Annotated in this window: 47 protein-coding genes (1 of these 47 cut by a window edge); 29 read left to right on the plus strand and 18 right to left on the minus strand. The window is 44.6% G+C overall.

The window, feature by feature from the left end:
- Positions 1-612, minus strand: the 5' portion of a protein-coding gene (locus GTW09_RS01945; protein ID WP_163109578.1) for a spinster family MFS transporter. The gene continues 714 nt to the left of window position 1, outside the view; 612 of the gene's 1326 nt are visible here — the first part of the coding sequence; its start codon is at positions 610-612; its stop codon lies off the left edge, out of view.
- Positions 613-781: 169 nt separating this feature from the next.
- Between GTW09_RS01945 and GTW09_RS01950 the strand changes: the two genes are divergently transcribed.
- On the plus strand, positions 782-1597 hold the full coding sequence (locus GTW09_RS01950) for an acyl-CoA thioesterase (RefSeq protein ID WP_163109581.1): 816 nt from the start codon (positions 782-784) through the stop codon (positions 1595-1597).
- A 30-nt stretch (positions 1598-1627) separates the two neighbouring features.
- On the opposite strand, the gene GTW09_RS01955 is transcribed toward GTW09_RS01950, so the two are convergent.
- A complete protein-coding gene (locus tag GTW09_RS01955) occupies positions 1628-2473 on the minus strand; it encodes an HDOD domain-containing protein (protein WP_071979203.1) in 846 nt (281 codons plus the stop codon).
- 407 nt (positions 2474-2880) lie between these two features.
- Here GTW09_RS01955 and GTW09_RS01960 point away from each other — a divergent pair, with 407 nt between their 5' ends.
- Positions 2881-4227: a glycosyltransferase gene (locus tag GTW09_RS01960; RefSeq protein ID WP_163109584.1), complete on the plus strand. Its 1347-nt coding sequence runs from the start codon at positions 2881-2883 to the stop codon at positions 4225-4227.
- Between the two features lie 117 nt (positions 4228-4344).
- Here GTW09_RS01960 and GTW09_RS01965 read toward each other — a convergent pair whose 3' ends face one another.
- Positions 4345-4752 (minus strand): SufE family protein, encoded by a 408-nt coding sequence (locus GTW09_RS01965; protein WP_163109587.1) that lies wholly within the window; start codon positions 4750-4752, stop codon positions 4345-4347.
- Positions 4753-4806: 54 nt separating this feature from the next.
- Complete coding sequence (locus GTW09_RS01970; RefSeq protein WP_163109590.1) at positions 4807-5202, minus strand: DUF2750 domain-containing protein; 396 nt, start codon at positions 5200-5202, stop codon at positions 4807-4809.
- Positions 5203-5408: 206 nt separating this feature from the next.
- On the opposite strand from GTW09_RS01970, the gene GTW09_RS01975 reads away from it, so the two are divergent.
- From GTW09_RS01975 to GTW09_RS01995, 5 genes are all read left to right on the plus strand, one after another.
- Positions 5409-6065 (plus strand): biliverdin-producing heme oxygenase, encoded by a 657-nt coding sequence (locus GTW09_RS01975; RefSeq protein ID WP_163109593.1) that lies wholly within the window; start codon positions 5409-5411, stop codon positions 6063-6065.
- 194 nt (positions 6066-6259) lie between these two features.
- Positions 6260-7066 carry an exodeoxyribonuclease III gene (gene xthA, locus GTW09_RS01980; RefSeq protein WP_163109596.1) on the plus strand — a complete coding sequence of 269 codons (807 nt, stop codon included), beginning with the start codon at positions 6260-6262 and terminating at the stop codon, positions 7064-7066.
- Between the two features lie 59 nt (positions 7067-7125).
- Complete coding sequence (locus GTW09_RS01985) at positions 7126-7770, plus strand: energy-coupling factor ABC transporter permease (RefSeq protein WP_163109599.1); 645 nt, start codon at positions 7126-7128, stop codon at positions 7768-7770.
- 295 nt (positions 7771-8065) lie between these two features.
- Complete coding sequence (locus GTW09_RS01990) at positions 8066-9247, plus strand: FIST signal transduction protein (RefSeq protein ID WP_163109602.1); 1182 nt, start codon at positions 8066-8068, stop codon at positions 9245-9247.
- A gap of 9 nt (positions 9248-9256) precedes the next feature.
- Positions 9257-10684 (plus strand): ATP-binding protein, encoded by a 1428-nt coding sequence (locus GTW09_RS01995; RefSeq protein ID WP_163109605.1) that lies wholly within the window; start codon positions 9257-9259, stop codon positions 10682-10684.
- Between the two features lie 195 nt (positions 10685-10879).
- Here the strand turns inward: GTW09_RS01995 and GTW09_RS02000 are convergent, their stop codons facing one another.
- A complete protein-coding gene (locus tag GTW09_RS02000) occupies positions 10880-11443 on the minus strand; it encodes a phosphoribosyltransferase (protein ID WP_071979212.1) in 564 nt (187 codons plus the stop codon).
- Positions 11444-11532: 89 nt separating this feature from the next.
- Positions 11533-12978 carry an FtsX-like permease family protein gene (locus GTW09_RS02005; protein ID WP_163109608.1) on the minus strand — a complete coding sequence of 482 codons (1446 nt, stop codon included), beginning with the start codon at positions 12976-12978 and terminating at the stop codon, positions 11533-11535.
- A gap of 278 nt (positions 12979-13256) precedes the next feature.
- On the opposite strand from GTW09_RS02005, the gene GTW09_RS02010 reads away from it, so the two are divergent.
- The 6 genes from GTW09_RS02010 to GTW09_RS02035 all read left to right on the plus strand — a co-directional run bounded on the left by GTW09_RS02010 (position 13257) and on the right by GTW09_RS02035 (position 23022).
- Positions 13257-13856, plus strand: a complete 600-nt coding sequence (locus tag GTW09_RS02010) for a PilZ domain-containing protein (protein WP_163109611.1) — start codon at positions 13257-13259, stop codon at positions 13854-13856.
- A 70-nt stretch (positions 13857-13926) separates the two neighbouring features.
- Positions 13927-17430: a transcription-repair coupling factor gene (gene mfd / locus GTW09_RS02015; protein WP_163109614.1), complete on the plus strand. Its 3504-nt coding sequence runs from the start codon at positions 13927-13929 to the stop codon at positions 17428-17430.
- Position 17431: 1 nt separating this feature from the next.
- On the plus strand, positions 17432-19261 hold the full coding sequence (locus GTW09_RS02020; protein WP_163109617.1) for a CsiV family protein: 1830 nt from the start codon (positions 17432-17434) through the stop codon (positions 19259-19261).
- Between the two features lie 18 nt (positions 19262-19279).
- A complete protein-coding gene (locus GTW09_RS02025) occupies positions 19280-19795 on the plus strand; it encodes a cob(I)yrinic acid a,c-diamide adenosyltransferase (protein ID WP_163109620.1) in 516 nt (171 codons plus the stop codon).
- 111 nt (positions 19796-19906) lie between these two features.
- A complete protein-coding gene (locus GTW09_RS02030) occupies positions 19907-21841 on the plus strand; it encodes a TonB-dependent receptor domain-containing protein (protein ID WP_163109623.1) in 1935 nt (644 codons plus the stop codon).
- A gap of 23 nt (positions 21842-21864) precedes the next feature.
- On the plus strand, positions 21865-23022 hold the full coding sequence (locus GTW09_RS02035; protein WP_163109626.1) for an MBL fold metallo-hydrolase: 1158 nt from the start codon (positions 21865-21867) through the stop codon (positions 23020-23022).
- A 36-nt stretch (positions 23023-23058) separates the two neighbouring features.
- On the opposite strand, the gene nagZ is transcribed toward GTW09_RS02035, so the two are convergent.
- Complete coding sequence (nagZ, locus tag GTW09_RS02040) at positions 23059-24084, minus strand: beta-N-acetylhexosaminidase (RefSeq protein ID WP_163109956.1); 1026 nt, start codon at positions 24082-24084, stop codon at positions 23059-23061.
- Between the two features lie 152 nt (positions 24085-24236).
- On the opposite strand from nagZ, the gene GTW09_RS02045 reads away from it, so the two are divergent.
- Together GTW09_RS02045 and ybaK are read left to right on the plus strand one after the other, a co-directional pair.
- Positions 24237-26621, plus strand: a complete 2385-nt coding sequence (locus tag GTW09_RS02045; protein ID WP_163109629.1) for a penicillin acylase family protein — start codon at positions 24237-24239, stop codon at positions 26619-26621.
- Complete coding sequence (ybaK, locus tag GTW09_RS02050; RefSeq protein ID WP_163109632.1) at positions 26618-27085, plus strand: Cys-tRNA(Pro) deacylase; 468 nt, start codon at positions 26618-26620, stop codon at positions 27083-27085. The genes GTW09_RS02045 and ybaK overlap by 4 nt, the downstream gene beginning before the upstream one ends.
- A gap of 8 nt (positions 27086-27093) precedes the next feature.
- On the opposite strand, the gene GTW09_RS02055 is transcribed toward ybaK, so the two are convergent.
- The 8 genes from GTW09_RS02055 to thrS all read right to left on the minus strand — a co-directional run bounded on the left by GTW09_RS02055 (position 27094) and on the right by thrS (position 35026).
- Positions 27094-27654 (minus strand): hypothetical protein, encoded by a 561-nt coding sequence (locus GTW09_RS02055; RefSeq protein WP_163109635.1) that lies wholly within the window; start codon positions 27652-27654, stop codon positions 27094-27096.
- A gap of 112 nt (positions 27655-27766) precedes the next feature.
- Positions 27767-28066, minus strand: coding sequence for an integration host factor subunit alpha (gene ihfA / locus GTW09_RS02060; protein WP_100972344.1), 300 nt, complete (start codon positions 28064-28066; stop codon positions 27767-27769).
- Positions 28067-28069: 3 nt separating this feature from the next.
- Positions 28070-30457 carry a phenylalanine--tRNA ligase subunit beta gene (gene pheT, locus GTW09_RS02065; protein WP_163109638.1) on the minus strand — a complete coding sequence of 796 codons (2388 nt, stop codon included), beginning with the start codon at positions 30455-30457 and terminating at the stop codon, positions 28070-28072.
- A gap of 12 nt (positions 30458-30469) precedes the next feature.
- A complete protein-coding gene (gene pheS, locus GTW09_RS02070) occupies positions 30470-31450 on the minus strand; it encodes a phenylalanine--tRNA ligase subunit alpha (RefSeq protein ID WP_032095097.1) in 981 nt (326 codons plus the stop codon).
- A 316-nt stretch (positions 31451-31766) separates the two neighbouring features.
- Positions 31767-32123, minus strand: coding sequence for a 50S ribosomal protein L20 (rplT, locus tag GTW09_RS02075; protein WP_071979225.1), 357 nt, complete (start codon positions 32121-32123; stop codon positions 31767-31769).
- 17 nt (positions 32124-32140) lie between these two features.
- Positions 32141-32338 (minus strand): 50S ribosomal protein L35, encoded by a 198-nt coding sequence (rpmI, locus tag GTW09_RS02080; RefSeq protein WP_071979226.1) that lies wholly within the window; start codon positions 32336-32338, stop codon positions 32141-32143.
- Positions 32339-32455: 117 nt separating this feature from the next.
- Complete coding sequence (infC, locus tag GTW09_RS02085) at positions 32456-32995, minus strand: translation initiation factor IF-3 (protein WP_071979227.1); 540 nt, start codon at positions 32993-32995, stop codon at positions 32456-32458.
- 114 nt (positions 32996-33109) lie between these two features.
- The gene (gene thrS, locus GTW09_RS02090; protein WP_163109641.1) at positions 33110-35026 is read right to left on the minus strand and encodes a threonine--tRNA ligase; all 1917 of its coding nucleotides are present in this window, start codon (positions 35024-35026) and stop codon (positions 33110-33112) included.
- A gap of 676 nt (positions 35027-35702) precedes the next feature.
- On the opposite strand from thrS, the gene GTW09_RS02095 reads away from it, so the two are divergent.
- The 13 genes from GTW09_RS02095 to GTW09_RS02155 all read left to right on the plus strand — a co-directional run bounded on the left by GTW09_RS02095 (position 35703) and on the right by GTW09_RS02155 (position 52436).
- Positions 35703-36596 carry a fructosamine kinase family protein gene (locus GTW09_RS02095; RefSeq protein WP_071979229.1) on the plus strand — a complete coding sequence of 298 codons (894 nt, stop codon included), beginning with the start codon at positions 35703-35705 and terminating at the stop codon, positions 36594-36596.
- Between the two features lie 22 nt (positions 36597-36618).
- Positions 36619-37368, plus strand: a complete 750-nt coding sequence (locus tag GTW09_RS02100; RefSeq protein WP_163109644.1) for a pteridine reductase — start codon at positions 36619-36621, stop codon at positions 37366-37368.
- Between the two features lie 72 nt (positions 37369-37440).
- Positions 37441-38565, plus strand: coding sequence for a DUF3080 family protein (locus GTW09_RS02105; RefSeq protein WP_239059242.1), 1125 nt, complete (start codon positions 37441-37443; stop codon positions 38563-38565).
- 92 nt (positions 38566-38657) lie between these two features.
- Entirely contained in the window at positions 38658-39494 is an 837-nt protein-coding gene (locus tag GTW09_RS02110; RefSeq protein ID WP_239059243.1) for a MurR/RpiR family transcriptional regulator, read from the plus strand.
- 127 nt (positions 39495-39621) lie between these two features.
- Positions 39622-40845 carry an amidase gene (locus GTW09_RS02115; RefSeq protein WP_338024911.1) on the plus strand — a complete coding sequence of 408 codons (1224 nt, stop codon included), beginning with the start codon at positions 39622-39624 and terminating at the stop codon, positions 40843-40845.
- 102 nt (positions 40846-40947) lie between these two features.
- Positions 40948-42534, plus strand: a complete 1587-nt coding sequence (locus GTW09_RS02120) for a gamma-glutamyltransferase family protein (RefSeq protein ID WP_163109647.1) — start codon at positions 40948-40950, stop codon at positions 42532-42534.
- 31 nt (positions 42535-42565) lie between these two features.
- Entirely contained in the window at positions 42566-43384 is an 819-nt protein-coding gene (locus tag GTW09_RS02125; RefSeq protein ID WP_163109650.1) for a sulfite exporter TauE/SafE family protein, read from the plus strand.
- Between the two features lie 12 nt (positions 43385-43396).
- Positions 43397-44644, plus strand: coding sequence for a pyridoxal-phosphate-dependent aminotransferase family protein (locus GTW09_RS02130; protein ID WP_163109652.1), 1248 nt, complete (start codon positions 43397-43399; stop codon positions 44642-44644).
- Positions 44637-45872 carry an allantoate amidohydrolase gene (locus GTW09_RS02135; RefSeq protein WP_163109655.1) on the plus strand — a complete coding sequence of 412 codons (1236 nt, stop codon included), beginning with the start codon at positions 44637-44639 and terminating at the stop codon, positions 45870-45872. The genes GTW09_RS02130 and GTW09_RS02135 overlap by 8 nt, the downstream gene beginning before the upstream one ends.
- 111 nt (positions 45873-45983) lie before the next feature.
- Positions 45984-46349, plus strand: coding sequence for a cupin domain-containing protein (locus tag GTW09_RS02140; RefSeq protein WP_163109658.1), 366 nt, complete (start codon positions 45984-45986; stop codon positions 46347-46349).
- Positions 46350-46873: 524 nt separating this feature from the next.
- Positions 46874-48394: a uracil-xanthine permease family protein gene (locus GTW09_RS02145; RefSeq protein WP_163109662.1), complete on the plus strand. Its 1521-nt coding sequence runs from the start codon at positions 46874-46876 to the stop codon at positions 48392-48394.
- Between the two features lie 272 nt (positions 48395-48666).
- Positions 48667-51102 carry a TonB-dependent siderophore receptor gene (locus GTW09_RS02150; RefSeq protein WP_163109665.1) on the plus strand — a complete coding sequence of 812 codons (2436 nt, stop codon included), beginning with the start codon at positions 48667-48669 and terminating at the stop codon, positions 51100-51102.
- Positions 51103-51278: 176 nt separating this feature from the next.
- Positions 51279-52436, plus strand: coding sequence for a purine nucleoside permease (locus GTW09_RS02155; protein ID WP_239059244.1), 1158 nt, complete (start codon positions 51279-51281; stop codon positions 52434-52436).
- 24 nt (positions 52437-52460) lie between these two features.
- On the opposite strand, the gene GTW09_RS02160 is transcribed toward GTW09_RS02155, so the two are convergent.
- Both GTW09_RS02160 and GTW09_RS02165 read right to left on the minus strand, forming a co-directional pair.
- Positions 52461-54542 carry a response regulator gene (locus GTW09_RS02160; protein WP_163109671.1) on the minus strand — a complete coding sequence of 694 codons (2082 nt, stop codon included), beginning with the start codon at positions 54540-54542 and terminating at the stop codon, positions 52461-52463.
- A 266-nt stretch (positions 54543-54808) separates the two neighbouring features.
- Positions 54809-55738 (minus strand): GGDEF domain-containing response regulator, encoded by a 930-nt coding sequence (locus GTW09_RS02165; RefSeq protein ID WP_163109674.1) that lies wholly within the window; start codon positions 55736-55738, stop codon positions 54809-54811.
- 374 nt (positions 55739-56112) lie between these two features.
- Here GTW09_RS02165 and GTW09_RS02170 point away from each other — a divergent pair, with 374 nt between their 5' ends.
- Positions 56113-56478, plus strand: coding sequence for an Hpt domain-containing protein (locus tag GTW09_RS02170; RefSeq protein WP_163109677.1), 366 nt, complete (start codon positions 56113-56115; stop codon positions 56476-56478).
- A gap of 110 nt (positions 56479-56588) precedes the next feature.
- Here GTW09_RS02170 and GTW09_RS02175 read toward each other — a convergent pair whose 3' ends face one another.
- Positions 56589-57590 carry an adenosine deaminase gene (locus tag GTW09_RS02175; RefSeq protein WP_163109679.1) on the minus strand — a complete coding sequence of 334 codons (1002 nt, stop codon included), beginning with the start codon at positions 57588-57590 and terminating at the stop codon, positions 56589-56591.
- Between the last annotated feature and the right edge of the window lie 81 nt (positions 57591-57671).

Genomic DNA, 57671 nt, shown 5'->3' on the forward strand with positions numbered 1-57671 from the left:
GGGCTCCTTCACGGTAAATTTCAAAACAAGCGCAAGTAAAACTCCTGGAATACCCACGCTATACATAACCGTACGCCAATCTGCTGAACCGCCCTGTAAAAAGAACGCTGATGCAAAAAATGCGAGCATGATGCCAAATGGTATGCCCAAGGAGTAAATCGCCAACGCGCCGGCTCTTTTTTCTTTGGGAAACAAGTCTGAAATTATACTGTGTGATGGCGGGCTTCCGCCTGCCTCGCCAATACCCACGCCAATACGTGCCACTGCCAGCTGAAAATAGTTGCTTGCCAAACCGGATGCCGCCGTAAAGCCGCTCCAAAGCGTTAGTGAGATGGCGATTATATTTACCCTATTGTACCTATCGGCAAGCCATGCAATTGGGATCCCCATTACCGTATAGAGAAGCGCGAAATAAATGCCTTTCAGCCAACCTAACTGAGCATCGTCTAACCCCAAATCGGCTTTGATGAAAGGTGAAAGAATGCCTATGATCTGACGATCGATAAAATTAAATGCATAAACCAGTGTGAGAATAAACAGTACGTAGTTTCGATAACCTTTAGATGCACCCGCTTGGTCAGCTGGTATACCTTCAACGCTTGTGTGGGCCATAACAGTCCTTTTAAATGAAGATAGTGCAGTCTATGCATGAGGTAAATTATTTGGCAAGTAATTGTTACTTATTTGTAAACATAACGAAAATTTGTAAGTCAGGCTTTTTGTTCCCTATCGCTTGAGGTAGGATATTTAGACACATACTCATCAGACCAGACAGGCAGTTATGACAGTAGATGAACTGTTGAATATCGAACCACTTGAACAAACCTCCGACAACACGTGGAAAATTGACGGGCTTGTGATACCGAAAACCTGGGGGCAAGGCAGAACTGCCTTTGGCGGAATTTCTGCAGGTATGCTCTATACCGCGGTTAAACAACAAATTAACGATGAAAGAGTATTACGCTCTTTTACTACCAACTTTGTTGGCCCGCTCATGCTAGATACCCCTTTTTCTATTGAAGTCACGCTTTTGCGAGTGGGTAAAAATGTATCTCAATTCACCGCTCACGCTATTCAAGACGGTAAAAGCTGCGTTTTCTCTCAGGCGTGTTTCGGGATGGGCCGAAAGTCAGCTATTCGAGTTGAGAACAAAGACACCCACGATATGCCAGCGCCAAACAAAGCCAAGTTTATTCCGCAGATTCCAAAGATTACGCCCAAATTCTTGCGTTATTTCGACCTTGCTATTGAAGACGGCGGTATTCCATTTACGCGTAAGAAAACCAGTATTTACAACGGATTTATGAGGTTTAAGCAACCACCAGCGCAAATAACCGACGCACACATTATCACCATGATAGATGCTTGGCCGCCCACCTTACTTCAAATGATGAAGCTGCCTGCGCCTGCGAGCACAGTGAGCTGGAACTTAGAGTTTATTCATCCACATAAGCCAGTTTCGCCTGAAGATTGGTTCGCTTACAAAGCGCATACCAGACAGGCGGCTGATGGCTATGGCCATACCGAGGCAACAATTTGGGATAAAGACAACGAAGTTATCGCAATTAGCCGACAAACCGTGGCAGTTTTCGACTAATTGCGCGGTTTATTGCAACGCTTCGAAGCTTCAATAAAGCATGAAAGCGTTGGGATTAAATAGGGATATAACTGAAATACACTGCAGATTGGTTATATCCAATGCATCTTCCAAATCATCCTTGTTGAGAGATAGTTGCTCATGTAACTCTGGCTTCAAGTTATGGTAACTTGGGTATATTTCGGGGTTTACATTGTCTAGCGACAGAACGTAGGAAAGCTGCAGAATACGATCGTTGTCTGTCGATGTGTCATCTTGGATGTTATGAATATTCGCAATAGGGGTAGCAATTGTTTCTGGGATCCCCCACTTTTGGATGAGCCGCGCTGACACCTGACTGTAGGTGTAGCCTAATACACCAAACTGAAGTTCTGCAGGCGTAACTTGCTCACTAAAATTCAAGCACCGCTGTGCAGCTTCGGGCAACGTAGACACTACCACCAACTCGCCGATATTATGCAACAAGCCAGCGACAAAAAAGCGCTCCGGCTCTTTGGTGTTTCTCATATCTGCGAAATATTTAGCAAGAAGCCCGCAAGACACGCTATGCTCCCAAAATTTATCTAAATCAATAATTTGAGCATCAACTTTGCTAAATGCTTGGCTAACACCATACGCTAGCGCTAGATCGTAGGTTGAACGCGTACCAACAACTTGAATAGCCTTGGTAATGGTTTCTATTCTATTTGGGAAGCGATATAACGCAGAATTGGCAACGCGCAACAGTTGTGCCGCTAACGATGGGTCAAAAGCGATAATTTCGCCTATGTCTTCTATGCTTGACGATTCATCATCCATACAGCGCTTTAGCCGTAATACGGAATCTGGCAATACGAATAAGTCTTCGGCTTTCGAAACTAATTCATCTAAATTCATCTGTGCACTCACTCCAATGCAGCTATGTCGGTGTTGTTCGAGTCGTCCTTCTCTCATACTTCTAAAGGTATAGGCGCTTTTATCTCAATGGTCAACCAATGTCGTATAAGCAAAAAGTATAATTTTCACTACTTTCAAAAACTTAAAAATACCATACCAACTTAAATAAACGCGAAATGCAAAATATGTGGATACCTTTCACATACTTATCTGTTAACTAGTAACTAGGGCATAGCGTAGTATAACGTTGTCTTATTTGAATTGCTTTTACATCCGTGCAATTTATTCCTGTTTATTAATCAGAAATGTTAAAAAGTGTGAATAAATACAATTCGGCAGCAAAAATATATTCATCGAATGTAGTTTGATATTATCTCGGCCTTTAAATCGTTGGATAAAATCATTCTATGTTAAACGTCGTTATTATCGGCTATGTGTGGCCTGAGCCTAACTCGTCTGCCGCAGGTCAAAATATGCTTTCAATAATTAAGCAAAATCGACAAGCCGGTAATAAAGTAACGTTTCTTACTGCCGCCACAGACAGCGTGCAAAAAGCAGATTTAGCGGCACTTGGGGTTAACAGCGAAGCCATTGCACTAAACTGCAGCTCGTTTAACACCCGCATTAGTGAACTCAAACCAGACGTGGTTATATTCGACCGATACATGACAGAAGAGCAGTTCTCTTGGCGAGTAAAAGAGATGTGTCCTAATGCGCTTAGAATATTAAATACAGAAGACCTGCACAGTTTGCGACAAGCGCGACACGATGCTGTAAAAAGTACCGGCAATGCTGCTAACGCAAACCTAAACACAGAACTGGCACAGCGTGAAGTTGCGGCCATACTGCGTTCAGATCTTACGCTAATTATTTCTGATTTCGAAAAAAACTTACTGGAAAACCATTATCGTGTGCCCAGCAAGCAACTTCGGCTGCACCCTCTTATTGTTGAAAATTATGACGAACAACCCGCAGGCTTTGCTAGTCGTCAGCATTTTGTGCATATTGGCAATTTTCGCCATGCCCCCAATTGGGATGCAGTGCTGCAATTAAAGCAGCATATTTGGCCAGCCATTCGCAAAAAGCTTCCTCGCGCAGAGCTTCACATTTATGGCGCATATCTACCTAAGAAAGCATCTCAACTACACAACCCCAGCCAAGGTTTTTTAGTGAAAGGATGGGCTGAAAGCGCTGATGAAGTGATGTCTAGCGCTAAAATTTTATTAGCGCCCATTCGATTTGGAGCAGGCATTAAAGGAAAATTATTAGACGCCATGAAAGCAGGTACCCCAAGTATTACAACCTGGGTCGGTGCAGAGGGCATATTAGATACAGAGAGCACAATAGGTACAAAAAATCTAAAAGATAAAAATACACCAACATGGCCAGGTGCCCTGTGCTTGCCCATTGTCTCAGCCACAAGCACTCATGCTGACAAAGGCGAAACAATAAACGGGAAAATAAAAAGCAATGTGCAAATCACGATAGACGATATCGCCGACAAAGCTACCCTGCTCTATCAAGATGAAAAAGCGTGGCAAGTGGAAAGCCAAAAAGCACAAGCTTTACTCAAACACTATATTACAAAGACACCCACGATAACGTTACCAAGCCAGATAGCTTGCCTCTGTAAAGAATTAGAAAATCATCGCAAATCACTATTTTTGCAGGGGTTAATGTGGCATCAAAGTCTCAATGCGACAAAGTATATGTCTCAATGGATTGAAGAAAAAAATAAGCAAACAAATAAATAGCCCTAACCCATATTCGAAGTAAAACGACTGGTTTATCTAGGGCATCTGGAAAGATGCAATTTAAAACAAGCCTAGTGGAGTTAACAAAGTCAGAACGCTATTTCATACCGCTTCAGCCTAATAGGCTTTCAGCTTTTCGACAACGGCTTTTATTCCGTTTCCTCTAGATTCGCTCATATAGCGCTGAAGTTGGCATGCCTCTAGATAAGTATCGAAGTCAAAATCTCTACGCTGAGCTTGCTCCATACTATTTGCCTTTTCGAGCAACACCGCAAGCACACCACGAATCACTTTACTGGGAGAAAATGCAAAAAACCGAGCGCCGTTTTCACTTGTGGTTTCAACATAAGCTAGCCATACCGGGCTCTCGCACCCCTTTACCGATGTTGCATCCTGTTTTAACTGCGGCGGCATTGTTGGCAGCGCTTTGCCAGCAAGCATTAGGGTTCGAGTAAAGTCTTCCCAACTTTTCGCGCATGAAAGCGTAAGGGCGAGTGGAAGAAGCTCAGAGTGTGTTTTCGTCATTAACTCTCTCCAACATAAGCCATTTACTAACGTATCTTCTAAGATTAAACGCTATTAAAGTGCGTTTAACTCTTCAGCCAACTCAGGCGCTGTCATTACTAAATTCTCTACATCGCTTTGAGTGGGAAACATCACTAATTCCACACCATTTTTTTCTAAGCCAGGGAGCCAGGTCGAAATAAATTCATCGAGGGGTGTGCTAACGCTTGTACCATCTAAACCATTTGTTGTAACAAATGCTGTGGCAAGGTCTGCATGTGGAAAGATAGGTAGCCGAATGACACCATCATCTTCTAGCATTACAAAGCCCTCTGTACCTTGTACTAAACACACTTCTTTCGCTTTGGCTACATAGCTAATTACAAGCATTTGTCTTTCTTCTGCTGAAAGTTTCATTGCTTGCTCAATCACAGCGTCAGATAGTTTTTCACTTACGGTTTCTGGAAACACACTAATTCTCGTCTAAAAATTTCGGGGAAGTATACCTGCACCATTTAAGTGTGCAATGGCTATTCTCATTAACACCAAAGTGCAGCTTTGCTTTCCTCGTGATATCATGAATATAGATTTGATTTACGTGATTTTGAGCGCGTCGACCGCCAAAAAGTATACGAAAGCATCTCTTCACTACCATCAAAAGAACGAAGACGAGATATATGCAAAATTTGTTTTTGGCGCTTAAGCAAGACACCCACGATAAACACACTCAGTTAGAAAACACTCCTCCATTTTCACTTTTTCACAACTTGTCTGATTTCAACATCAATACCTACGCAAGTGTGCTCAGCGTAATGACCATTTTTCATCGCATTACGGCACAGCATGTTTCAGCCACCGTTAGCGAGACACCCACGCTAACGCCAGTTTTTGACATGTTAAATACCAAAAAGGTGGCCAACTCATTAAAGAGAGACACCCACGATATTAGTAAAGCAGCCAACTGCGATGGCAAAAACCCATTTGCAAATCAATCTGATACATCGCAGTACGCTTCTAAACTTACATTTATAAACACGAAGTCAGCCGCAATAGCTGCTTCCTACATTTGGCTTGGTTCTTCTATGGGCGCGAATATCATTCTCAGACGATTGGCGAAGCATGATGAAAATATTCCTACCTCATATTACGCCACTATGGCTGATTGCGCGAAAGCATGGGTGTCTTTCAAAAAAGAAGTTGAAGATAAGCTCCCGCAGCTTGGGCTCAACTCACAAGTAGGTATCGACACTATCGTTGATGATGCCAACGCATGGTTTTCATTATTGATTGAGCTGGGTCAAGCGAACTGCAGTCAAGAAGCAGAAGTTCAATAGCAAACGTATAAATTATCTTAATTATTCCACGTGTTTTTATAAGATATTATTCTCTCAACTAATGAATAAGCGCAGGAAAGAGATTTAGCGACAATCGTCTGGTTGCACAATTATGCGAAACAACTTCGTTTGTGAGTTATGGCAGCAGTTTCTGATATCATAGCGCTATTGTTAAATCTGAATAAAAACATTTTATGAAAGTAGTCTCGTTTAATATTAATGGTATCCGTGCCCGTCTTCATCAGCTTCAAGCCCTTATAGACACTCACCAGCCTGACGTCATTGGCCTGCAAGAAATCAAAGTACACAATGAACAGTTCCCGATTAAAGCGGTGGAAGAGATGGGTTATCACGTCTTTTTTCACGGTCAAAAAAGCCACTACGGCGTAGCATTTTTAGCTAAAAAAGCGCCAACCTCTGTTGAGATGGGTTTTCCTACCGACGACGAAGATGCACAGCGTCGAATGATCATACTTAAAACGACAAATGATAATGGTGAGCCCGTTACCATCCTGAATGGATATTTTCCACAAGGCGAAAATCAAAAGCACGAAACAAAATACCCTGCCAAGCGAAAGTTTTATCAAGACCTTATGTCTTATTTAAATCAAAGTCACACGCCAGATGAAAACGTGATTGTTATGGGTGATGTAAATATTTCCCACACCGATTTAGACATCGGCATAGGCGAAGAAAACAAAAAGCGCTGGTTACGCACCGGCAAATGTAGCTTCTTGCCTGAAGAAAGAGAGTGGCTAAACACGCTTTTAGATTGGGGATTTGAAGATAGCTATCGCTCTCTTAACCCAGAAAAAAGTGATGAATTTTCGTGGTTCGACTATCGCTCTAAAGGCTTCAACGACAACCGCGGTTTAAGGATTGACTTAATACTTGCCACGCCATCGCTACACAGTAAATTAAGCGATGCGGGCATTGATTACGAGTTAAGAGGCATAGAAAAGCCCTCTGACCATGCGCCTATTTGGGCAACCTATAAATAACATAGCAGTATCGACGTACAACGCGAGCGACGTGGTCGAGTGAAAACGTAGGAGAAACAGTGAGTACATTGCAAATCTTAGGTCTAGTGGTTTACGGACTGTTTGTTTTAGCATCGCTTAAAACAGTAGATCTTGGTCACTTTGCGAAAACCAAACATCAACAACATTTGGTGTTTGGCACTGCCGCGGCGCTTTTTGTACTTTGGCTGCTAAAAGCCGGTATATTCGAAGGATTAGACGTACACTTTCTGGGCCTCTCTGTACTCACACTGATGTTAGGCTTTCGCTACGCCGTTATTTCATCCTTTATCGCGCTTTTAGGGGCGCATTTTATTGGTTACGGCAGCTGGCAGAGCATTGGCATTAGCGGGCTACTTGGCAATGTGCTTCCTATCGCGGTAACGTATTTTTTCTTTATGCTCTCTTTCCATCGCATACCACGACAGCTTTTCGTTTATATTTTCGTGTGCGCATTTTTCCCTGCCGCAATTGGCATTGCGTTAAAAACATTCACATTAGGCGGGTATTACTTTATTGAAGGTGTGTATACATGGGATATTATTTTCTCCAATTACATCGTTCTTATTCCCCTTTTGGTGTTTCCAGAGGCTCTTTTAAACGGTATGGCCATAACACTGCTTGTGATTTACCAGCCAACTTGGGTCTACACGTTCCACGATAAGTTCTATCTCGACAACAAATGACCCCTGCAGCGCCTAATTTGATGTACCTGTATAAACGTAATTGCGCCGCTACGATTTCAAAACGACTGCTATTGCACTCTGACTTCTGCCTTCTGCCTTCGCTATTCAGCAAGCTTTGGCTTAACCTCAATATCAACCCTTTAGTCACTTACCCTGAGCCTTTCAGTACAAATCGATAGGCCAGAGTGCTAAAAACAAATTGATTTTTATAACTAATTGTTAATAAGTGTTTAACTTATTTTCTTCTACACTATAGCTATCAAAACTAGTTCTGGTTGTTATGTAGATATACACTATGCAAATACAAACCTATTCATCTGATCAAAGAGAGACCTCTTTAGCCGCTGACGAGGTCACTCGTTCAATCCGTGACGACGAAAATGCCTCGTTGCTGGTTGCCTATACGAATGCACATCACAATCCGGCAGTGATTGCCGCCTCTCTCGCCGAGACAAAAGTCCCGTTTTTAATCGCTTCGTCTTGTCTTGGTAGCTTAATATGTAATGACGTCCATGCCAAAGCCGATGCTGGGCTTTCTGTGTTATCCATCACTGATGAAGATGGCGCGTTTGGTGTTGGAAGCGCTGATTGCTCAGAAGTCAGTGCTTTTGACGCCGGCGCCAGTGCCCTTGAAAGTGCGCTTAAAAATGCAGGCAGGCCTTTTGAAAGTCCATCGCTTATATGGTGTGCGTTACCGCCTGGTGAAGAAGAGGATATCTTAAATGGCTTTACCAGCGTTGTTGGTGAGCAGGTGCCCATTTTTGGCGGGTCAGCGGCCGATAATACAGTAGAAGGCAATTGGTTTATTTGCACCCAACAGCACAGCGGTGCAAATTGCGTTGCAGTGGCTGTAATGTATCCTTCGTCACCGCTAGGACTAAGCTATAGCTCTGGATACAAGCCCACCAATACCGAGTTTATTGCCACAAAAGCGAATAACAGACACATATTAGAACTCAATGGAACTGCTGCGAGTGTAGCCTATAACGAGGCCACAAACGGGCTCATTAAAAACCAACTGTCTGGAGGTCAAATACTTGGACTTACCTCTACCGTACCATTAGGTCGGCCGGTTCAATTAGAGAATGGCGCATTGAATTACCTGCTGTGTCACCCAGACCAAGTGTGCGAAGACGGTGGCCTGAATGTATTTTCAAAGGTGACCGAAGGCGAAGAACTGGTTCTAATGGAAGGCAGCATTGCCAGTTTAACTGCCCGTGCTGAACGCGTGATCAACAATGCGATAATGCTTCTACCGGATGATAGAGAGCCGGCAGGTGTTCTGCTAATATATTGTGCAGGCTGTCGCCTAACTGTAGGTGACGAAATACACCCTATGCTCGAGTCACTACAGAAGACCTTTGGACATTTACCCATTTGCGGTACCTATACCTTTGGTGAGCAGGGACGATTTTTAGACGGTACAAACAGGCATGGAAACTTGATGATATCAGCAGTAGTTTTTTCTAAATGGTAGTTTTTCTTAATGAGTAAGGATTACGAAAACGTTCTCGAAGACTTAGCCCTTGTCTATCGACTAAAAGAGCAAGCAGAGGCACATAAAAAAGAAAGCGATGCCTTATTAGCAGGTACCCGAGCGCTTCTCACTGCAAGAAACGAGCAAGAGCTGTACACCAAAATGTTTGGTATTTTTCGCAATTTGTACAGCTACGACGTCTGCTTTGTTTTGGAAAACGATAGCAAAGGGAAAATGCGCTGTACAAACAGCACCCACCCGCAGCTTATAGACACCCTTTGGGACGTTGATGATACACTGTCTAGGGCAATTAAAAGTTCACCGGTTGCACTTTTCAACATTAAGCTTCAGCCTACATGGCAAGCGCACTTGCCCCTACTAGAAGCGCCAATCACATCTGCTTTGTACTGCCCTTTCAGAGTGCATCATCAACAGGCTGTGATGGTGTTTGGTCATCAAACGCTGGGGTTCTACACCCAAGAGTACGTTGACATGGCAAACCGCTACCGTACTTTTACGCAACAAATGTCGATGAGTGTTCAGGCCAAATTAATGGCTTTGGAAACAATTAAGCTAAAAGAAGAAAAAGCTCAGGTAGAGAAAAGCCTTATTTCTTCAGAGAAAATGGCCTCTCTCGGCCTTCTGGCAGCGGGCGTAGCACATGAAATTAATAATCCCATTGCGTTTGTTAATAGCAACATGATGTTCATTAAAGAGGTATTGCCCTCGCTCACTAACATGCAAGAGATAGTTGCCGAACTCGCAATGGCTAAGGATGACGAACAACGGGCCCACATTGCTGATAAAGCAAAGCAATGGGTTAGCGGGAATAAAATTGGCCCCATTGTTGATGAAATTGCTGATATTTGCGAAGAGTCGGCTGAAGGGCTCAATCGTGTCACAGAGATTATAACCAGCCTGCGTGCATTTTCTCATAGCTCTGATGTTTCGGATGATGACACTGTCAATATAAACCACTGTATCACCAATGGGTTACGCCTTGTTAACAGTGAAATGAAACACAAGGTCACTATTGAGACAGACTTGGCAGACGTTCCTCTCATTCAGGGCAAAACCGGTAAAATCAATCAGGTTTTAGTTAACTTATTCGTTAATGCGGCCCAGGCTATGGATGAAGGAGGTAAACTCACGGTGCGCTCGTATTGTGATGCCCAGAGCAATGGCTCACATGTTATTGTAAAAGTTAAAGACACAGGCAGCGGCATTGAAAAAAGCGATTTAGAGAAGCTTTTCGACCCCTTCTATACCACTAAACCAACCGGTAAAGGCACAGGACTCGGCCTTTATATCTCTTTTTCTATTATCGACTCTATGGGCGGTAAAATAGAGGTAGATAGCGAGGTGAACGTAGGCACTACCTTTACACTAACGCTTCCGGTAGCAAGTGATGAGAACCGCGCTAATTTAGACGACTAACATAAAACAAAAAGCCGCGGTGTATAAATAGCTTAAGTCAGCTTACACATAGCGGCCTTTTCATGGGTAGCGGGGTTAATGCGTAGTTATGTTGAACGTGGTTATCTTGAGCGTAATTATCTTGAACGTGATTATCTTAAACGTAATTATGTTGCATATGTTGAACAACACCAAACCACACTGCAAACAGCGCTATTACTTATCGAAAAGAATATCCATAACTTCTGCCAACTCGCCTTTACCAGCGCGAATTTCTTCTTCAGACAAGCCTGCAATTTCATGAGGAAATACCAACCATTCATCACTTTCGTTAACATAATAGTCTGGTACGATATCTGTGGTGTTATTTTGCGGTTTGTACCACGGGCAGGCTATACGAATATCTTTCGGCATATTTAAACGCATAAGCTTGTTAATTTGCTTAATTAGCGCATCTACGCTGCGACCAGAGTCGAAAACATCGTCAACTATCAAAAGTTTATCGCCAGCATTAGCGTTTTCTACCAGATAATGTAATCCGTGCACACGGATCTCTTTTGATTGCTGATTAATACCGTAATAAGACGATGTGCGCACCGCTATGTGGTCGGTAGAAGTGTCTTTGAACTCAAAGAATTCCTGCACTGCAATACCTATTGGTGCGCCACCTCGCCAAATTCCTATGATGAAGTCTGGACGGAAGCCGTCTTCATATACCTTAGCGGCCAAGCGAAAGGAGTCCTGAAGTAACGATTGCGAGGTGATAAAATTCTTGTTCATAACGTCTCACTGGGCGAAATTTAAAAGACCGCGAGTATAGTGAACTTCACACCAATTTGCACGGAAAACTCATTAAATCATGCTGTTTATCATTCGTTCTGCAGTGCCTGCGACGGCTGAATTTGCATCGCTTTATACGCAGGGTAAATACTCGCTGCAATGCACAGTAACATTGAAAACAAGGTAATACTCGCAATTTGCGAAATATCCATTTCAATTGGTAAACCGCTGCCGTCTGCAGCAAGAGCAAGAGGAGAATTAACCAGCTCGAGTATGTTATTTAACTGACTAGTAACGAGACACCCAAGTATTAATCCTATTCCCGCGCCTTTTACGCCATTGAACAAGCCGTTTAGTATGAAAATGAGCATAATTGTTTTTGGCGTCATTCCTTGGGTTTGCAATACCGCAATGTCCCCTTGTTTCTCAGACACCACCATCACCAGGGCAGATATAATGTTAAACGCGGCAACGGCAATAATGAGCAGCAGCATTAGCATCATCATATTTTTTTCCATTTTTACTGCGTCAAACAAGGGCCCTTGTCTTTCTCGCCAGGTTTTGATGTGTGAGGCTCTTACACCAAGCTCTGCTTTTAGGGTATTTACGATGGCAAGGTAATTAAACGCGTCATTTAGAAACAGTCTCACCGACTCGCCCTTGGCTTTGGGGTCGCGCACGAGTCGATTTACATCATCAATATTCATATACAGCACTTTGTCGTCCATCTGCGAGCCCATATCGAATATTCCCGAAACAGTCACCAAACGTTGACTAGGCATGCGACCAAACGGAGTGTAAACGCTGGCACCAGCTACCATTACTCGCATTCTGTCGCCCACTCTCACATCGAGTTTAAGTGCCAATGCGCGCCCTACTATTACTCTAAAGCTACCAGACTCTAAATCAGAGAAGCGCCCCTGCTCCATGTTATTCGCCACCATAGTGTGCTGTTTCATGCCCAGGGGCTGGATACCGTGTAGTTGAACTCCCCTCAAATCTTTGCGCGACTGAACAACAGCTTCGGTTTCTCTGTAGGCCATTACGGCAAGAACCTCTTGCATGGGTGTCTTGCTGAGATAGCCATTGATCAGGTCTAGCAACGATGGGGTTGAAGTATCAAAAATTTCGCCAGCGTCTGCGACTGGTTGCATGGGTGTCTCTGTTATGACTTCTTTGACGACTTGTGAACTATTTTGCGTGGGTGTCTCTGAAACGGGGTTTTCGCTTAACGTGGGTGTCTTTGTATTCGTCTTTGTATTCGCTTTCGCGGATGTGTGGGCTTGGGTGATGGTTTCGTTGATATCTGACTTGGCATCAGAAGTAATTTCAATATGGGGAACAATGCCTAGAATGCGCTGCTTTAATTGGCCTTCAAGGCCGTTCATAACTGAAACAACAATAATTAGCGCCATTAGACCAAGGGCGATACCGGCTACCGAAAAGCGATTGATAAAAGATACAAAGCTAGTTTGATTCGCTTTTCTCGATTTGGCATAGCGATAAGCTATAGATGCTGAAAGAAGATAGGACATAGCGCCTTGTATTTAGAATAAATAGTAAAATCTCTCTCGCCACTGAACACAACACAACTAACACGCAGCTTTTCAAGAAACAGCATAATCTTACTCACAAAACGGCAGAGATTGTCTAAGCTAACAAATGTTCGAGCTTTTTACAGCGCGTATTACAGTACCTATTACATAACTATGCTAAATCAAAAAGCAAGATGACGAGATTCACCCAAAATAGTAAAGTGCGTATACTACGTGTAAGCTACTGGCTGCACAAGAATTAGTGGCAGAGGAATGATGTGAGCACACTTAGTCTAGAAGAAAAAAAAGCCCAATTCGAAGAGTATTTTTCAATCGCTTCGAACATCAATGTTAACATTCGGCCTCTTGCCGAAGGTGAAAGTGTGCCCGCTGAAGATGCAATAGAAGACGCAATGCCTTACGCATTTCGTATCGCCAGCGAAATGGCCACAATTGAAGCGCAAGCAATACGACCTCTTCGCAACCTCGGCGACCATGCTGAATCCCTCGCCGACTTTCTTAATCATCAGTCTAGAAAAATAGACCTTATGATGTCGTTTGTTCTGCACCAGCAAGATGATCCGCAGCAGCGCTACCGCTCGGTAAAATTTGGCGGCGGAGGTGTTGTTGTCGAGTCTGACACATCATTAGAAGTAGGCGCACTTGCCGAGCTAAAATTGTTTTTAGATGCTGAAGCAGCGGCCATATTCTGTTACGGCGAAGTTATTACTTGCGAGCCCGTAGGAGATAGCTACCATATAGCGTTTATTTTTAGTGCCATTCGCGAGCAAGACCAGGAATTACTCGTGCGCGCTAGCCTGCACATTCAAACGCAGCAGCTTAGAAAGCGAGCAAAAGAGAAAAAATCTGGATCCTAAACGGCACCACTAGCAGTACTCATTGCCATCTTACATTGGTATAAATTGTATTAAACAGTTATAGGACGTCATGACAGCCACCTTATTATCACTGCCTCTTCCGGCGCAGAAGAAAGACGCATCGTCTCAGGATCATAAGCAATGGGGGCAATTACAAGGTAGCAGCACCGCGCTTTGTATTAGCCAAGCACAGGCCCAGTACAAGGGCCCAATAGTGCTTATTACCGCCGACACGCCGTCGGCAATGAAGCTAGAAAAAGAACTCGCTTTTTTTATGGCAAACAGGCCTTCGGCCAAAGACGTTCCTATTACGTTATTTCCTGATTGGGAAACTTTGCCCTACGACTCGTTCTCCCCTCATCAGGATATTGTTTCTCAGCGCCTAGAAACCCTGTTTCGTTTTACTCAGCAAGTAGACGGCATATTTATTGTTCCCGTTAACACGCTAATGCAGCGTCTTGCGCCAACGCATTACCTTGCTAAATATTTGTTGATGCTGAATAAAGGCGACACGCTAGACCGCGACGAATTTAGACGCAACCTAGAGCAAGCAGGATACCTCCACGTCAGTCAGGTAATGAGTCACAGCGAATTTTCAGTTCGCGGTAGTATTATCGATCTTTTTCCAATGGGCAGCGATCAGCCGTTCAGAATAGATCTGTTTGATGATGAAATAGACTCTATTCGATACTTCGATACCGAAACTCAGCGCTCCGGCGATGCGGTAAACAAAATTCGTTTGCTTCCCGCTCGTGAGTTTCCTACCGACAAAGAGGCAATAACGCTATTTCGGCAAAATTTCCTAGAAAGGTTTGACGCTAACAATGCCTCAGAGAGTATTTTCTCGCAGGTAAGTAAAGGCACAATGCCAAGTGGCGTAGAGTATTACTTACCGCTATTTTTTGAACAAACCGCAACCTTGTTCGATTATCTACATCCCAAAAGCTTGCTGCTGCTTCACGGCGATGTAAAAGACGCCAGCGAATTTTTCTGGGCCGATGTTAAAGAGCGCTACGAGCAGTACCGCTATAATTTAGCGCGTCCACTGCTGGCTCCTAACGAGCTTTTTCTACCCATCGACGAACTGTTCGGCAATATCAAACGTTGGCCAAGAGCGTCACTTGCAAGCAGGGTGATTGAAGAAAAAGTAGGAAGCTTCAACTTACATTGCGAACAAATAGATGACATTGCGATCAACTCGCAAAAAAAGGTTCCAGCAGAGCGTTTAATTGCCACGGTTAATGAAGCACAGAAAAAAGGTGCCAAAATACTGTTTTGTGCCGAAACGCAAGGAAGACGAGAAGGTTTATTAACGGTACTGGCCAAAGCAGGAATAAAGCCTAAAGCCGTTGATACGTTCAACGACTTTCTGTCTAGTCACGATACCATTGGCATTACTGTGGGCATGGTAGAGCATAGCTTTCGCTGGAAGAGTGAAGAAGGCGAACTGCTCTTTATCACTGAAACCGAGCTGCTAGGCCACAAGGTTAGCCAAAGACGCTTACGCGACAAACGCACCGCAACCGACGAAAGCTCCATCATCAGAAACTTGGCAGAGCTTTCTATTGGGCAACCTGTAGTGCATTTAGATCATGGTGTAGGTCGCTACCTTGGCCTGCAAACGTTAGATGCTGGCGGTGTAACAACTGAATATCTGTGTATAGAGTATGCTAAGCAGTCGAAACTATATGTGCCTGTTGCGTCGCTGCATTTAATTTCTCGCTATACCGGTGGCGATGCCGACAGCGCACCGGTTAACTCATTAGGCTCAGATGCTTGGTCTAGAGCTAAGCAAAAAGCCGCTGAAAAAGTTCGCGACGTCGCTGCCGAACTATTAGATGTATACGCTCGTCGTGCCGCCAAGCCCGGCTTTGCTTATCAAATCAACTGGGATGATTATCAAAAGTTTTCCGACAGTTTTCCTTTTGAAGAAACTCCCGATCAGGCGCAGGCAATTGCCGCAGTTATGCATGACATGGGCAATCCGCTGGCTATGGATCGTCTCGTATGTGGCGATGTGGGCTTTGGCAAAACCGAAGTCGCAATGCGCGCCGCGTTCTTAGCCGCTAATCACGGCAAGCAGGTGGCAATACTCGTACCCACTACGCTGCTCGCTCAGCAGCACTACGAGAACTTTAAAGATCGCTTTGCCGACTGGCCTTTTGAAATAGAAGTAATGAGCCGATTCGTAAGTGGAAAGGCTCAAAAAGACGTAGTTGAGCGCATTGGCGAGGGCAAAGTAGACATTGTAGTAGGAACCCACAAACTGCTGTCTAGCGATATAAAATACAAAGATTTGGGCTTGGTAATTATCGACGAAGAGCATCGCTTTGGTGTACGTCAAAAAGAAAAACTCAAATCACTCAGGGCCGATGTAGATATTCTTACCCTTACCGCAACCCCTATTCCGCGCACGCTTAATATGGCGCTTTCTGGCATGCGAGATCTTTCCATTATCGCTACGCCACCGGCTAGGCGCCTGTCTATAAAAACCTTTGTTCAGCAGCGTAATAAGGCCACTATACGTGAAGCCATTATGCGTGAAATTTTGCGTGGTGGTCAGGTTTACTTCCTGCATAACGAAGTGGAAAGCATTGCTCGCACCGCAGAAGAAATAGCGGAAATAGTGCCAGAGGCTCGCATTGCCGTTGGCCATGGTCAAATGCGTGAACGCGACTTAGAAGGCGTGATGAGCGACTTTTATCACCAGCGTTATAACGTGTTAGTGTGTACCACTATTATTGAAACTGGTATTGATGTGCCAAGTGCAAATACCATTATTATGGACAGGGCCGATCATTTAGGCCTAGCGCAGCTGCATCAGTTGCGCGGGCGTGTGGGTCGCTCTCACCACCAAGCCTACGCATACTTGCTAACGCCCCACCCTAAACGCATGACCAAAGACGCCGGCAAGCGTTTAGATGCCATTGCTCAGTTAGAAGATTTAGGCGCTGGTTTTGCGCTTGCTACCCACGACTTAGAAATTCGTGGTGCCGGTGAACTGCTTGGCGACGATCAGTCTGGTCAAATCGCCAGCATCGGTTTTAGTCTTTATATGGACATGCTGGATAAAGCAGTAAACGCGCTCAAAGATGGCAGAGAGCCATCGCTAGACGATGCTATGTCTGGGCACACAGAAGTAGAGCTTCGCATACCGGCCCTTCTGCCTGAAGATTATATTGCCGATGTGAACACCCGTTTATCGCTATACAAACGCTTAGCAAGCTGCGCAACGCAAGACGATATCGATGAGTTTCAGGTAGAATGTATTGACCGTTTTGGGCTGTTGCCAGAGCCTGCTAAAAACCTTATCGATGTAGCGGAAATTAAGATAAGAGCGGCGGCCATAGGTATTCTCAAAGTAGACTTGTCGGCGCAAGGCGGTACCATGGAATTTAAAGAAAATACCACGGTTAACCCTGCTTACATTATTAAACAGGTTCAAACTAAACCGAATACCTTTAAATTTGAGGGAAGTCAAAAACTTCGCTTAGTGAAGAAAACCGAAACAGCTAAGGAGCGCATTGCGTTTATTAGCGATATCATTGCCGATTTTGCAAAGGAGTCGCGATAACATGACGTTATTTCGCTGGTGCACACTTACTGCGGTATTGGCCGCAGTTGCTACCACGCCATCTCATGCTAATGAAGACTGGTGGTTTGATGTGGAGGTGGTGGCCTTTAAGCGCAACACCGCACTCACTCAACTTGAAGAACAGTTTAATCTGGCTGATTCCTTCGACACGCCAGCCACCGAGGTAGATGTTATCAGCGCTGTGGTTATGCCAGACATTAGCCTGATAAAACAAAATTTGGCCACATGCGATGCCGAGGGCAAGCCGCAGAGCGAATCGCCGCTCTCGTGGCCTGAATATCCGGCGTTGACTGTACCTAAACACGATCAAGACTTCTTGGCGCTGCCAGTTTCTATTGCCCAAAGCGGAAAAAAAGCCCAGAGCGAAACAAAAGCCCAGAGTGAAGAAAGAACCCTGATAGATAGCACTGCCCAGAGCGACACAACTGCCCAGAGCGGTATAAGTACCCAGAGCGGTATAACTGCCCAGAGCGATATAAATAACCAGAGCGATGCAGCAACAAGCTCAGAACAAAACCTAGTAGAAAACCCAGTAGAGAACGCATTATCTTCCCCTGCGTTAGACTCGCTACAGCCGAACTCTACATTAGCATCTGCAGATATAACGAGTATCGATGATATCAATGGTGTAGCTGCTACAAATTCAGATTACGATTTATCTGCCGCTGAACCAGCACCAACGCCGCAAACAATAGCATCTTATTGGGCATCATTTTTTGGTGTCGATTCGCTGCCAGCCGTTACTACGCCAGCATTTACCTATTGCGAAATGTCAAAGCCTTGGCTGAGCGTAAAAGCACAAGCAAATGGATACCAATGGCAAGAGCACATGGCAGACAATCGTTTGCCAGCCCCTAAACAGTTACCTGTTGTTATAGAAGGCAACGATTGGCCGTTAAGTGCGTCGTCCCATTTACTTTCAAGCGACATACATGAGCTAACGTCTATTTCACGACAAATTCGTTCTAACCGAGCCCTAGAGCGACTGCTTCATGTTGCATGGCGTCAGCCGGTTAATTTCGGTAAGAACAATGCGTTTAACGTCCGGCTATTTGGCGGTACCAACTATGCTGATCAGTTTAATGTTGACGGCAATGAAGTAGAGCCGAGTTCAGCGCAAAGTACGTTCATGCTTGATGATAACGCTTCGCAGAATTCTCAAGGCTTTTTACAGAACGAGGCGGCACGAAACGCAGCATCTAACCTTGTATCAAGCTCAGAGCCGAACTTATATTCAGGCTCACCCTCCAACACGTCAACAAGCGCAGCATCAAGTTCAGCATCTAGTCTTTACAACACCAACAATGATTTTTTTGCTCAGTTAGACGCGAAACTGCAAGCACCTTCACCCATTACGTTTAACGAATTACAGTCATTAAACCGCGAAGACAATGGTGAAGTATCAAGTACTGAAAATGGCAACAACGAACAGACGCCTATATGGGAAATTGACGGTCGCATGAAGGTGTTTTTGAAATACATAAACCGCGTGCCCTATCTGCATATCGACAGCGAATTATTTTATCGTCACCCTGTGCCTGAAACGTTTTTAAGCGCAGGCATTAATACACCTACCAATGCAGAAGGGAACACACAAGAGAATACGCAAGAGAATACACAAGAGAATACGCAAGAGAACACAGAGCTAACGCCTAATGAACCTCAGCAGTTAGCTTATCAACTTGTGTCAATCCCACTGGCCGAGCAACGCAGGGTGATTAGTGAACAGCTGCATTATTTCGACCATCCATTGTTTGGCTTTATCGTGCAAATTCGCCGATACAAACGCCCCATTGCAGAAGATACATAAGATTAGGAAGCTGGTTTCATGAAAATTTATACCCGTACAGGCGATAAAGGCAGTACTCAGATATATGCAGACAAAGCAGTACGAGTAGACAAGGATGATTTAGTAGTACAAAGCTATGGTGATATTGACGAGTTAAATAGCCAAATTGGGCTATTAGCGTCATTAGTTGCCACTCATCATCATGAGTATTTGCACACTATACAGCGTAATTTGTTTCAAGCAGGATTTGCCATATCGGCAAGCTCTACCCTAAAAGATAGTGATATTGAACGACTAGAAAATCTCATTGACGAGTTAACTAATAAAATGCCGCCTAATACCTCATTTGTACTGCCAGGCGGCTGCAAACAAGCGGCGCAAGCCCATGTATGTCGTGCGGTATGCCGCAGAGCAGAGCGCGCAGTAATTAGTTTGGCCAAGCACTACGAAGTACCAGACGTCGTGCACGCCTACCTTAATCGATTAAGTGATTTCCTTTTCACCTTTGCCCGCTTTTTAAATATCGAAGCCGGCATAGAAGAAGTTACCGTATAAAATAGAGTAACTAAAATACGTTAAGCATTGCTTGAGGCTATTTTTCTATTTACTTTTAAATGAAAATAATTATCATCTACATTCTAAATCAAACTCAATCGATTAAGATGTATGTGTAGGTCTTTCATTTCTTTATTACTGATAAGTGCTCTTTTCGGTACAGCTGTTGCCCAAACCAATAATGACGATGCGGTTGAAAGCAACGCCGCACAAAAGCGTGCCATTGAAAACATTACAGTAACGGCGTCTGGCTTTGAGCAGCTTTTGTCTCAAGCGCCTGCGTCAGTCAGTATTCTTGATCGCAAACAGTTAGCACAGCGTGCTTATAAAGATATTACCGATGCACTTCGCGACGTACCGGGCGTTACGGTTACCGGCGGTGGATATCGTCAAGATATCAGTATTCGAGGTTTACCCGCACAATACACCACTATTCTGGTTGATGGAAAACGCCAAACTGGGCGAGAGTCGCAACCCAATGGCAGCGGCGGCTATGAACAAGACTGGCTGCCCCCTCTCGATAGTATTGAGCGTATCGAAGTGGTGCGAGGCCCTATGTCTACCCTCTATGGTTCAGACGCCATGGGCGGTGTAATAAACATCATTACGCGTAAAAATTACCGTAAATGGAACGGTAACCTGCGCCTTGAAACCCGGCTTCAGGAAAACTCAGACAGCGGCGCAGACAGCCAAGTGCAAATGTCAGTTTCTGGGCCTCTTATTAACGACGTTTTAAGCATTAGCGTAAACGGTCTTTACCAAAAGCGTGAAGAAGACGACATTGAACGTGGCTTTGCAGAAAAATCGTTAAGCAACCTGCGTAGCGCTTTTCATTGGACACCGACAAAAGAAGATGTGGTTTCCTTTGAGATTATTACCCAAGATCAAACCCGTATTGCTACCCCCGGACTCTCCTTGCCCCAGCGAAATAATCGAAGCGAATTAGAGAGCGAGCGCCAATCTTATGCTATTACTCACGAAGGTCGTTATGAAAACCTGGTATCACGAAGCTACATTCAACAAGAATCGATAGAAAATGTAGGCCGTAACATCACCATTGATAATACGTTACTAAACTCTCAGTGGTCTATTAGCCTAGTCCCAAATCACAACATTACCGCAGGTATTGAGTTTCAAGAAGAGTCTCTTGTTGACTTTGATACCAACAGCGGCAGCGCTACCAACATCGAGAACAGCCAATGGTCTGTTTATTCCGAAGATGAGTGGCGTCTTTCAGATGCACTCGCGCTCACCATGGGGCTGCGCCTAGATAATAACGACGTGTTCGACGTTCAGCTTAGCCCAAGGGTTTATGCAGTTTATAATATTAACGATAACTGGGTACTGAAGGGCGGCGTATCTACGGGGTATCGTACGCCAGAACTCAGAGAAATGGCTGAAGGCTGGATCCAAGAAAGTCGTGGCGGCAATGTATACGGCAACGCAGAGCTACAACCAGAAACAACAGTTAATAAAGAATTGGCTATCTATTATTCTGGCGACAACGACCTTGAATACAGTGTCACCGCTTTTCATAACGACTTTGAAGATAAGATAGCAATTGCGGCCTGTGAACTAGATGTATGTACCGACCCCACCGACCGTTACAATATCAATATAGATGAAGCCGTATCTTACGGCGTAGAATTAGCTACCCGTTGGTCTGCAGACAATTGGTCACTAAACGCAGCTTACAGCTTTACCCGCTCAGAGCAAGAAACCGGTGTGAATGAAGGGCTTCCGCTAGTTCAGCAGCCTAAGCATTTATTCACCTTAAATACCACCTATCGTTTGAGCGGTGAAAGCGAAATTTGGTCGCGCTGGACAGTGCGTGGAAAAGAGACGGCGCTTACTTCGGTATCATCACGCTCGATTTTATCACCCGGTGTAGGCCTTTTTGATATTGGTTACAACACGCGACTAACCCGACATATAAAATTGCAAACAGGCTTGTATAACGTACTCGATAAGACCATGCGTTTTGAAGAGTTTGGTTATGTAGAAGACGGCCGCAGACTGTGGTTAGGTATTAATTGGGTGTTCTAATGCGTTTACTAGAAGGACGTTTCATGGCGTACAAAAATTTAGTGCAGCTTATTGTTAAAGTGCTGCTTATTAATAGCTTGTCTCCTTTAGTTTATGCTGAGGCTTTTTATGACTCAAGCGCTTATAGACAAAGTTCTTATAAAAAATCCAAGCAAGAATCGCGTATGGACTTAGCCTACGACGCGGCTCAAAAAGGGCTGCGCCATAGCGATAAATTTCCTGGTTTTGCTAGCTTATGTGACATTGATAGCCCGCTGCGAGATATGAGTGTTAAACGCAGTGAGCACTCGCAAGAGCGCAAAGAAAACGCAAACCACACACCATCACGCTCTCATGATTCTAAACGCAAAGGCCAAAGCAAAAAAAACTCGCTGCCGCCTACGCAAATTTTTGAAAATGTCTACTTTGTTGGTGCGGGCAACGTATCTAGCTGGGCAGTCGATACCGGCGAATCAATTGTACTAATTGATGCGTTAAATAATGAGGCTCAAGCTCAACAATACATTATCGACGGTCTTGCTGCTCTTGGTTTAGACAACAAGCCTATTTCTCATTTAATCATTACTCATGGCCATGGCGATCACTACGGCGGACAGTCACTTATTAGCAAGCTTTATTCGCCTAAAATTATAATGAGTAATCACGAATGGAATTGGTTAGCGGCGGGTGCCGATGGCTTTAGCAGCTCGCGTTGGGGCGAAGCCCCTGCTCGAAAAGTAGGTGTTAGTATTGGAGTCGATGACGAAACTACCCTGACTGTAGGCAATAATACGTTTGCTTTTTACCTCACTCCGGGCCACACGCCAGGAACTCTCTCTGTCATGTTCAACGCAGTGGAAAAAGATGATGCCAATGATGGCGCTACGCACAAAGCCATATTGTGGGGCGGCACAGGCCTTAATTACGGCCCTGATGTTCCGCGCATAAAAGCGTATACTGAATCTGCCGCCAAAATGCGCCGTCTGGCGTTAGTAGAAAACATCGGTGTCTTCCTGTCAAACCACCCTAAACGCGACGGTAGTGACAAAAAGCTTGCTGAAATCAATAAATCAGCAATAGCAATTGATAGCGCAGAAAACGCCGCAAACAATCCATTTGTTTTAGGCAAAGAAACCGTTATGTCGGCGTTCGACATGCTCTATCACTGCACAACAGCCCAAATGATAAAGGCCGGCGGCTAAAAGACTTACAGATAAAATCAGCCCTACTCGCTATTGCTAGCGTTCACTCATGCTTTGAATAAGCGCCACGGCACTGTCGTATTGGTCTTTTAATCCAGTTGGCAGTGCGCGTTGGTAAAATGATCCACCGCAGAGTGCTTTGGCACTGTCTTTATTATTAGCGTTATCTCGTAGCTGCTGAGAAACTCGCTGCTCCAGACCATCAAGAATTTGCTCTGCGCCTTTTACGTTGTTACACGCAAGCACCATGTCGCAGCCTGCATCAAGGGCTGCATTGGCACGCTCAACATAGCCACCAGCAACAGACGCACCATGCATCGACAAGTCATCTGAGAAAACAGCGCCAGTAAAGCCTAAGTCGCCCTTTAAAATTTGTTGAAGCCAACGCGCTGAAAACCCAGCCGGCTCTTCACACACTTGGTTGTAAATAACGTGAGCAGGCATTATGCCATCCAGCAACTCGCTTTTTATCAGCTGTTCAAACACCACCATATCGGTGTGTTTAATTTCTTCAAAACTGCGTTCATCTACTGGCAATGCAATGTGCGAATCGGGCGCGACACTGCCATGACCTGGAAAGTGTTTTCCAATGGCCGGCATGTTAGCCGCTTTTAAACCTTGAATAAGCGACTTAGCAATGCGTACTGTGTCTGTAGCGTTATCAGCAAAAGCCCTATCGCCAATCACTTGCGACACACCGTTAATATCTAATACCGGAGCAAAGCTAATATCAATATCTAGTGTTTTAAGTTCAACGGCGAGGGTCAGGCCGCAGGCTTCGGCGTATTTAGCACATTCACCCTTACTTTTAGAGCGGCGTAATATATCGCCCATAGCAGGAATGGCAGTAAAGCCCTCGCGAAAACGCTGCACTCGCCCGCCTTCATGATCAACTGCAACAAGAACGGGCTTATTAGCATAGCGGCGGATGTCGCTTACAAGTGCCGAAAGCTGGCGCTTATCATAGTAGTTACGAGTAAACAAAATTACGCCGCCAACAACGGGGTGCGCTAGCTTTTCTTTTTCTTCTGGCAAAAGCTCTTCTGCCAAGCAATCGAGCATTAGTGGGCCCACTGTGCTACCTCGCTCATCCCCTTAAAACATTGCGACGTAAAACACTGCAACGTAAAATATTGCGCCATACGCGTCATAAAACATTACTTCTCATTGTTGATTTCTGTGGGTAGGATAGAGAAAAAAACGGAGTAATTCACGTGATAAATTGGATTAAATGGTTTGTTGTTGGCGCGATAGCGCTAATTGCCATGGTTGCCGCAGGTGCGTATACCACACTCTATTTAAGCCTGCCTCGACTAGAGGGAAACAGCAGTACTTATCACGTTGCTCAACCTACCCAACTATCGAGAGACTCTCTCGGGCACGCGGTCATAAACGCAGAAGGAATTTTAGATGCCGCCTATGCACTTGGCTTTGCTCACGCCCAAGACCGCTTTTTTCAAATGGACCTGCAGCGCAGAGCCGCATCGGGCAATTTATCTTCCTGGGTAGGTAAAGCGGCACTTGAGATTGATAAAAATGCTCGCTTTCACCAATTTGAGCAGCGAGCACAAGCCGTGTTCGATAACTTACCAAGTAAACAACAAGAGCTGCTTATTCGCTATTCCCATGGTGTTAACGAAGCCCTAAATGAATTCACTACCCTACCCTTTGAATATATTGCCGCTGGCGTAGAAATAACTCAATGGCGCCCTACCGACAGTATCTTGGTAATTTACAGTATGTATTTAGACTTGCAAGGCGGCCAAGTTAATCTCGATTTAGCAAGAACTGCACTTCAAGACACCTTTGGCGAAGAGATTTACCGTTTTATTACCCAGCCAAGCCATTATCAAGCGGCTTTAGATGGTAGTAAACTTCCCCTGTCAGATGCACCTGTCCCCGAGTACCCCAATATTTTATCTCAAGCTAACGACACCGTTTCAGTTACTCATATTAACCAAAATCGTTATTCGTACGATGGCGCAGAACTTCCCGATATAGGCAGCAATAACTATGCAGTGTCGGGAGAGTTAACAGCTACTGGCGCTGGGCTTTTAGCAAACGACATGCATTTAAGCCTGCGGGTACCCATTATTTGGTATCGCGCGCAGCTCAATTACAGTGAGGCCGGTGAAAACATTTCGGTTACTGGCGTATCGCTGCCGGGACTACCCGGTATTGTTGTGGGCACTAATGGCTATATCGCCTGGGGCTTTACGAATGCGAACTTAGACAACGTAGACTGGGTTACTTTAAATAGCGATACCCCTACCACCACGGTTACCCAAACAATTCCTCTGCCAGGTGCTAATAATGAGAGTGCTGATAGTGAAAGTGCTGATCATGCAAGTGCTGGGCATGAATTTACTATGGAAATGAGTGAGTTCGGCCCAGTAAAAACCATTAACGGTAAGCGCTATGCTCTTAACTGGGTGGCTCATCACGATTTTGCAGCTAACTTGGCTATAGTCGATTTTGGTAGAGTAAAAACAGTGGACGATGCCCTTCTTATTGCTAGAAAAATAGCAATACCTACACAAAATTTAGTGGTGGTAGATAGCAAAGGCAGCGCAGCGTGGACACCCGGCGGCGCTGTGCTTAACAGAGAAAAAGCAAGCTACACCGCCATTTCCGAAGAGCAGATGAGAAACAACACACCGCTACCTGCCGTATCGTTGCCCGTAGTTAAAAACCCAACTTCAAAAAGAATATGGACAGCCAATGCGCGCGTGATATCGGCAGAAGACTTGCCACGATTAGGCGATGGTGGCTATGCACTTGGTGCCAGAGGCCAACAAATACGCGACCGTCTGTTTGAAAAAGACAGATTTACAGAAACCGACTTTTACGCCATTCAGCTAGACAACCATGCCCAATTTCTAATTCCATGGCACAACTTACTCTCTGGGCTGCTTACTATGCATAACGTAGAGTTTAAACCCGACTTGTCTTATCTCAACACATGGAGAGCCTGTGCATGCGAAGACTCTGTTGGATACACCTTAGTTAAGCACTTTCGAAGAGAAGTGGTTCAAATGCTGTTTGGTGAAATATTATCAACTCTTGATAAGCAAGGCGTTCAAAGTCGCACCCTGCTTAGAGGGATTGAACCAGCCACGTGGCAACTTATACATAACCAGCCCGATAGCTGGCTACCGCACGGAACAGACACCTTCGACGAATTATTAGTAGATGCATATCGACGCGCCAAAAATAAGCTTCTCGATAAATATTCTCCTCTTGAGGCCAATATGGATACTCTACGCTGGGGTAGCGTTAATAAGCTTAAGGTAAAACACCCGTTTTCCGCACAAATCCCATTAGTTGGCGATATGTTAAACATGGATGCGGTTGAAGGTTTTGGCGATACTTACATGCCAGCCGTGCAGTCGACTGGTTTTGGCGCTTCACAGCGCTTTTTTGTAAGCCCTGGACACTTAGAGAAAGCTATCCTTACCTTACCTGGCGGTCAGTCTGGCCATCCGATGTCAGAATTTTTTACAGCGGGTTTTAATGACTATGCAACGCAGGCTGCCACGCCGTTACTGCCAGGTGAGCCTATTTATTCACGCACGTTTTACAAAAAAGAGGAAAAATGACACCGGCTATCACACTACTTAAAAAAAAGCGGATCCATCACGAGGTTTTAAAGTACGAGCACGACAGTAATGCCCCCTCTTTCGGCCTAGAAGCGGTTGAAAAGTTAAATTTAGCCGCAGAGTGTGTATTTAAAACCTTAGTGGTAAGTACAGAGCGCGAAGAACTCGCTGTGGTAGTTGTGCCGGTTGCGACAAAACTGAGTGAGAAAAAAGTAGCCAAGGCATTAGGCGCAAAGAAAGTTTCCATGGCAAAAGCCGAGGCCGTGGTAGCTTCAACGGGATATATATTAGGTGGAGTAAGCCCTATTGCTCAGAAAAAGCGACTATCCACACTTATCGACACAAGCGCCAAGCAGCTTACTACTGTGTATGTTAGTGCGGGTAAACGAGGGTTAGAAGTGGCCCTGTCGCCCAGTGATTTGGCCGAACTTACTCAAGGGAAGTTTGCAGATGTGTCGGTGTGAAAGTTGAACTAAGAGCTCGTCGATGAGGCTTTTGCTTGCGTTAACCACTGCTGTTTCGCCTCTTTCATAACCGCATCGCTTGGCGAATCATCGCCGGCAATCGCAATAGCAATTTGCTCAATAATGGCATCTCGCTTCTCTAATAAAGCATCGGCTCTGGCAAACAAATCCTTTGCTTCGGGATATTTTTCTTTAAGCCCATCTATTTTTTCAAGTGCATAATAATGCTGCTCAAATTCTTCATTAAAAAGCTGACGTTTGGCATTAAACACCACATAATCTCTCGCAGCTTTAGAGTTGAGATATTCTAAATCGTCTTCAGACAAGCTAGCAGCTTCGGCCACTTCATTTGCTTGCTCTAGCCAATAATCAATTTGCGCATCGTTATTCTGTTTAACCGCCTGCTTAATTCCCACCTGTAAATCGCTGGCGTGAAGAATTTCCATTACCGTAATAACAGGAACAGCAGACGCCGCTTGGTCACGGTTATCAGCATCTACCGATAAAAACACAAACCAACCTGCAATGGCTATTACTACAACAGAAAGAACGACGAGTGCTTTTTTCACACTTCCTCCTAAGAAAACTGCATAAAGGATCCAGTGCGGATGCACTGTAGAAAAGAGGCAACACAAAAGAGCGAGGGAGTCTCGCTCTTTTAGTATTGTAGCGACGTATTAATTATTCGTCGACAGGTGCCGAGTTTTCAACTCGGCTTTTGAGTTTTTGACCAGGGCGGAATGTCACAACCCTGCGCGCTTTAATAGGAATGTCCTCACCCGTTTTAGGGTTTCTTCCCGGACGTTCGTTCTTATCACGCAGGTCGAAATTACCAAAACCTGACAGTTTTACTTGCTCACCAGATTCCAGAGCGCTTTTTATTTCTTCGAAAAAAAGCTCTACCAGATCTTTTGCATCACGCTTGTTTATGCCTAGTTTCTCGAACAGGTGTTCAGCCATCTCGGCTTTGGTCAATGCCATAGTTTACTCTCTTAACGCGGCTCCAAACTCAGATTCCAAACCTTTTACCACAGTGTCAACAGCGTGCTGAATCTCAGCCTCTTCTAAGGTTTTTTCTGGATCTTGTAAATGAAGTGACAATGCAAGGCTCTTGTACCCAGGTTCAATTCCCTTGCCTTTGTATTCATCAAACAAGTTTAGAGCAACTAGTTGATTTACGCCAATTTTTTCTATGTAAGAAAGAACATTTCCTACACGCACTTCATCTTTTACTGTTATAGCTATATCACGACGATTAGTTGGAAAGCGCGATACTGGTACAGCAGACGGTAACTTGCGCTCGCTAATAGCATCAACCACTAACTCAAACACGAAAACGCGACCGTTCACGCCCAACAATTTCGTAAATTGCGGGTGAATAGCACCAATATAGCCAACTTCTTCATCGTTAAGCAAAATTTTTGCAGTCATACCCGGATGCAATGCACTGTGTTCAGCTGCTTCAAATTGGAACTCACCGTTTTTGCCAGTTAGTGCCAATAGAGCCTCTACATCAGCCTTTGCATCGAAGAAATCGACCGGGCTGTCGCCCATATCCCAATGTTCTTCGTTACGACGCCCTGCTACTACACCACCAATTACTTGCTGTTGCAATACACCATTTGGCGCATCTTGTTGAGGTATAAAGCGTAATCCGGTTTCAAACAGTCGAATTCGCTGTTGCTGACGCTTCTGATTATACGCAGTTGCACCTAGCAGTCCTGGCCATAAACTCACGCGCATTACCGACATATCAGATGATATTGGGTGTGGTAATACCATGCCCTTTAGCTCTGGAAACAGCGTGTTTTGTATTTTCGGGTCGACGAACGAATACGTAATGGCTTCGTTATAGCCTTTGCTTAACAACAGCGACTTCATTGTACCTAATGGCAACTGTGCCTCTTGCGAAGGCAGCATGGCCAGCTTCGCGGCTGGCGCAACGTTAGGAATATTGTTGTAGCCGTAAACTCTCGCTATCTCTTCAATTAAGTCTTCTTCAATTGATATATCAAAGCGATAGCTTGGAGCCGCAGCTTTCCAGCCGTTATCAGTTGCAGTAACGTCTAAACCTAAACGGTTAAGCATCTCCGTTACTTTTGCATCGTCGATACTAATACCTAACACACGGGTTAAGCGATCACGACGAAGTGTAACCGTGGCTTGCTTAGGCAATTTATCTTCTGAAACCGCTTCAACAACCGGCCCCGCTTCACCACCACAAATTTCAAGAACAAGCGCAGTAGCACGCTCCATGGCTTTGCGTTGAAGCAGAGGGTCTACGCCACGCTCGTAGCGGTGCGATGCATCGGTATGCAAACCATACTGACGAGCACGGCCCATAATGGCATCGCGACTAAAAAACGCACTTTCAAGCAAAATATCTTTGGTTTCAGATGTAACCCCTGAGTGAAGGCCACCAAAAATACCGGCCATGGCTAACGCTTTGTTATCGTCTGCAATTACTAGCGTATTTTCTTTAAGCGTTGCTTCTGTTTCATCAAGCAGGGTTAGCTTTTCGCCTTCTTTCGCCATACGCACATTGACATTGCCTTCAATACTAGCAAGATTGAACGCGTGCATAGGTTGACCTAGCTCAAGCAATACAAAATTAGTGACATCAACAATAGGGTCGATACTACGAACACCGCAGCGGCGCAGCTTTTCAACAAGCCACAGTGGTGATGCAGCAGTTACATCAACGCCCTTAACCACACGACCTAAATATCTTGGGCAAGCATCGTCTGCACTAAGGGTAATAGCAAGTTTGTCATCAATAGTAGAGGCAACGTCTTCAACTACTGGTTCGCAAACGTCTAAGTTATTAAGCACACCAACTTCACGGGCAATACCGCGAATGCCTAAACAGTCTGCACGGTTAGGCGTTAAATCTACTTCAATAGCGTTATCGTCTAGCCCAAGGTATTCACGAATATCTGTACCTACTGGCGCATCAGCTGGAAGCTCAATAATACCGTCGTGATCATCACTTATGCCTAGCTCAGAAAAACTACACAGCATGCCGAAAGACGGCTCGCCGCGCAGCTTGGCTTTTTTGATTTTAAAGTTGCCAGGCAGTACCGCACCCACACAGGCTACCGCTACTTTTATGCCCTGGCGGCAATTAGGTGCACCACAAACGATATCAAGTAGCTCATCGCCACCTACGTTAATTTTGGTCACGCGAAGCTTATCGGCATTAGGGTGCTGACCGCATTCTACAACCTCGCCCACTAATACGCCGGTGAACTCACCCGCTACAGGCTCTACGCCGTCTACTTCTAGGCCAGCCATGCTCAACTGTTCAGACAGCTCATGTGCCGACAGCGACGGGTTAACCCACTCTCTTAACCATTTTTCACTGAATTTCATGTGTACTCTGCCTTAGTTGAACTGCTTGAGGAAACGAAGATCGTTTTCAAAGAACGCGCGTAAGTCGTTAACGCCATAACGCAACATAGTTAAACGCTCTACGCCCATACCAAAGGCAAAACCAGTGTATTCTTCTGGGTCTATTCCAACCGACTTAAGTACATTGGGGTGCACCATGCCGCAGCCAAGCACTTCTAGCCACTGGCCGTTTTTCCCCATAACGTCTACCTCAGCTGATGGCTCTGTAAACGGGAAGTAAGACGGGCGGAAACGCACTTCTAAAGACTCTTCAAAGAAGTGATGTAAAAAGTCGTGCAAAATACCTTTAAGTTCGGTAAAGCTCACGTTTTTATCTACCATTAAACCTTCCACCTGGTGGAACATTGGCGTGTGAGTTTGATCGTAATCGTTACGATACACACGGCCAGGTGAGATAATACGTAGCGGCGGCTTTTCTGCTTCCATTGTACGAATTTGAACGCCAGAAGTTTGCGTACGAAGCATCATGTCTGGGTTGAAGTAGAACGTATCGTGATCGGCTCGCGCTGGGTGATTGGCCGGAATATTTAGCGCATCGAAATTGTGGAAACCATCTTCAATTTCAGGGCCGGTTTTTACCGAAAAGCCTAACTCACCAAAAAACGACTCTATGCGTGCAATTGTGCGGCTAACCGGGTGCAAGTTACCAGGTTTTTCAGTACGCCCAGGTAGCGTAACATCTACCGCTTCTTCCGAAAGCTTCTTGTTAAGCTCTTCAGTGCGTAAATGCTCGCCTTTGGCAGAAATAGCCTGCTGAATAACCTGTTTCGCTTGGTTAATTTTTTGGCCAGCGGCAGGACGTTCTTCGTTAGATAACTTTCCTAAGCCTTTAAGTAAATCGGTAAGTTTACCTTTCTTACCCATAAATTCGACCCTAACTTGGTCTAATGTGGCTGCATCTTCGGCAGCGTCAATCTGGCTCTGCGCCTGATTGATAATCGCGTCAAGCTCCATGGTTTCCTCAATGTGCATGATGACTGCATGGCCTTCGCGCAAGAAAGATAAATCTGCGGGCGAAAGCTTGCTTGAAATAAAAACGATAGTTTACACGAGGGATAGACATTACCGCTACCCTATATAGCTGATATTGGCAGAATTTTAACCCATAACTTTAAATTGTTTAAAAACAAAGAGGAAAGGTAGAGTTTGACTTTATAAGAGATGGCTTAAAAAATTTCAAATAAGCATAAAAGGTAGAACTACAGAAAAGAAAAAGGCGAGCATCCTGCTCGCCTTTTCCCGAAAGAACTTAAACTTAATTAGTTAATAATTAAGCTAATGCGCCTTTAGCCGCTTCGACTAGTGCGCTGAAAGCTGCTTTGTCATGTACTGCGATGTCGGCAAGGATCTTACGATCGATTTCAACAGACGCTTTCTTCAAACCGTTAATGAAACGGCTGTAAGACAAACCATTTTGACGTGACGCAGCATTGATACGTGCAATCCACAATTGACGGAATTGACGTTTACGCTGACGACGGTCACGGTAAGCATATTGACCAGCTTTAGTTACAGCTTGTACCGCTACGCGATAAACTCGTGAACGAGCGCCGTAATACCCTTTTGCCTGCTTGAGGACTTTTTTGTGACGAGCACGTGCAATCGTGCCGCGTTTTACTCTAGCCATTCTTTAGTCTCCTAGTCTTAAACGTACGGCAACATGCGCTGAACTAATTTAGTATCAGAATCATGAACCAATTTTTTGCCACGTAGGTGACGTTTACGCTTAGTACTCTTCTTAGTCAAAATGTGACGTAAGTGAGACTGCTTGCTTTTAAAGCGACCAGAGCCCGTTTTCTTGAAACGCTTGGCGGCACCGCTTACAGATTTCATTTTAGGCATTGCTAAAACTCCGCATTGTTTTGTATCGACATGTTCAGCGTGCAGTCGCTTAAGTGTCGGTTAATGTTTGCAGCAAGGTGTTTCAGGGTGCAGATTCCTGAAAACTTTAGACCGTTACTACTTCTTAGTTGGGGCGAGCACCATAATCATCTGGCGGCCTTCCACGCGACGTGGAAAAGATTCGCAGTTTGCGATCTCTTCTAAATCGTTTTTAACGCGATTTAGCAGGTCTATACCGATGTCTTGGTGCGCCATTTCACGTCCGCGGAAACGGATTGTGACTTTGGCTTTATCACCACTCTCAAGAAAGCGACGCAGGTTGCGCAGTTTTACCTGGTAATCGCCTTCATCAGTGCCAGGGCGAAATTTAATCTCCTTGACCTGAATTTGCTTCTGTTTTTTCTTCTGCTCTTTCTGAGCTTTACTTTTTTCGAAGAGGAACTTGCCATAGTCCATAACTTTACAGACTGGCGGCTCAGCATTCGGACTGATTTCTACAAGATCTAAGGTAGCTTCTTCCGCTAGCTGCGTTGCTTCAGCAAGTGAAACTACGCCAACCTGTTCTCCGTCTTTGCCAATTAAACGTACTTCTTTGGCTTTAATCTCATCGTTAATGCGGGCTTTGTCGCCCTGAGCCTTATTGTTAGCGCCTTTAATGTGCTATTCCTCCAAACATTTAATTCTTTCGTTTGCTTTCGTGGTGCTGGATATCAGCAGTTATTAAATACCAAAAGCAAACTCCGGTGTGCATTATACACAAATTTCGCTCAACTACTTAATGGTCTTTGCCATTACTTCTTCTTGAGCCATGGCAATAAAGTTTTCCACGGTCATTTTACCGAGGTCATCTCCACGACGTGAGCGCACTGCCACTTCGCCAGATTCCATTTCTTTATCGCCCACAACTAGCATATACGGGATACGCTTTAGCGTGTGCTCACGGATTTTAAAGCCAATCTTCTCATTTCTCAAGTCAGACTTTGCTCTAAACCCTAATTCCTGCAGTTTTTTTACACAATCTTGCGCGTAGTCTGCTTGTTTATCAGTAATATTCATTACTACAACTTGTTGTGGTGCTAACCACAATGGGTAGAAGCCAGCAAACTCCTCGGTAAGAATACCGATGAAACGCTCTAGCGACCCCAAAATTGCGCGGTGGATCATAACAGGTACTTTACGCTCGCCATCTTCGGCTACGTAAGTTGAACCCAAACGTCCAGGCATTGAGAAATCGAGCTGCACAGTACCACACTGCCACGCCCTGTCTAGACAATCGTGCAATGTAAATTCAATTTTAGGGCCGTAGAAGGCACCTTCGCCAGGCTGATATTCAAATTCGATATCGTTGGCTTTTAGTGCTTCAGCAAGTGCTGCTTCCGACTTATCCCAAATTTCGTCTGCTCCTACTCGCTTTTCTGGGCGAGTAGAAAGCTTAACTGCCACTTTATCGAAACCGAACGCAGCGTAAGTCTCGTACACCATTTTTATACAGCCGCTAACCTCTTCTAAGATCTGCTCTTCTGTACAAAAAATGTGTGCATCGTCTTGGGTGAAACCGCGAACGCGCATTAGGCCATGCAGTGCACCCGATGGTTCGTTGCGGTGGCAACATCCAAACTCAGCCATACGAAGCGGTAAATCGCGGTACGACTTAAGACCCTGATTGAATATTTGAACATGACCCGGGCAGTTCATCGGCTTAACCGCGTACTCGCGCTTTTCCGATTCTGTGGTAAACATGTTTTCTGCGTATTTATCCCAATGTCCGCTCTTTTCCCAAAGCGTACGGTCCATCATAAGTGGGCCTTTTACTTCGTCGTAGTTATATTGACGAAGCTTGGTTCGAATAAAGCTTTCTAGTTCGGTGTAAATCGACCAACCGTCGTTGTGCCAAAATACCATGCCCGGCGCTTCTTCCTGCCAATGGAATAAATTTAGCGCTTTACCAATTTTACGGTGGTCACGCTTTTCAGCTTCTTCTAAGCGTTGTAGGTAAGATTTTAATTGCTTCTTGTCTGCCCATGCGGTGCCGTATATACGCTGCAACATTTTGTTGTCGCTGTCGCCACGCCAGTATGCACCCGCCACTTTCATAAGTTTGAAGTGGTGACAAAATTTCATGTTTGGAACGTGAGGGCCACGACACATGTCTGTATATTCTTCATGAATGTACAGAGCTGGACGATCATCTTTGCTGATGTTCTCGTCAAGAATCTGCATTTTGTATTCTTCGCCACGCGCTTCAAACGCGTCGCGCGCTTCTTGCCAGCTCACTTTATTTTTTACAACGTTGTAGTTTGTTTTTGCTAGCTCAAGCATACGCTTTTCAAGCTTAACTAAATCTTCCTGGGTTAGGCTTTCTTCCATATCAACATCGTAATAAAAACCGTTGTCGATTACTGGGCCAATCGCCATTTTGGTATTTGGCCAAAGCTGCTTGATGGCATGACCTAACAGGTGGGCACAGCTGTGGCGAAGAACATCTAAACCGTCTTCGTCTTTAGCGGTAATTATTTGAAGCTGTGCGTCAGCGTCTATCATGTCAACCGCGTCAACAAGTTCGCCGTTCACTTTTCCTGCAATGGTTGCTTTGGCTAAACCAGGGCCAATATCGTTTGCAACGTCTAATACAGAAACTGGGTTGTCGAAAGCACGCTGGCTTCCGTCAGGAAGAGTTATAACAGGCATGTATGTTCCTTAACAGTGGTGACGCCTACTCTGCGCCACTTGCATTGATAAAAAGTGAGCGTGTAATACGCTATTCGTTTTGAGTCAGTGTTTGTTAATAAAGTTTGTTAATAACGTTCTTTAATAAAGTGTATTAATGGCTTTCACTAATTGAGCTGTGCCGCAAACTTAATAGCTGTGCTAGAAAAATGGATAACACTACTCAATCGAAGCTACGGCAACTACCTACAACATTTTTGAGCGTAATTACCGGAACGTGCTGTGTTTTCGTCATTAATACAAAAACAAACACAATATTAAACAAACACGTTGTATATATTTTCGATGGGCGATTATAACGAGTGTATAGGCAACTTCAATGATGAAAATCAGATCCAAGCAATAAACTCAGGCAATTGCTGATTTTCGGCGGAAACATTGCTAGTTCGCCGTATTTTTGAGCACTTTTTTTGAACACTTTTTTGAACACGTATACTGACTAAATGTACAAAATTCAAAATTTGAATCATACTTTATCAAATTTGTTTGTTTTTTTACCGCTGCGTTCGATTTTTAAAAAGCATTGTCGACTAATATTTAGCGGTGAGTGCTGAGCCGTGATTTTTGGCTTAGCGTTTTGGCTCGGGGTCTGGCTTAGCATTTAAGTTTAAAGTCTATTGGTTGGGGGGGGAATTTTATGTGGCATTTTATTAGTGAACATATCTCGCAAGCCACTGGCCAATTTTTTAATTGCCAGCGAGCAGAACCCGTTTCAGGCGGCGACACTCACAAAAGCTTTATTATCAGGGATGAAACACATCGTTATTTTGTAAAAACGCGGCGTTATGATGATACACAACAGTTACAACACGAAGCCGAAGGATTAGATGCACTTGCGGAAACAAACTCCATTCAAGTGCCTCAAGTTATCTGCCAAGGCGTAACTAAAAATGAAGAGCCCAACATGGAATACTTGGTGCTTTGCTATAAGCGCTTCGTAGATCCTCAACCTACCGATTATTTTCAACTAGGTGAAATGCTTGCCAAATTACATGCCGTAAATGCGCATACAAGTTACGGGTGGCCGCACGATAATTTTATTGGGGCCAGTGTTCAAACCAATGGAAGATCGGCATCTTGGGCAGACTTTTTCGCCGAGAAACGCATTGGCTCTATGTTAGAACGCTTAATCGCAAACAATATCTGGCGTATTAGTGACAACGAAGCACAAGATTTAATTGAATACACAAGACGTTTACTAAGCCTCCATCAGCCTCACCCATCCTTGCTGCATGGCGATTTATGGCATGGCAACATTGGCTTTAGCAAAAAGGGGCCAGTGATATTCGACCCCGCCGTTTACGTTGGTGATGCAGAAACTGACTTAGCCATGGCTGAACTTTTTGGGGGCTTTCCCGAAAGCTTCTTTGAAGGATACAGCAGCCACACCTCACTTGAAAAAAATTACCAACAAAGAAAACCAATCTATCAGCTTTACCATATTTTAAATCACGGGTTATTATTCGGCGCTCATTATATCGTTCAAGCGAAACAGATAATTGACGATATCAAGCGCACAAAATACGCATAGCGTTCAATCAGAGTGATTTTTTATGGAAGACAAGGCACCTGTTGCCCTAGTAACTGGCGCGGCCAAACGCATTGGCGCAACAATAGTTCGGCGATTGCATGCTAACGGCTACCGTGTAGTTGTCCACTATTCCTCATCATACGAAGAAGCTAATTCACTGGTAAACAAGCTAAATCACTCCCGTCCAAATTCTGCGATAAGCCTGCAGGGCAATTTGTGTGACAGTAGTCACATTGATGCTATCGCAGAGAGATCAGTAGAGGCTTGGGGGCGTTTAGATGTTTTAGTAAATAATGCATCGAGCTTTTACCCAACTCCCATGGGCGAGATAACAGAAGACGATTGGTCTTCACTTGTTGGCAGCAATACAAAAGGCCCGTTGTTTTTATCCCAAGCGTTAGTGCCTGCGCTACAGCAAACCGGTGGCTGTATTATTAATATGGTGGATATGCACCTAGACCGGCCTCTTCCAAAGCACAGTGTGTATTTACTCGCGAAAGCCGGGCTCGCCTCTCTCACCCGCTCTATGGCGATAGAGCTGGCGCCTCAGGTTCGTATAAACGGTATAGCGCCAGGCGCTATTTTATGGCCCGAGCGCGATATGGATGAATTAGCTAAGCAACGACTCATTGACAGCGTGCCGCTGCAACAGCTGGGCAGCCCTGATGATATAGCAGACGCGCTGAGCTTTTTGGTCTCTGCCTCGTATGTTACTGGGCAAATTATTTATGTCGATGGCGGGCGAAGTTTGTATACCAGCGCCGAAATATAAAATAAAAGTTTAAAAAAAGATAAAAATATCGAAAGACCTTAAAATTCTCCGAAGAAGAGGTAAACACACCCTATGATGCCATGTCCGCTTTGGTTTACTCGCAACACTCAACATTGCTTCACTCAAACTGTGTGCAGCAAAAAACACGTGATCCAAGCTGGTAAAACAAAGCGCTCCACTCTTTTTACTGGCGTTGCCGTATTAGCCTTAACCGTATTAACCGGTTGCTTTGGCCAAAATACCGTGAAAGACAGCCTTAACGATTATCAAAGCCGTTTATCTCGCGTGTTGGAAACACCTCTCACTGAACCAAGAGTTGCAGCGCTTCCAAGACTGGCTGAAGGCTCAAAGTTAAAGCACCATATTGAAGGGTTAAGTATTAACCTGAGAGAGTTTTACGCTATTCAAGACTGTGAACTTGGCCGCGTAGTAGCAGAGCGAAACACTTCTTTAGGTAAAAGCCAGCTTCCGTCACAGCGTTTAGTATACGAGAGTAAGCTGTTGTCGGTGTTTTCAAGCTGTGAAGAAGCTCTCAGAGAAACCGATGAGGCCCTTGCCGACACGTTAGCCGATTGGAAGCAAGCGAAAGCCGCCGATTATATGAAAAGCTGGGCTAACCTTATCCAAACTAGTAAAGAGATGCGTTTGGGGTTGAACAGCCCTGAGAGACTTCTTGCCCGCGAGAATAACAAAGATGCACAGGCTAGCATTAACAGCTTATATTTTTTAGACGACTTATTATCATCCGATGCACTTGCAGAAAGTGTTGATAGCAGCGAGTTGGAAACCCAGCTAAAAATTATCCTTTCTGCACGATTGCCTGCCAGCTTGTGGCAAACACAGAACACCCTAGCTGCGGTATTACCACCACTTACCGCAGAGCTTACACCAGCACTAGACAAAATCGCCTGCGTTGATGGCAGACCCAGCGATACGGCTAAAATATTGCGAAATGTGTTTTATCTATTTTTTATTGAAGAAATTCAACCCGTGGGTAGCTTGGTGAATAACTATCATTATAAGCTTACGCCTCTGTGGGAAAAGTGGCAGCAAAATCCTGCGCTTCACCCGTTATTTAAAGACTATCTTTATCAGCAGTCTGTTGAAGGTTTTGATAAATACAGCAAGGCTATGCAGTCTCACGTTTCAATGTGGCAACAGTTCCTGGGGCGCTGTAACTTGTCCCCCGTGGCATAAACTAACGGCGTAAAATAGAGGCGTAAACCAGATGCGTAAACTAGAGACGTAAACTAGACACGCATACTTTGTATTTTTAGTGGTATGCTTAAATGATGAAAGATAAAAACCCTAACGACGTTACTGAACAAATAGCGCAGCACTATGCAGCGCTGTCACCAGCAGGTAAAGCAATTGCCCATTATCTGCAGAAAAACCCCATCGCTGTATTGTCACAGTCTACTTCGCTTATTGCAGAGAAAGTGGGTACTTCTAAAGCTACCGTTAGCCGTTTTTTTCGACAAGTTGGCTTCGAATCCCATCAGCAGGCAAGAGAAGCATTAGCCGCACTGCGAGAGCAAGGCGTGCCTGTGGCGTCTAACCACAGCGATAAGCAACATTTTGAAAGCGAAGTTCAAAACCTGGCAGCCACCCTTCAAAGCTCCTCCGCTGAGGAACTTAACGCAATTGCGCAACTGCTCGCCAGCGCAGAGCAGGTTACTCTTATTGGGTTTAGGAACGCTTACCCGATAGCATTGCACTTTCGTCAGCAGTTAAAACAAATACGAGGTTCGGTACGTGTTTTACCACAGCCTGGGCAAACCCTGAGCGAAGACATTATTGATTTAACAGATAAAGACGTAGTGGTTTTGTTTGGTTTTAGACGGCGAACCCGCCAGTTTAAATTTGTGCTAGAGAATATAAAACACTGCAAAACCGTGCTTATCACAGATCCCACGGGTCAGGGCTACAAGCCACAAGTTGACTATTTGTTGGTATCGCATATTGGTAGTGATGCTCCCTTCGACAGTTACGCAGCGCCTATGAGCCTGGTGGCGTCATTGTGTAATTTAACCTATTCGCACATTGGCGAGGCCGCATCCGATCGTGTAGACGCTATTACTGATGTGTACGAGCGTATGGACGAGTTGGAAGATCCAAAGCGTTAGTCGGCACTCTTTAACAACACGCTTAAAGAACACCTTCAACCTAACAATTAAGCAACGTTCGTTTCTCTTGACTTTGTTATGAAACAATTGTTTCATAGGGTAGTCATTAATAATAACTAAGTGTGCCGTGAACTCTCCTTTTGTATTAACACCTTTTTCTGCAGATTGCGAAAACAAACACGCGCCATTAGCTGGCCTTGGGCTAGCCGTTAAAGATCTTTTTCATATGTCTGGTCTTCCGACCGGTGCGGGCAACCCTGACTATTTGAAAACGCACCCTCGCTCTAATAAATACAAAGGGCAACAAAACGGACAAGAAAACGGGCAAGTTGCGGAAGAAAGCTCACAAAACAGCACAGTAAGCGCACTGCTACAAGCAGGTGCTATATTCAAAGGAAAAACCATCACCGATGAACTTGCCTACAGCTTACATGGCCAAAACAAGCACTTTCCGGCGTTAACCAACCCCGCCGCACCTGCGCATATTCCCGGCGGATCATCATCGGGCTCCGCGGTTGCCGTTAGCAGCGGTTTAGCAGATATTGGTTTAGGTACAGATACCGGCGGTTCTATTCGCGTTCCAGCAAGTTATCAAGGACTGTGGGGGTTGAGACCTACTCACGGCATTATAGAGTGCGACAATATGGTAGCACTTGCCCCTTCATTCGACACAGTTGGTTGGATGACGAGAGACTTAAACACCTTTGAGCTAGTGAGCCGAATTTGCATTCCTGGTCATACGCAAACCGCTTTTAGTGACACTGTTCGATTTGGTGTTGCTTCCTCTTTGTTTGAGGGTGTCGCCCACTCAAAAGAGTGCAATGCATGGATAAATGAAACTATTCGCCGTCAGTTTAAAACCACCGATATTTCGTCTGAAAGACTTAATTTAACAGAGCTTGAGAGCGCCGCTACCTTTAGAGTTTTACAAGGCAACGAAATTTGGCTGCAACACGGCCAGTGGATTGAACAAGAAAAGCCAGATATTGCTACTGACATTATGGCGCGTTTGTCATGGTGTAAAACAATTACACACCAGCAAGTTGATGCCGCTAAAGCTCAGCAGCAAAAGGTAATTGAACACCTTACTCACATCTTTGAAGACATTGACGTTTTGGTCATGCCCACTACGCCAGGTATTGCTCCGCGATGTGATGCCGATGAAACTGCTTTGGCAAACGACAGAAATGCCCTACTCGCATTAACCTCGCTAGCGGGACTAGCCGGGCTACCGCAGCTTCATTTACCACTGTTTACTCTGCACGACGCTCCCTGTGGATTATCCCTTGTGGGCAAAAAAGACAACGATCTTGCACTAATCGAGTTAGCCAAGAGGCTACTGACGCACTAAGTGTGCGAATTGTACGTTAGTTGTGCGTGAATTGTGTTAGCAAAAATTTACCAAAGAGAATTCAGTGCAAAGAATTACATAAAAGATTTAAAGGAAATAACAATGACAAAAAAATCCAATATCGCATTTACAGCTCCCCATTTTGCAGCGTCTCAGGTGGGGCTAAATATTTTAGAAAAAGGCGGCACCGCTATTGAAGCTATGGTTGCTGCTGCGGCGTCTATTGCCGTTGAATATCCTCACATGAACGGCCTTGGTGGCGATGGCTTTTGGCTTATTAGCGAACCTGGTAAAGCGCCAATAGGTATTGATGCCTCTGGCGTGGCTGCACAGGGCGCAACACCCAACTTTTACAAAGACTTTGATGCAATACCTAGCCGTGGCGGCAAATCGGCATTAACCATGGCCGGCGCGGTTGCTGGATGGAGTGAAGCACTTAAAATAAGTAAAGAATGGCAAGGTGGCAAAGATGGGTTAGCACTTTCTACACTGCTAGATACGGCGATTAGCCAGGCAAACTGGGGAATTGAAGTAACCCAAAGTTTAACCGACGCCAGTAACAAAACCTTTGATGATTTAGCTGATGATGAGAATTTCGCGCAGTTCCTCATTAAAGGGAAGGCACTTAAAAAAGGCAAAATTCTGAAGCTTACCGCGCTTTCTAAAACCCTTGCTCATTTGGCAGAGAAAGGACTAGACGACTTTTATCAAGGCGAGCTAGCGCAAAAGTTAGCTGCAGATTTAGAAGCCGCAGGCTCTCCTATTCGCCTAGAAGATTTTGAAAACTACCGCGCGAAGCGTGTAACACCATTAAGCGTAACCACTTCAAAAGGCACGCTTTATAATTTGCCGGCTCCTACGCAGGGCGTAGCGTCGCTTATAATATTGGCTCTTTACGATAAAGTGCAGCACTTAGGCAAAAGCGACGCCGACATGGTACACCTGCTGATAGAGTGCACTAAACAAGCCTTTATTGCCCGCAATAATAATGTTACCGATCCGTCTCGCACGCCTATTGATTTACAACAGCTTCTTACCGACGAATCGCTAGATGAAATGGCACAGCATATTTCTTTAGAAAAAGCACAGCTGTGGCCTCACGTGGCAAAGCCTGGAGATACAATTTGGATGGGCTGTTGTGACAGTGAAGGCCGTATGGTGAGCTACATACAGTCTCTTTATTGGGAGTTTGGCTCGGGTATTGTAAGTCCGCAAACCGGCATTGTTTGGAATAACCGAGGCACGTCATTTTCACTAGACCCTGCGAGCAATCAGTATTTAGCGCCAGGGTTGAAACCATTTCATACTCTTAACCCTGCATTTGCAGAACTTAACGACGGACGTCGAATGAGTTACGGCACCATGGGTGGCGAAGGCCAGCCACAAACTCAAGCAGCTTTATTTGCACGTCATGTGTATCACAACCAGCCTATTGATAAAGCCATATGGTTAGGTCGATGGCTACTAGGACGCACCTGGGGCGATGAAAGCCATAATCTAAAAGCAGAGCGCGATTTAGTTGAATATGTGGGTGAAAGCTTAGTGGCTCGTGGCCACGATTTGGTCACGGTAGACCCTTGCAATGAATTAATGGGCCATGCAGGTGCCATTATTCGCCAAGAAACCGGAGATGTAACTGGTGCAAGCGACCCGAGAAGTGATGGCAAGGTATTTTTAGGCCATGTTTAACCGTTAAATTACAACAAGAGAAATAACATACATGCAGTTTTTAATGGACAACCTAACGGTAATTTTATCGTTAATTGGAACCGGCGTTTTTGCTGGGCTTTTAGCTGGCCTGCTTGGTGTAGGGGGCGGTATTGTCATTGTGCCAGTGCTATTTTTCCTCTTCCAGGCGCTAGGTGTATCTTCAGAAAGCGCCATGGTAATTGCTACGGCTACCTCCCTTGCCACTATCGTTCCAACGTCAATTAGCTCGATTAAAGCCCACCACAGCAAAGGTAATGTCGACTTTGTACTGCTTAAAGCATGGGCGCTATTTATTCTTATTGGAGTACTTGTTGGTAGCTATGCGGTAACCGTTGTTAACCCAACTCTCCTTACCCTGTTGTTTGGCATTATTGCCACATTATCGGCAATAAACATGCTGATAGGCAGAAAAGAAGCGCTGTTTAAACGCTTACCCGGTAAAACCGGACAGTCACTTATGGCAACCTGCATTGGTTTATTTAGTTCTATGGTGGGCATTGGCGGCGGAACATTAACCGTTCCTACGCTTACATTTTGCAATTACCCAGCACATAAAGCCGTGGGCACTGCTGCAGCGGTAGGGCTTATTATTTCTCTTCCTGCAGCAGTTACCCTGCTGTTCGCTGGCACCACGCCGCCCGATGCACCATTTGCAACATACGGCTATGTAAACTTGCTAGGCTTTGCCTGTATTGTGCCGTTAACCGTTCTTTTTGCTCCTATTGGTGCAAACATTGCCAATAAGCTAGATGCCAATCTTCTCAAGAAGATATTCGCCGTCGTTCTTATCATCACCGGCCTGCGCATGCTTGCGCAGGTACTCATTTAGGAGTCTTCTCTTATGCAAAGTTTTTCACCGCTTTCTCCTCCGCCGCGTTTATTGATGGGCCCGGGCCCGATTAACTGCTACCCCCGCGTATTGTCGGCTATGGCAACTCAATTAGTGGGTCAGTACGACCCTGTAATGACCGGCTATATGAACGAAGTGATGGCGCTATACCGCGACGTCTTTAATACCAAAAACCAACAAACATTCTTGGTTGACGGTACCTCACGGGCCGGCATCGAAGCAGTACTTGTGTCGGCAATAGAGCCTGGCGATAAAGTGCTTATTCCCATCTTTGGGCGCTTTGGTCATTTGCTGGCAGAAATTGCTGAACGTGCAGATGCTGAAGTGCATACCATTGAAGTTCCCTGGGGCGAAGTATTTACGCCAGAGCAAATAGAAACTGCGATTAAAGAAGTTAAGCCGAAGATGCTGGCTACAGTGCAAGGCGATACGTCTACCACCATGCTGCAACCTCTTGCGGAAATTGGCGAGATTTGTGAGGCTCATGATGTTCTGTTTTACTGCGACGCCACGGCTTCTATTGGCGGCAACCCCTTAGACGTAGATGCGTGGAAACTCGACGCTGTATCGGTAGGTTTGCAAAAATGCTTAGGCGGCCCGTCGGGAAGTGCACCTATAACCCTTAGCGACAAATTTGTGCGCACTGTTCGCACTCGTCATCATGTTGAAGCTGGTATTCGCGACGCCCATCATGAAGGGGCAAAAGGCCCTAAAATTCGCTCGAACTACTTCGATTTACCCATGATCATGGATTACTGGGGCGACGAGCGCTTAAACCATCATACCGAAGCGGCGAGCATGCTTTATTGCGCAAGAGAATGCGCTAGGGTGCACCTTGAAGAAGGACAACAGCAAGTAATCGCCCGTCACAAGGTTGCTGGTGATGCCATGTTGGCCGGCATTCAAGCTATGGGATTAGCCCCTTTTGGCGACCTAAAGCACAAAATGTATAACGTAGTAGGCGTGTATATCCCTGATGGCGTAGCGGGAGAAGAAGTGAGAGAAACCTTACTACTTCGCTTTAATATTGAAATTGGCACCAGCTTTGGCCCGCTAAAAGGTAAAATTTGGCGCATTGGCACAATGGGCTACAACGCCCGAGAAGATGCGGTACTCCACACCTTACAATCTCTTGAAACCGTTTTGAGAATGCAAGGTTACTCATGCCCAGCAGGTGCTGGTGTAGAGGCTGCACTGGCGGTTTACAATAAGGCCAACGCGGAGTCTACGAATGAGTGAGTTCGCTGAGCTGGCTACACAAGTTATGGCGCGGTGCGAGATGTTAGGCACCTTAAGCCAGAACCCAAACTGCTTAGACAGACGTTACCTAACCGACCAGCATCGACTCGCAAATCAACTTGCGTCTGGCTGGATGATTGAGGCAGGAATGACCACATGGCAAGACGCCGTTGGTAATATTTGGGGGCGATACACATCTACTGTCCCTAACGCCCCTCGTCTTATATTGGGTAGTCACTTAGATACCGTGCCAAACGGCGGTAAATACGACGGCATGTTAGGAGTTGTTGCCGCTATTTCCATGGTAGCCATGTTCGACGGACTGCAGCGTAAACTTCCATTTCATATCGATATTGTCGGGTTCTGTGATGAAGAAGGCACCCGCTTTGGTACTACTTTACTTGGCAGTCGTGCTCTCACAGGCAAGTGGCAAGACAGCTGGCGCAATCTTAAAGATGAAGATGGCATTAGCCTTGCCCAGGCTATGGAAAACTTTGGTCTCAACTTTGACGAAGTTTCCAGTGCCAGTATTTCCCGAACCGATATATTAGGTTACATAGAACTGCATATTGAACAGGGGCCCGTTTTAGAACAAGAAAACTTGCCAGTGGGTGTGGTTAGTGCCATTGCTGGCGCCCAGCGATTTACAATTACCATAGAGGGCATGGCAGGCCACGCCGGCACGGTTCCCATGTCTATGCGTTTTGATGCACTCGCCGCAAGCGCAGAAATGATTTTAGCAGTAGAGCGTATTAGTCATCAGCGACCTGGTGTAGTGGCCACCGTAGGCAAAATTGACAACGCCCCTAACGGCGTCAATGTCATTTCTGGGCGCACGCATTTTTCTCTTGATATACGAAGTGAAGACGACGCACTGCGAGACACGGTATTGGCCGAAATTATGCAAAACTTCGGCGAAATTGCAGCAAAACGCAAAGTGACCTTAAGTGTAGAGCAAACACACAGCGCGCCCGCTGTTTTGTGCGATGACAACTTAAAACAAGCGTTAGTTCACGGTGTAGAGCTTAGCGGCATAGCTCCTAGAGTACTAGCCTCTGGGGCAGGTCACGACGCTATGGCTATGGCGGATATTTGCCCGGTAGCAATGCTTTTCACACGCTGTAAAGGCGGCATAAGTCACCATCCTGGCGAATCAATAAAAGAATCGGACGTTGAAGCCAGCTTATCTGTGCTGTTTAAAACCATAGAAGACTTACGTTACACCTAGGGCAGCTGCGCTTTGTGACGCTTACCTATAAAAACAAGTTGCTGTTAATTTCGCATGCAAAAACATATTGAGTAACGATAAATCTACTGATTACACTTAAACGGAATATTCATGAAAATCAAACGGATATATAACGATAATGAAGGTAAAAGTCATTTTGGCGAGGTTACCATTAACCTTAAAGACGGTGGCCCTATTGGTCTTCTCTCGGAAAAATTTGCAGCCGATAAAATAATATTCAGGGAAACGCCCGCCGACTATGACTTCAAGTGGCATCCGGCACCTGCTCGTCAACTATTATTTATTTTGAAAGGTCGGGCTGAATTTACTGTTTCTAACGGCGATAGTATTGAGCTTGGCGCAGGCGATGTTTTATTGCTTGAAGATACCGAAGGTCAAGGGCATTGCTCGAAAGCGCTTTATAACGAAGTGCGACATTCTATTTTTGTCACCTTAGATGACGATACCCATTTTTAAAAAAGGCTCTTACGACTCACGCTGTTAAAATCAGAGCTATTTAAATAAAAGCTTTTAACGTAATCACTTTTAACATAACCACTTTTAACATAACAGTGCTCAAATCTACTTAAAATGACCTTCGGGTCATTTTTTATGTCTTCAGTTCGACAGTGCACCATTAACATCGCAAACGCACAGCTTTTGTGCATAGAAAGGGTTTATAGAGCACAGCCCACCTTGCCATCCTATATGAGTGCCTCTAAAAACGCCTTTACGAACACATCGTGCAAAGCACGTACAAGCATTAAAGCCGTTAAAAAGTCACACAGAGTCAATTTCCAGCCTTCTAATACCTTATTTATGGCCTATTCGTACACTGTTTGTACCTTATTTGGCCTTCTACGACCTCTATAATAGGTACTAATGACCACTTGGTCAGCTTATTGCTTTATTTCTATGAGACCGCTCTTTTGTATGGCTTATTCATGCATTAGAACTTATCGACAGTCCCAGAATTACATGCAACACGGAATGCAAAAGAAATGGAAAAACACGTACAAAGTGAGTCTACGCGCAGTTCTCATAGTCATTCTCAAAGCAGTGACCTACTGTACAATTTAAACGATAAACCCTCTGCTTTCAGGTCACTCACTGCCGCATTTCAACATATGCTAGCTAGCTTTGTTGGCGTGATCACGCCCACATTAATCATTGCCTCCACGTTAGGTTTAACTAACTATACACCGTATTTAATTAGTATGGCCTTGTTTGTAAGCGGAATTGGTACTGCCATTCAAACCAAACGCATAGGCCCTGTTGGAAGTGGACTGGTTGCTATTCAAGGAACCAGTTTCGCCTTTATCAGTGCGCTTTTACTGGCAGGAAATCACGTTAAGAATTCAGGCGGCACTGAGGAGGATATCTTAGCGCTCCTGTTTGGCCTCACCATGGCGGGAGCTTTAGTAGAAGTCATTTTCAGTTTATTTATCTCAAGGCTAAAACGGATAATTACCCCGCTCACTACCGGAATAGTGATCACAGCTATTGGCTTATCCTTAATCAACGTAGGCATGACCGATTTAGCCGGTGGTTTTAACGCAGAAGGGTTTGCTGATGTGTCAAATCTTGGCGTTGGGCTGGTTGTTTTGTTAATTATTGTTTTTTTGAACGCATCCTCTAATCACTGGTTGCGCTTGTCAGCCATTTTTATTGGCATGGCTGCTGGTACCTTTTTTGTGGCGATGACAAAAGGGATAAGTTTTCAACATTTATCTACCTTACCTACCCTCTCAATTCCACAGCCCTTTGCGTTTGGCATAGATTTCGACATTTCACTATTTTTGCCCATAGCGCTAATCTATCTTTTTAGCGCTATCGAAACAGCAGGCGATCTCACTGCAAACAGTCTTTTTTGCAAGCAGCCCATAAGCGGGCCGCTGTATTTATCTCGCATTAAGGGTGGAATTCTCGGCGATGGTATAAACTCCATCATAGGCGGTGCATTTAATACTTTTCCAAATACAACGTTTGGGCAGAATAATGGCGTTATTCAGCTTACCGGAATTGCCAGCAGAAAAGTGGGGGTTTACGTTGCAGGAATGTTTGTGACGGTTGGCTTCTTCCCCATTGTGGGCGGCGTGCTTCAAGCTATACCCAAACCAGTGCTTGGCGGTGCCACGCTGGTTATGTTTGCTATGGTTGCTGTTGGGGGGCTTAAGTTACTGGCTAGTCATGCCCTTGATAGAAGAAGTAGCTTGGTTACCGCCTGCTCACTTGGCATTGCTATAGGCGTAATGATGGTACCTGAAGCTTTGGCTCAACTGCCTAACTGGCTAGAAAATATTTTGCTGTCTCCTGTCACCTCGGCGGGGATAACTGCGGTTCTACTCGACCTTACACTACCGAGAATGACAGATACCTCCCCCCATCAAGCTTTGTCTCAGACGACATCTGACTCTTCGGATTGCGAAGACCCTTCTGAGCTCTGTATATCAGCCGCGAAACCACGCTTGCCCTCGCAACCACCCTTATTTGCGAAGGCAGTAACAAAGCCTGTGAACTAGCTCACACAAGTTGCATTTATTGGTGCAACGCTTGCCCATAAATCACAGTAATGGTGCAAGTCATTTAGCAGTACAATTTATTAACATCAAGGCAACAAAGCCATCAAACAAAAATCAATTTAAAACCAATAATTTCAAACGCTTATGAAAAATAAAAAATAGACCAACTGGACAACAAATTGGCATTTTTTCTGCTCTATAAAACAAGTCAGTAAGAACTGCGTGAAAATGCTCACCAATAGAGCAATAAAAATATAAAATACGAGGAAGCCATGAAACACACTACGTTCGCTTTATCCCCCCTTGCTCGGGCGCTTGCCATTGGTATAGGTATCGGCACTGTGGCATCAATTTCTGCCAGTGCATTTGCACAGGAAGAAACACCAAAAGAGGCAGATGTAGAAAAAATTGAAGTAACGGGCTCTCTTGGCAGCTTGCCAGGACAGGATGTAGAGTCAGTTTTCGGGTTTGGGAAATCAATTTTAGAGACTCCCCGCTCGGCATCAACTATTTCACAAGAGCAAATGGAACGTTTTAACGTCACGGATATTGACGAATTAGTGGCTTTCGCGCCAGGTACATTTACACAGTCGTTTTTCGGTGTTGCCGGCTCACTCGATGTGCGAGGTACGCCGGGTGAAAACTACTTTAGAGGTGTAAAAAGACTTGATAACCCGGGCAACTACCCCACACCAATTGGCGCGTCTAGCCGTATAGATATTGTTCGCGGTCCAGCGTCGCCTATTTACGGCCCGTCTAAAATTGGTGGCTACCTCAATTTTAATCCAAAGTCTGCACGTGCATCTTCTGGTCAATACTTAGAGTCTCCAACAGGTGCACTTTCTTACACCACAGGATCATGGAGTAAAAGCATCCTTACTGCTGAAGTTGGTGGCCCTGCCAGCGTTGGTGGAAAAGAGATGGGATACTACCTCTATGGTGAGGTGGAGAACTCTGACAGCTACTACGACAACACACAAACCGACCAATCTATTCTGCAAGCCTCTTTTAACATTGACGTTACCGACAACCTTCGTTTTGAATTTGGTGGTATGTACCATGATTTCGACGGTAACCAAGTTGCCGGTTGGAACCGTTTGACGCAGGACTTAGTTGACGACGGCACCTATATCACGGGTACTGCATTACCGCTAGATACCGATGGTGATGGGCAGATTAGCCACGAAGAATATGGCGCCGTGAATATTGCAGGCAATAGCTTTTTTTACGTGCCTGCCGCTGCGTTTACCGACGATGAAGCCACTGAGTTGATGCAGCTTCAAAATGTAGGTACCACAAAACTAAATGGCAACCAGGTGCTTGTTGCCCCTGACGACCAACTAGGTAATGAGGCTATAACCCTTTATTTCGATGCTATATTTTATGCTGACGATTGGGAAATTCGTAACCAATTGTTCTACGATTATTACGACAACATCAACGAGAATGCATACGGATTTTCTCAATTCCATGAAAGTTGGGTAGTAGAAGACAAACTTATCTTCGCTACAGAGTATGAGAAAGACAGCCTATTGGCACAATTCCAATTCTCGCCTTCCATTCGTTATACAGACTTTGAACATGGCGATGACTTTACGTTTGAATACTTTAACCGTCGCGATCTGACAATGCCTTCCTCTGCATTAGATCGCCGCCTGCTGTCTACCCGCTCGGGTAAAAATTACGATAACTACGATGTGGGTAATTATCTTGATTTAGGCATAGCAGCAATGACCGATCTCACTTGGGATTGGGGCTTAAATCTTGTGCTTGGCGTGCGTTACGACACTATCGACATTGAAAGTACCTCGCGCAGCGACTTATTACTTTTCGCTACAGGTGATGAAACACCTGTATATGCTGAGGAGACTGTTGATGGATGGTCTTGGAATACCAGTATTTCTTACGAATTTGAATTTGGTCTTATCCCCTACTTCACCGCTGCAGAACAAGCTACGCTAGTTGCTGGGCAGGGCGCTGAAATTGGTGTAGGTCAGCTAAATCAACCAGGTTCAAGCGGTGCTTTTGATACATCAGAACTGATTGAATACGGAGTTAAAGGTTCGCTATTAGACGACACCTTATATTTCGCGCTATCGGCATTTGAACAAGAGCGTACCGACTTTAATACTCAAAACGTGGTAACAAACAACACCACCAATAACGAAGGTATTGAATTTGAACTTCGCTGGGTAGTAAACGATAACTTAGTAGTATCTGCAGGCTACACAAACATTGAAGTTATTAACCTTACCGCACTGGAAAATGGTAACCAGTTTGGATTTTTAGGCGCTGAAGATTTAGTTAATCTTACCGATCCGTCATTGGTTTTTGGTGGTAACGTCATTGGTCTTAACCTGATTGGTGAAGGATTTGCCAACTCCGACGGTCGCAAAGCGGGTATTCCTGAAAATATTTATACCCTCACCGCTACCTACGACTTCCAAAACGGATATGCTGCCAACGTGAGTGTGGTTGATGTTGAAGAAGTGGCTTCTGGCTTTTCTGCGGCGGTAACACTGCCGGCGTATACATTGGTTAATGCCGGTTTGTCTTATCAGGCAGAAGACTGGTCGTTCAACGTAACGGTGAAAAACTTAACCGACGAGCGCTATTTCCGTGCTAACTTCCCAGACTTGTTTGGTAGTCAAATTGTATTGCCAGAGTTACCTCGTCACTGGAACGCCACTTTTGGGTACAAGTTCTAAAAGCTAGTGCGTATTGATTTTTTGTACGAGTTTTAGGCTAGTTTTATGCTAGCTTTAAGCTAAGATCGAAGGTAAATCTGGTTCGCTAGATTTACCTTTTTTGTTTGGAGTCATTTATGTATTTCCGTATATTTTGCAAACCGTTAAGGTCGCTAACTACGATTTTTTTACTAAGCTTGAGTTTTTCTTCTTTTGCTGTTTACTCTTCAAGTAATGCCCATCCAACTAGTGCTTCGTTAAAACCATCTTCTGCACAAACGCAGCTTTCTTCACCAACCGAGCCCTCTTCACTTACAAAGACGCATCTTTCCAAGAAAGCAAATCAACTCACCAAAATGAAGGTAAAAGTAGTGGTGGTGAGTATGTTCGAAATTGGTGACGATACCGAAGATACACCAGGAGAGTTTCAACTTTGGCGTGAAAGACAGTCACTGGACACTCGATACCCATTGCCCCACGGACACCACGATATTTTTGCTAATGAAGAAAAAGGCATAATAGGTATTGTTACGGGCATGGGGATAGCAAAAGCATCGGCAGCCATTATGGCGCTGGGTTTAGACAACCGCTTCGACCTGTCGCAGGCCTATTGGATTGTAGCGGGCATTGCAGGCATAGATCCTTACGACAGCACCATTGGAAGTGCGGTGTGGACAGATTATGTAGTAGATGGCGATTTAGCCCATCAAATTGACGCGCGAGAAATACCCGAGGATTGGGATACGGGGTATTTTCCGCTGTTTACTCATAGCCCTTATGCCAATGCAGACAAGGTAAACACTCAAAAAAGCCCAAATGGCGAGGTGTTTGTACTTAATCAACAACTAGCAAAATGGGCATACGATTTAACCAAAGACACACAACTGCCTAATACTCCTGCTATGGACACCCTTCGCTCAAAGTATCAGGGCTATGAACATGCGTTAAAAAAGCCTTCAGTTAGTTATGGCTCACACCTTTCTGCATCTACCTTTTGGCACGGCGAAAAACTTAACGAGTGGGCAAACAACTGGGTATCGTATTGGACCGGCTCTAAAGGCAACTTCATGACGTCGGGTATGGAAGACTCTGCAACACTGCAGAGCATGAGTTACTTACACAATGCGGGTCTAGTAGATAAAAACAGAATGGTGATATTGCGCACGGCAAGTAACTTCACTATGCAGCCTCCAGGCCTTTGTGCAGCGCAAAACTTAGAAAATGAGAGCTCTGGTGAGGGCTATGCTGCTATGAGAAGCGCTATTGAGAGCGCCTACCTTGTTGGCGTTCAGTTCACTAATTACATTATTGAGCATTGGGATACTGTAAAAGACACAACACCGTCACTTGAGTAGTGACGGTGGCCTCCTGTTCATACCTCAAGTAAACGTTAGCTTACTCACTAGCGCTTGCTTAACATGAGAAAGCACATCGTTTTTCACTACAGGTTTTGGTAAAAAGCCCGACATACCGGCCCCCAAACAGGCTTTTTTATCCTCTATTGACGTGTTGGCCGTTACCGCGACAATTCGTCCAATTTCAGAGAGCAGTTTTTCTGCAAGAATAACTTTCGTTGCCCCAATACCGTCTAAAACAGGCATTGCACAATCCATAAATATAAGGTCGTAAGATGTTGAGCGTGCCTTATCCACTGCTATTTGGCCGTTTTCAGCGCTATCTACAGTAAACGGTAATTCGTCGAACATAGACTCAAGTACCATTCTATTAATGTCGTTATCGTCGACCACAAGAATGTTTATTTTTTCTTCTAATAGCTCAGGAGTGAAAGACACTTCCTCATTTAAACCATCACATTGCTTAACCGACTCTACTGGGATGACAATATCAAAACAGGTTCCTTGTTCGTCGTTTGAGCTAACCGTAAGCTCCCCTTTCATTTTTGATACAAGTTGTTTTGCCGCCGTAAGTGCTAAACCATTGTCGTTGAGCTCTTCAGAGGCTTGGGCTCTTGTGCCTGCAAGTGGTTCGAATAATTGAGCAACTGCGTCTTCATCAAGTACTACCTCTTTGCCACTTACTGACGCCATAAGCATGGCATCATTTTCTCTGTGCTTTAAAGCCACATGTAACACTATCTCTTTGTCTTGTGCATACTTAGTAAGGTGCGACACCACATTTTTCATAACCTGTGCTAGCCTGGCAGCGTCGCCCTCAATTACGGTGGTAGCGTCGAAAGCATAGTGAGCAGTTAAGCGACTGTTTTGATCTTCACAGCGCATTTTGAGCACGCTCACGATATCTTCGAATAATAATTTTAGGTTAAAAGGAGCCCTATCGAGGGTAAAGTCACGCTTGATAATGCTAGTATAATCGACCACATCATTAATCAATGCACTAAGGCGTTTTGCACTGCGCAAGGCAAACTCTGCTTTTTTAATTCGCCTAGCCTCTTCATTCTCTCCTTTAATTGCCTCTAACATGCCCGTTATACCGTTTAACGGCGTTTTCAACTCATGACTTACCCGAGACAATAAGGCTCCTTTTTCGGCAGCAATACCCTCGGCTTCCTGGCGTTTCTCATCAAGAGCAATACGCAGTTTCACGGCTTTGTTTACATTTTGACAGGTTCCAAATAAACGCAAACACTTCCCGTTTTGCATTTCAGCCATACCGTGGGTTTCTATCCAAACGATATTTCCCTTTGCCGAAACAAGTTGCAAAGTGGAACTCCACGGCTCGCCAGTTTCAATGGTATTAGCAACAATGCGGGCAATTTCATCTCTGTCGAATCCCTCTTTGTAGAAGTTTATTGCCGAATCTAATGTTGGCTTAAAGGTACTGTCCACCTCATGAATCTTTCTTGTTTGCGAAGACCAAGTGAGGGTATTGGTGGCAAATTCAACTTCCCACGTGCCAATGTCGGCCACACTTTGTAGCTTTTCATACAGCGTGTTTTGCTTATTTTCGGCTTTCTCTAATTGAAATTTCGATAGCTCAGTATCGAGCCACTCATCAAGCAAAACCAACTTATCACCCTCGTCTTTGCGTTCGGGATTTACGTTAATTGCAACAAGGAAAACGCATTTGTCATCAAGTCGATGAGCTTTTCCGCGTAAAAAGGTATTAGCGCCAAAGTAAGTTTTCGCCCACTGTTTGAAAACAGAGGAAGCTGCAATGCTTGATTGAGGGAAATAACGTTCAATGATCGCGCTGTCATCAATGGCACTGCTATCAATGGCGCTGCTATCAATGGCGCTATTTTCAGCCGCACTACTCTCATAAGAGAAATGTCCAGCAAATGAGGGAATAACTGTAAATGAAGGAGCGTGGGCTGAAGAAGCCTTAGCGACAACTTCTACCGACTCTTTGTGCAGGCATACGAGCACACATTGAAAAACGCTCATTGTTTTAGCTGCACTTTTAACAATGCTCTGAAAAGTGTCTTGCAACCGCTCTCCCAACACCGCATTTAAATTAGATTGCTCGTCATAAAAAATCATTTAAGTATCCCTTCTACCTCTTTTAAACACCCATACCGCTAATGACAATGCCAAAACTTGCCCCAAAACACGTTCCTGTGTTGGGTGAAAAATAATTGCTAAAACAAATTGTTAAAGGCGTATTGAATTAAAGCGTGTCGAACTCTGCTTTAATTCAACGATTGATACGACTTAGATTACTTAAAAAAGTAAATGTTTGATATTAAACAATAGGATAGAAGCGAATGTTTTTTATCCGGAATGATTTAAAAAAGCGTCATCACCACTTAGCGCTTAGTAAAACCGCAGGCGCGATTTTTACCGTTATCTTTTGCATCAAAAAGCGCTATATCAGCCTCTTTAATAACACCTGAGAGCGAGCTGCTAATAATATCCAGTGCATCATTTGCTGCATAGCCAGCGCTAATGGTTACTCGGCCTTCAGCACCATATTGATGAAGAATATTGGCGTCGTATACCGCTTTTACAATATTTTGAGACACCACTTTAGCGCCATCCCAATCTGAGTAAGGCAACACCACTAAAAACTCTTCGCCACCAAAACGAATTACGACATCTTTCGGGCGCCTAACTGTATTTTCAATAATTTCGGCCACGCGCTGCAAGCAAATATCACCCTCTAAATGCCCGTAGTTGTCGTTGAATGGTTTGAAAAAGTCGATATCGACTAAAATAACACCAACACTACCTTTATCTCTGGCAACCTGCTTTAACGTTTGAGGCGTTTCTTTTGCCAGATAAGTGCGATTGTAGAGCCCAGTTAACTGGTCGTGATAAATCATACTCTGCAAATACTCAAAGCGCGTCTTATTTTCTAAGTGTGTTTTAATACGGTGAGTGAGGGTGGAAGCGTTAATTGGTTTCATTACAAAATCGGATGCGCCCACTTCCCAACACGCATTTTCCACCTGAATATCCATGGTAGCGGTAATAAAAATAATGGGAATATTGGCTGTTTCTGGGGACACGCGAAGCGCCTGACAAACTTCTAATCCATTTTTATCGGGCATATTCATATCCAGAAGAACCAAATCTGGAACCTCAAGACGGCATTTTCTAATGGCTTCCCTGCCGCTACTTGCAGTGTCACAAACTACATGAGGTTCAAGTACCGACTCGAGCAGAATTCTACTTGCATGCTCATCATCAACAATTAGCACCTTACACTGTGACAGCGATTTGATTTTTTCTAACATATTTTTATAAAGACTTTAATTGGGGAATGGCCTTTTAAAAAGGAACATGAATAGTGAATAGAATCTGTGTAAATTCATTCTTATAAAAGTTTACGCGCTGCTAAGACTATAAAGGCCTTATTCCTCCGAAGCTTGCTATACAAAAAATAACGTTCGGGTTACATAGACTTCATTATCTGTGCCGGATTATATAAAACTTTAGTATAGGTTGTAATAGGTCTTGCACACATTTACCTTATTGACTGGGTAATTTGTCGAATACCTATCGCGACATGCAGCACACTTGAGTATTTAATGGAACTCGAACCTAAAAGAACTAATACAAAACTGTGGCGCTTTATCCGGCGCTTACGTTGCGAGTTGAGGAGTAGTTTATGTCTATAGATAAGAACACACAATTGCATAACATTTGGAATGTTGAAGCCGCCCTTGCAAGACTAGGAGGTAATGAAACCCTATTGAATAGAATTGTGGGTATGTATCTTGATCAAATACACCTTAAACAACAGCAACTTTCCAATGCTATTCAGACTATGAACGTGGAAGAAGTTCAGCTTCAAAGTCACTCGTTAAAGGGCTTATCGGGAGATGTGGGCGCTGACGCGGTGAGAGAAAAAGCGTCTGAAATTGAGCTACTCGCTAAAAACAATCAAATGGATAAAGTTAACAAGGAAATTGTTGAACTCAATGCAGTCATAGAAGCCACTGTTACTCATATGGAAAAGAGCGTAAAAAAATGAAGGCGTCTTAGTAAGTAAATCATCTTAAATACCTCAGCAGATAGTTACAGGCAGACTAACTGCCTGCAACTATCGTTGAACCAGCTTTACACAAACCATTTAATTATGGGTTAAAGCATTGCACTAATTTGATTGCAGTACTCTTGCTTTTTTGACTGTGGTAAGAAACTCGCTTTGAAACTATTCATTGCCAACGCTTTTACATGCTCTTTGTTCATGTCTAGAGAATGGCTCAATGCGATAAAATTATCATTTAAAAAACCGCCAAAGTAAGTTGGATCGTCAGAGTTAACAGTGACTAAAAGGCCTTCCTCTAAAAGTGACAAGATATTATGTTGTTTCATATCGTCAATAACGCAAAGCTTTAAATTACTGAGTGGACAAACTGTTAGCGGTATTTGCTTTTCTTTTAAGTACGTCATGAGCGCCGGGTCTTCCTGGCATCTCACGCCATGGTCAATTCTATCTACACCCAACAGATTTATTGCTTCCCAAATGTAAGAGGCCGGCCCTTCTTCACCCGCGTGGGCCACTATTTTGAAGCCCTGCTCTTTCACCTTTCTAAAGACTCGCTGGAACTTTGACGGCGGGTGACCTAATTCAGAACTGTCTAAACCTATCGCATGAATTTTTTCAGCGTAGGGCTGAGCTTGAGCCAGTGTTTCAAAAGCATCAGATTCGGGCAAATGACGCAAAAACGACATAATCAGATAACTAGAAATGCAATATTCTCGCTCTGCGTCTTCAATAGCACGTAAAAAGCCAGACATGAAAACGTCAAAACCAACGCCTCTTTCAGTGTGCGTTTGTGGGTCGAACATTATTTCAGTATGAACGATATTTTCATCAGAGCAGCGGCTGAGATACGCCCACATCAGCTGATAAAAGTCATCTTCATCAATCAGTACGCCCGCGCCAGCGTAATAGAGATCAAGAAAGCTTTGCAAATTTGAAAAATTATATGCATCTGCTATTTCTTCCACACTGTTGTAAGGAAGCGCTATGCTGTGTTTCTCTGAAAGCTGCCACATAAGTTCAGGCGTTAAACTACCTTCAATATGGAGATGAAGTTCAGCCTTCGGTATATTTTTAATTGTTTCGATTAGCGACATAGCACCTCACTTTTGCACCAAATAAAGGCAAGCCAACCACATTGGTGCATACACTCTTAATTTGGAGATAATTTTCTGCGT

Source organism: Alteromonas hispanica, assembly GCF_010500915.1.
Taxonomy (GTDB): domain Bacteria; phylum Pseudomonadota; class Gammaproteobacteria; order Enterobacterales; family Alteromonadaceae; genus Alteromonas; species Alteromonas hispanica.

What these genes read in the sequence shown, in the direction of transcription:
- GTW09_RS01950 (WP_163109581.1), top strand. Translation starts at nt 782, where the DNA reads ATGACAGTAGATGAACTGTTGAATATCGAACCACTTGAACAAACCTCC.
- GTW09_RS01955 (WP_071979203.1), bottom strand. Translation starts at nt 2,473, where the DNA reads ATGAATTTAGATGAATTAGTTTCGAAAGCCGAAGACTTATTCGTATTG.
- GTW09_RS01960 (WP_163109584.1), top strand. Translation starts at nt 2,881, where the DNA reads ATGTTAAACGTCGTTATTATCGGCTATGTGTGGCCTGAGCCTAACTCG.
- GTW09_RS01965 (WP_163109587.1), bottom strand. Translation starts at nt 4,752, where the DNA reads ATGACGAAAACACACTCTGAGCTTCTTCCACTCGCCCTTACGCTTTCA.
- GTW09_RS01975 (WP_163109593.1), top strand. Translation starts at nt 5,409, where the DNA reads ATGCAAAATTTGTTTTTGGCGCTTAAGCAAGACACCCACGATAAACAC.
- xthA (WP_163109596.1), top strand. Translation starts at nt 6,260, where the DNA reads ATGAAAGTAGTCTCGTTTAATATTAATGGTATCCGTGCCCGTCTTCAT.
- GTW09_RS01990 (WP_163109602.1), top strand. Translation starts at nt 8,066, where the DNA reads ATGCAAATACAAACCTATTCATCTGATCAAAGAGAGACCTCTTTAGCC.
- GTW09_RS01995 (WP_163109605.1), top strand. Translation starts at nt 9,257, where the DNA reads ATGAGTAAGGATTACGAAAACGTTCTCGAAGACTTAGCCCTTGTCTAT.
- GTW09_RS02000 (WP_071979212.1), bottom strand. Translation starts at nt 11,443, where the DNA reads ATGAACAAGAATTTTATCACCTCGCAATCGTTACTTCAGGACTCCTTT.
- GTW09_RS02005 (WP_163109608.1), bottom strand. Translation starts at nt 12,978, where the DNA reads ATGTCCTATCTTCTTTCAGCATCTATAGCTTATCGCTATGCCAAATCG.
- mfd (WP_163109614.1), top strand. Translation starts at nt 13,927, where the DNA reads ATGACAGCCACCTTATTATCACTGCCTCTTCCGGCGCAGAAGAAAGAC.
- GTW09_RS02020 (WP_163109617.1), top strand. Translation starts at nt 17,432, where the DNA reads ATGACGTTATTTCGCTGGTGCACACTTACTGCGGTATTGGCCGCAGTT.
- GTW09_RS02025 (WP_163109620.1), top strand. Translation starts at nt 19,280, where the DNA reads ATGAAAATTTATACCCGTACAGGCGATAAAGGCAGTACTCAGATATAT.
- GTW09_RS02030 (WP_163109623.1), top strand. Translation starts at nt 19,907, where the DNA reads ATGTGTAGGTCTTTCATTTCTTTATTACTGATAAGTGCTCTTTTCGGT.
- GTW09_RS02035 (WP_163109626.1), top strand. Translation starts at nt 21,865, where the DNA reads ATGGCGTACAAAAATTTAGTGCAGCTTATTGTTAAAGTGCTGCTTATT.
- nagZ (WP_163109956.1), bottom strand. Translation starts at nt 24,084, where the DNA reads ATGCTCGATTGCTTGGCAGAAGAGCTTTTGCCAGAAGAAAAAGAAAAG.
- ybaK (WP_163109632.1), top strand. Translation starts at nt 26,618, where the DNA reads ATGACACCGGCTATCACACTACTTAAAAAAAAGCGGATCCATCACGAG.
- ihfA (WP_100972344.1), bottom strand. Translation starts at nt 28,066, where the DNA reads ATGGCATTGACCAAAGCCGAGATGGCTGAACACCTGTTCGAGAAACTA.
- pheT (WP_163109638.1), bottom strand. Translation starts at nt 30,457, where the DNA reads ATGAAATTCAGTGAAAAATGGTTAAGAGAGTGGGTTAACCCGTCGCTG.
- pheS (WP_032095097.1), bottom strand. Translation starts at nt 31,450, where the DNA reads ATGGAGCTTGACGCGATTATCAATCAGGCGCAGAGCCAGATTGACGCT.
- rplT (WP_071979225.1), bottom strand. Translation starts at nt 32,123, where the DNA reads ATGGCTAGAGTAAAACGCGGCACGATTGCACGTGCTCGTCACAAAAAA.
- rpmI (WP_071979226.1), bottom strand. Translation starts at nt 32,338, where the DNA reads ATGCCTAAAATGAAATCTGTAAGCGGTGCCGCCAAGCGTTTCAAGAAA.
- thrS (WP_163109641.1), bottom strand. Translation starts at nt 35,026, where the DNA reads ATGCCTGTTATAACTCTTCCTGACGGAAGCCAGCGTGCTTTCGACAAC.
- GTW09_RS02095 (WP_071979229.1), top strand. Translation starts at nt 35,703, where the DNA reads ATGTGGCATTTTATTAGTGAACATATCTCGCAAGCCACTGGCCAATTT.
- GTW09_RS02100 (WP_163109644.1), top strand. Translation starts at nt 36,619, where the DNA reads ATGGAAGACAAGGCACCTGTTGCCCTAGTAACTGGCGCGGCCAAACGC.
- GTW09_RS02105 (WP_239059242.1), top strand. Translation starts at nt 37,441, where the DNA reads ATGATGCCATGTCCGCTTTGGTTTACTCGCAACACTCAACATTGCTTC.
- GTW09_RS02110 (WP_239059243.1), top strand. Translation starts at nt 38,658, where the DNA reads ATGATGAAAGATAAAAACCCTAACGACGTTACTGAACAAATAGCGCAG.
- GTW09_RS02120 (WP_163109647.1), top strand. Translation starts at nt 40,948, where the DNA reads ATGACAAAAAAATCCAATATCGCATTTACAGCTCCCCATTTTGCAGCG.
- GTW09_RS02125 (WP_163109650.1), top strand. Translation starts at nt 42,566, where the DNA reads ATGCAGTTTTTAATGGACAACCTAACGGTAATTTTATCGTTAATTGGA.
- GTW09_RS02130 (WP_163109652.1), top strand. Translation starts at nt 43,397, where the DNA reads ATGCAAAGTTTTTCACCGCTTTCTCCTCCGCCGCGTTTATTGATGGGC.
- GTW09_RS02135 (WP_163109655.1), top strand. Translation starts at nt 44,637, where the DNA reads ATGAGTGAGTTCGCTGAGCTGGCTACACAAGTTATGGCGCGGTGCGAG.
- GTW09_RS02140 (WP_163109658.1), top strand. Translation starts at nt 45,984, where the DNA reads ATGAAAATCAAACGGATATATAACGATAATGAAGGTAAAAGTCATTTT.
- GTW09_RS02145 (WP_163109662.1), top strand. Translation starts at nt 46,874, where the DNA reads ATGGAAAAACACGTACAAAGTGAGTCTACGCGCAGTTCTCATAGTCAT.
- GTW09_RS02150 (WP_163109665.1), top strand. Translation starts at nt 48,667, where the DNA reads ATGAAACACACTACGTTCGCTTTATCCCCCCTTGCTCGGGCGCTTGCC.
- GTW09_RS02160 (WP_163109671.1), bottom strand. Translation starts at nt 54,542, where the DNA reads ATGATTTTTTATGACGAGCAATCTAATTTAAATGCGGTGTTGGGAGAG.
- GTW09_RS02165 (WP_163109674.1), bottom strand. Translation starts at nt 55,738, where the DNA reads ATGTTAGAAAAAATCAAATCGCTGTCACAGTGTAAGGTGCTAATTGTT.
- GTW09_RS02170 (WP_163109677.1), top strand. Translation starts at nt 56,113, where the DNA reads ATGTCTATAGATAAGAACACACAATTGCATAACATTTGGAATGTTGAA.
- GTW09_RS02175 (WP_163109679.1), bottom strand. Translation starts at nt 57,590, where the DNA reads ATGTCGCTAATCGAAACAATTAAAAATATACCGAAGGCTGAACTTCAT.